The organism is Nitrospira sp. CR1.1 (assembly GCA_014055465.1).
Taxonomy (GTDB): domain Bacteria; phylum Nitrospirota; class Nitrospiria; order Nitrospirales; family Nitrospiraceae; genus Nitrospira_A.
Window position 1 is genome coordinate 57,672 of the sequence record WIAF01000011.1, and the last position, 57,671, is coordinate 115,342.

The 57,671-nt window shown below is 55.1% G+C and carries 57 protein-coding genes, 5 tRNA genes and 1 pseudogene (2 of these 63 cut by a window edge); 14 read left to right on the forward strand and 49 right to left on the reverse strand.

The window, feature by feature from the left end; translation table 11 throughout:
- From secY to GDA65_16975, 41 genes are all read right to left on the reverse strand, one after another.
- Window positions 1–1,109, reverse strand: the 5' portion of a protein-coding gene (secY, locus tag GDA65_16775; GenBank protein ID MBA5864344.1) for a preprotein translocase subunit SecY. 205 nt of this gene lie to the left of the window's left edge; the window shows 1,109 of its 1,314 coding nt (coding positions 1–1,109); its start codon is at window positions 1,107–1,109; the stop codon falls past the left edge of the window.
- Window positions 1,102–1,551, reverse strand: coding sequence for a 50S ribosomal protein L15 (gene rplO, locus GDA65_16780; GenBank protein MBA5864345.1), 450 nt, complete (start codon window positions 1,549–1,551; stop codon window positions 1,102–1,104). The genes secY and rplO overlap by 8 nt, the downstream gene beginning before the upstream one ends.
- A complete protein-coding gene (rpmD, locus tag GDA65_16785) occupies window positions 1,548–1,757 on the reverse strand; it encodes a 50S ribosomal protein L30 (GenBank protein ID MBA5864346.1) in 210 nt (69 codons plus the stop codon). The genes rplO and rpmD overlap by 4 nt, the downstream gene beginning before the upstream one ends.
- Before the next feature lie 7 nt (window positions 1,758–1,764).
- A complete protein-coding gene (gene rpsE, locus GDA65_16790; GenBank protein MBA5864347.1) occupies window positions 1,765–2,256 on the reverse strand; it encodes a 30S ribosomal protein S5 in 492 nt (163 codons plus the stop codon).
- A gap of 67 nt (window positions 2,257–2,323) precedes the next feature.
- Window positions 2,324–2,689: a 50S ribosomal protein L18 gene (locus GDA65_16795; GenBank protein MBA5864348.1), complete on the reverse strand. Its 366-nt coding sequence runs from the start codon at window positions 2,687–2,689 to the stop codon at window positions 2,324–2,326.
- Between the two features lie 9 nt (window positions 2,690–2,698).
- Window positions 2,699–3,235, reverse strand: a complete 537-nt coding sequence (rplF, locus tag GDA65_16800) for a 50S ribosomal protein L6 (GenBank protein MBA5864349.1) — start codon at window positions 3,233–3,235, stop codon at window positions 2,699–2,701.
- Window positions 3,236–3,292: 57 nt separating this feature from the next.
- Window positions 3,293–3,688, reverse strand: a complete 396-nt coding sequence (gene rpsH / locus GDA65_16805) for a 30S ribosomal protein S8 (protein MBA5864350.1) — start codon at window positions 3,686–3,688, stop codon at window positions 3,293–3,295.
- A 45-nt stretch (window positions 3,689–3,733) separates the two neighbouring features.
- Window positions 3,734–3,919 (reverse strand): type Z 30S ribosomal protein S14, encoded by a 186-nt coding sequence (locus GDA65_16810; protein ID MBA5864351.1) that lies wholly within the window; start codon window positions 3,917–3,919, stop codon window positions 3,734–3,736.
- 63 nt (window positions 3,920–3,982) lie between these two features.
- Entirely contained in the window at window positions 3,983–4,555 is a 573-nt protein-coding gene (gene rplE / locus GDA65_16815; GenBank protein ID MBA5864352.1) for a 50S ribosomal protein L5, read from the reverse strand.
- 101 nt (window positions 4,556–4,656) lie between these two features.
- The gene (locus GDA65_16820) at window positions 4,657–4,983 is read right to left on the reverse strand and encodes a 50S ribosomal protein L24 (protein ID MBA5864353.1); all 327 of its coding nucleotides are present in this window, start codon (window positions 4,981–4,983) and stop codon (window positions 4,657–4,659) included.
- Between the two features lie 26 nt (window positions 4,984–5,009).
- Entirely contained in the window at window positions 5,010–5,378 is a 369-nt protein-coding gene (gene rplN / locus GDA65_16825; protein MBA5864354.1) for a 50S ribosomal protein L14, read from the reverse strand.
- A gap of 61 nt (window positions 5,379–5,439) precedes the next feature.
- Entirely contained in the window at window positions 5,440–5,709 is a 270-nt protein-coding gene (rpsQ, locus tag GDA65_16830) for a 30S ribosomal protein S17 (GenBank protein ID MBA5864355.1), read from the reverse strand.
- Window positions 5,710–5,723: 14 nt separating this feature from the next.
- Window positions 5,724–5,945, reverse strand: coding sequence for a 50S ribosomal protein L29 (gene rpmC, locus GDA65_16835; protein ID MBA5864356.1), 222 nt, complete (start codon window positions 5,943–5,945; stop codon window positions 5,724–5,726).
- Window positions 5,946–5,973: 28 nt separating this feature from the next.
- Window positions 5,974–6,390, reverse strand: coding sequence for a 50S ribosomal protein L16 (rplP, locus tag GDA65_16840; GenBank protein ID MBA5864357.1), 417 nt, complete (start codon window positions 6,388–6,390; stop codon window positions 5,974–5,976).
- Between the two features lie 28 nt (window positions 6,391–6,418).
- Window positions 6,419–7,087, reverse strand: a complete 669-nt coding sequence (rpsC, locus tag GDA65_16845) for a 30S ribosomal protein S3 (protein MBA5864358.1) — start codon at window positions 7,085–7,087, stop codon at window positions 6,419–6,421.
- 32 nt (window positions 7,088–7,119) lie between these two features.
- Window positions 7,120–7,473, reverse strand: a complete 354-nt coding sequence (gene rplV, locus GDA65_16850; GenBank protein MBA5864359.1) for a 50S ribosomal protein L22 — start codon at window positions 7,471–7,473, stop codon at window positions 7,120–7,122.
- 44 nt (window positions 7,474–7,517) lie between these two features.
- Window positions 7,518–7,805, reverse strand: a complete 288-nt coding sequence (gene rpsS / locus GDA65_16855; GenBank protein MBA5864360.1) for a 30S ribosomal protein S19 — start codon at window positions 7,803–7,805, stop codon at window positions 7,518–7,520.
- Window positions 7,806–7,814: 9 nt separating this feature from the next.
- A complete protein-coding gene (rplB, locus tag GDA65_16860; GenBank protein MBA5864361.1) occupies window positions 7,815–8,642 on the reverse strand; it encodes a 50S ribosomal protein L2 in 828 nt (275 codons plus the stop codon).
- Window positions 8,643–8,672: 30 nt separating this feature from the next.
- A complete protein-coding gene (locus GDA65_16865) occupies window positions 8,673–8,966 on the reverse strand; it encodes a 50S ribosomal protein L23 (GenBank protein MBA5864362.1) in 294 nt (97 codons plus the stop codon).
- Window positions 8,963–9,586, reverse strand: a complete 624-nt coding sequence (gene rplD / locus GDA65_16870) for a 50S ribosomal protein L4 (GenBank protein ID MBA5864363.1) — start codon at window positions 9,584–9,586, stop codon at window positions 8,963–8,965. Before rplD ends, GDA65_16865 begins: the two co-directional genes overlap by 4 nt.
- A gap of 3 nt (window positions 9,587–9,589) precedes the next feature.
- A complete protein-coding gene (gene rplC, locus GDA65_16875) occupies window positions 9,590–10,210 on the reverse strand; it encodes a 50S ribosomal protein L3 (GenBank protein ID MBA5864364.1) in 621 nt (206 codons plus the stop codon).
- Between the two features lie 42 nt (window positions 10,211–10,252).
- A complete protein-coding gene (rpsJ, locus tag GDA65_16880) occupies window positions 10,253–10,564 on the reverse strand; it encodes a 30S ribosomal protein S10 (protein MBA5864365.1) in 312 nt (103 codons plus the stop codon).
- 40 nt (window positions 10,565–10,604) lie between these two features.
- Window positions 10,605–11,810 carry an elongation factor Tu gene (tuf, locus tag GDA65_16885; protein MBA5864366.1) on the reverse strand — a complete coding sequence of 402 codons (1,206 nt, stop codon included), beginning with the start codon at window positions 11,808–11,810 and terminating at the stop codon, window positions 10,605–10,607.
- A 33-nt stretch (window positions 11,811–11,843) separates the two neighbouring features.
- Window positions 11,844–13,925: an elongation factor G gene (gene fusA / locus GDA65_16890; GenBank protein MBA5864367.1), complete on the reverse strand. Its 2,082-nt coding sequence runs from the start codon at window positions 13,923–13,925 to the stop codon at window positions 11,844–11,846.
- Window positions 13,926–14,038: 113 nt separating this feature from the next.
- Window positions 14,039–14,512 (reverse strand): 30S ribosomal protein S7, encoded by a 474-nt coding sequence (gene rpsG, locus GDA65_16895; GenBank protein ID MBA5864368.1) that lies wholly within the window; start codon window positions 14,510–14,512, stop codon window positions 14,039–14,041.
- Window positions 14,513–14,573: 61 nt separating this feature from the next.
- Entirely contained in the window at window positions 14,574–14,945 is a 372-nt protein-coding gene (locus GDA65_16900) for a 30S ribosomal protein S12 (protein ID MBA5864369.1), read from the reverse strand.
- A gap of 107 nt (window positions 14,946–15,052) precedes the next feature.
- Window positions 15,053–19,240, reverse strand: coding sequence for a DNA-directed RNA polymerase subunit beta' (rpoC, locus tag GDA65_16905; GenBank protein ID MBA5864370.1), 4,188 nt, complete (start codon window positions 19,238–19,240; stop codon window positions 15,053–15,055).
- Between the two features lie 84 nt (window positions 19,241–19,324).
- Window positions 19,325–23,284, reverse strand: coding sequence for a DNA-directed RNA polymerase subunit beta (rpoB, locus tag GDA65_16910; GenBank protein ID MBA5864371.1), 3,960 nt, complete (start codon window positions 23,282–23,284; stop codon window positions 19,325–19,327).
- An 81-nt stretch (window positions 23,285–23,365) separates the two neighbouring features.
- Entirely contained in the window at window positions 23,366–24,301 is a 936-nt protein-coding gene (gene rplL, locus GDA65_16915) for a 50S ribosomal protein L7/L12 (protein MBA5864372.1), read from the reverse strand.
- A 31-nt stretch (window positions 24,302–24,332) separates the two neighbouring features.
- Window positions 24,333–25,025 (reverse strand): 50S ribosomal protein L1, encoded by a 693-nt coding sequence (locus tag GDA65_16920; protein MBA5864373.1) that lies wholly within the window; start codon window positions 25,023–25,025, stop codon window positions 24,333–24,335.
- A 44-nt stretch (window positions 25,026–25,069) separates the two neighbouring features.
- On the reverse strand, window positions 25,070–25,492 hold the full coding sequence (rplK, locus tag GDA65_16925) for a 50S ribosomal protein L11 (GenBank protein MBA5864374.1): 423 nt from the start codon (window positions 25,490–25,492) through the stop codon (window positions 25,070–25,072).
- A gap of 77 nt (window positions 25,493–25,569) precedes the next feature.
- On the reverse strand, window positions 25,570–26,109 hold the full coding sequence (gene nusG / locus GDA65_16930) for a transcription termination/antitermination protein NusG (protein ID MBA5864375.1): 540 nt from the start codon (window positions 26,107–26,109) through the stop codon (window positions 25,570–25,572).
- 71 nt (window positions 26,110–26,180) lie between these two features.
- On the reverse strand, window positions 26,181–26,375 hold the full coding sequence (secE, locus tag GDA65_16935; GenBank protein ID MBA5864376.1) for a preprotein translocase subunit SecE: 195 nt from the start codon (window positions 26,373–26,375) through the stop codon (window positions 26,181–26,183).
- A 92-nt stretch (window positions 26,376–26,467) separates the two neighbouring features.
- Window positions 26,468–26,542, reverse strand: a tRNA-Trp gene (locus GDA65_16940).
- A 59-nt stretch (window positions 26,543–26,601) separates the two neighbouring features.
- Window positions 26,602–26,751: a 50S ribosomal protein L33 gene (rpmG, locus tag GDA65_16945; protein MBA5864377.1), complete on the reverse strand. Its 150-nt coding sequence runs from the start codon at window positions 26,749–26,751 to the stop codon at window positions 26,602–26,604.
- A gap of 87 nt (window positions 26,752–26,838) precedes the next feature.
- The gene (gene tuf / locus GDA65_16950; GenBank protein MBA5864378.1) at window positions 26,839–28,044 is read right to left on the reverse strand and encodes an elongation factor Tu; all 1,206 of its coding nucleotides are present in this window, start codon (window positions 28,042–28,044) and stop codon (window positions 26,839–26,841) included.
- Between the two features lie 101 nt (window positions 28,045–28,145).
- Window positions 28,146–28,221: transfer RNA gene (locus GDA65_16955), tRNA-Thr, on the reverse strand.
- A gap of 67 nt (window positions 28,222–28,288) precedes the next feature.
- A tRNA-Gly gene (locus GDA65_16960) sits at window positions 28,289–28,363 on the reverse strand.
- A gap of 125 nt (window positions 28,364–28,488) precedes the next feature.
- Window positions 28,489–28,574, reverse strand: a tRNA-Tyr gene (locus tag GDA65_16965).
- A 237-nt stretch (window positions 28,575–28,811) separates the two neighbouring features.
- Window positions 28,812–29,699 (reverse strand): hypothetical protein, encoded by an 888-nt coding sequence (locus tag GDA65_16970; GenBank protein MBA5864379.1) that lies wholly within the window; start codon window positions 29,697–29,699, stop codon window positions 28,812–28,814.
- 97 nt (window positions 29,700–29,796) lie between these two features.
- Window positions 29,797–31,818, reverse strand: coding sequence for an AAA family ATPase (locus GDA65_16975; GenBank protein MBA5864380.1), 2,022 nt, complete (start codon window positions 31,816–31,818; stop codon window positions 29,797–29,799).
- 176 nt (window positions 31,819–31,994) lie between these two features.
- On the opposite strand from GDA65_16975, the gene GDA65_16980 reads away from it, so the two are divergent.
- From GDA65_16980 to GDA65_16990, 3 genes are all read left to right on the forward strand, one after another.
- The gene (locus GDA65_16980; protein ID MBA5864381.1) at window positions 31,995–32,831 is read left to right on the forward strand and encodes a hypothetical protein; all 837 of its coding nucleotides are present in this window, start codon (window positions 31,995–31,997) and stop codon (window positions 32,829–32,831) included.
- Window positions 32,832–32,899: 68 nt separating this feature from the next.
- Complete coding sequence (gene glgP, locus GDA65_16985; protein MBA5864382.1) at window positions 32,900–35,059, forward strand: alpha-glucan family phosphorylase; 2,160 nt, start codon at window positions 32,900–32,902, stop codon at window positions 35,057–35,059.
- A complete protein-coding gene (locus tag GDA65_16990; protein MBA5864383.1) occupies window positions 35,022–36,470 on the forward strand; it encodes a hypothetical protein in 1,449 nt (482 codons plus the stop codon). Before glgP ends, GDA65_16990 begins: the two co-directional genes overlap by 38 nt.
- Window positions 36,471–36,912: 442 nt before the next feature.
- On the opposite strand, the gene GDA65_16995 is transcribed toward GDA65_16990, so the two are convergent.
- The 5 genes from GDA65_16995 to GDA65_17015 form a co-directional block, all read right to left on the reverse strand.
- A complete protein-coding gene (locus tag GDA65_16995; GenBank protein ID MBA5864384.1) occupies window positions 36,913–37,746 on the reverse strand; it encodes a hypothetical protein in 834 nt (277 codons plus the stop codon).
- 63 nt (window positions 37,747–37,809) lie between these two features.
- The gene (locus GDA65_17000; protein ID MBA5864385.1) at window positions 37,810–38,010 is read right to left on the reverse strand and encodes a hypothetical protein; all 201 of its coding nucleotides are present in this window, start codon (window positions 38,008–38,010) and stop codon (window positions 37,810–37,812) included.
- Between the two features lie 131 nt (window positions 38,011–38,141).
- Window positions 38,142–38,801, reverse strand: coding sequence for a septal ring lytic transglycosylase RlpA family protein (locus GDA65_17005; protein MBA5864386.1), 660 nt, complete (start codon window positions 38,799–38,801; stop codon window positions 38,142–38,144).
- A 346-nt stretch (window positions 38,802–39,147) separates the two neighbouring features.
- Window positions 39,148–39,807 carry a hypothetical protein gene (locus GDA65_17010; GenBank protein ID MBA5864387.1) on the reverse strand — a complete coding sequence of 220 codons (660 nt, stop codon included), beginning with the start codon at window positions 39,805–39,807 and terminating at the stop codon, window positions 39,148–39,150.
- 78 nt (window positions 39,808–39,885) lie between these two features.
- The gene (locus GDA65_17015; protein ID MBA5864388.1) at window positions 39,886–40,263 is read right to left on the reverse strand and encodes a hypothetical protein; all 378 of its coding nucleotides are present in this window, start codon (window positions 40,261–40,263) and stop codon (window positions 39,886–39,888) included.
- Window positions 40,264–40,507: 244 nt separating this feature from the next.
- On the opposite strand from GDA65_17015, the gene GDA65_17020 reads away from it, so the two are divergent.
- From GDA65_17020 to GDA65_17045, 6 genes are all read left to right on the forward strand, one after another.
- Complete coding sequence (locus GDA65_17020; protein ID MBA5864389.1) at window positions 40,508–41,476, forward strand: ATP-binding cassette domain-containing protein; 969 nt, start codon at window positions 40,508–40,510, stop codon at window positions 41,474–41,476.
- A gap of 3 nt (window positions 41,477–41,479) precedes the next feature.
- Window positions 41,480–42,250 (forward strand): ABC transporter permease subunit, encoded by a 771-nt coding sequence (locus GDA65_17025; protein ID MBA5864390.1) that lies wholly within the window; start codon window positions 41,480–41,482, stop codon window positions 42,248–42,250.
- Window positions 42,241–43,770: a hypothetical protein gene (locus GDA65_17030; GenBank protein ID MBA5864391.1), complete on the forward strand. Its 1,530-nt coding sequence runs from the start codon at window positions 42,241–42,243 to the stop codon at window positions 43,768–43,770. Before GDA65_17025 ends, GDA65_17030 begins: the two co-directional genes overlap by 10 nt.
- A gap of 3 nt (window positions 43,771–43,773) precedes the next feature.
- The gene (locus tag GDA65_17035) at window positions 43,774–45,144 is read left to right on the forward strand and encodes a DUF4340 domain-containing protein (protein ID MBA5864392.1); all 1,371 of its coding nucleotides are present in this window, start codon (window positions 43,774–43,776) and stop codon (window positions 45,142–45,144) included.
- 80 nt (window positions 45,145–45,224) lie between these two features.
- Complete coding sequence (locus GDA65_17040; protein MBA5864393.1) at window positions 45,225–45,641, forward strand: hypothetical protein; 417 nt, start codon at window positions 45,225–45,227, stop codon at window positions 45,639–45,641.
- 106 nt (window positions 45,642–45,747) lie between these two features.
- Window positions 45,748–45,824, forward strand: a tRNA-Arg gene (locus GDA65_17045).
- A 5-nt stretch (window positions 45,825–45,829) separates the two neighbouring features.
- Here GDA65_17045 and GDA65_17050 read toward each other — a convergent pair.
- Window positions 45,830–46,522 (reverse strand): annotated as a pseudogene (locus tag GDA65_17050) (tyrosine-type recombinase/integrase).
- Between the two features lie 450 nt (window positions 46,523–46,972).
- Here GDA65_17050 and GDA65_17055 point away from each other — a divergent pair.
- From GDA65_17055 to GDA65_17075, 5 genes are all read left to right on the forward strand, one after another.
- A complete protein-coding gene (locus GDA65_17055) occupies window positions 46,973–47,422 on the forward strand; it encodes a hypothetical protein (GenBank protein MBA5864394.1) in 450 nt (149 codons plus the stop codon).
- Between the two features lie 3 nt (window positions 47,423–47,425).
- Window positions 47,426–49,777, forward strand: coding sequence for a hypothetical protein (locus GDA65_17060; GenBank protein MBA5864395.1), 2,352 nt, complete (start codon window positions 47,426–47,428; stop codon window positions 49,775–49,777).
- A gap of 417 nt (window positions 49,778–50,194) precedes the next feature.
- Complete coding sequence (locus GDA65_17065; GenBank protein ID MBA5864396.1) at window positions 50,195–52,819, forward strand: hypothetical protein; 2,625 nt, start codon at window positions 50,195–50,197, stop codon at window positions 52,817–52,819.
- A 5-nt stretch (window positions 52,820–52,824) separates the two neighbouring features.
- A complete protein-coding gene (locus tag GDA65_17070; GenBank protein MBA5864397.1) occupies window positions 52,825–53,661 on the forward strand; it encodes a hypothetical protein in 837 nt (278 codons plus the stop codon).
- 93 nt (window positions 53,662–53,754) lie between these two features.
- Window positions 53,755–54,627, forward strand: coding sequence for a hypothetical protein (locus GDA65_17075; GenBank protein ID MBA5864398.1), 873 nt, complete (start codon window positions 53,755–53,757; stop codon window positions 54,625–54,627).
- A 128-nt stretch (window positions 54,628–54,755) separates the two neighbouring features.
- Here the strand turns inward: GDA65_17075 and GDA65_17080 are convergent, their stop codons facing one another.
- Both GDA65_17080 and GDA65_17085 read right to left on the reverse strand, forming a co-directional pair.
- The gene (locus tag GDA65_17080; protein ID MBA5864399.1) at window positions 54,756–56,378 is read right to left on the reverse strand and encodes a hypothetical protein; all 1,623 of its coding nucleotides are present in this window, start codon (window positions 56,376–56,378) and stop codon (window positions 54,756–54,758) included.
- 928 nt (window positions 56,379–57,306) lie between these two features.
- On the reverse strand, window positions 57,307–57,671 hold the 3' portion of the coding sequence (locus tag GDA65_17085; GenBank protein ID MBA5864400.1) for a PIN domain-containing protein. The gene runs 52 nt beyond the window's last position; only the last 365 of its 417 coding nucleotides appear in the window; its start codon lies beyond the right edge, outside the window; it ends in the stop codon at window positions 57,307–57,309.

Genomic DNA, 57,671 nt, shown 5'->3' on the forward strand with positions numbered 1-57,671 from the left:
GCAAACGTGATCTTCGTCAGAACCGAGTAAATATAGTCTGACGTACGTTGCCCCGGTCGGATCCCCGGGACAAACCCGCCATATTTCTTGAGATTATCAGCCATATCGACGGGATTCATTACAACCGCCGTATAGAAGAAACAAAAGAACACGATCAACCCGACATACATCAGCGTATACAGCAGCGATCCTGGAGCGAGCTGCGTCCCGACCGCTTTGATCCATGGAGTCTCAAAAAATCCGGCAATCGTCGCAGGAAAGGCGATAATGGAAGACGCAAAAATCGGGGGAATAACCCCGGCAGTGTTGATCTTCAACGGAATATGGGTGCTTTGGCCGCCATATACCCTTCTGCCAATCACACGCTTCGCGTACTGAACCGGCACCTTTCTGCGCCCGCTCTCAAGAAAGACAATCGCAGCAACAACCCCGAACATGACGACCGTCAAGACAACCAAGAGCGGAAAGCTCAATTGCCCGACCTTGTAGAGATCAAACGTTTGCGCAACGGCTGCAGGGAGCCTGGCAACAATTCCGGCGAAGATAATCAACGAAATGCCATTGCCGATCCCGCGTTCGGTGATCTGTTCACCAAGCCACATGAGGAAACCGGTGCCCGCGCAGAGCGTAATCACCGTCATGAAGCGAAATCCCCAGCCGGGACTCAGGACAAAGGCGCCCTGGTTCATCTGCTCCAGACCGACGGCGATCCCGAAGCCTTGAATAAGCGCAATGACAATGGTTCCGAAACGCGTGTATTGGATGATTTTTTTTCGCCCACGCTCCCCTTCTTTAGCCAGCTTGGAAAGGTGGGGGATGACGACGGTGAGTAGCTGAAGAATAATCGATGCGCTGATGTAGGGCATGATGCCCAGCGCAAAAATCGTCAGGCGCGAAAGAGATCCGCCGGAGAAAATATCCAAGAATCCAAGAAGCGCGCCGCCCTGCTTCTGAAGAAATTCGGATAGGGCCTCCCCGTTAATCCCAGGCGTGGGAATATGAGCGCCGACGCGATAAACAATCAGCATACCCAACGTGAACAACACGCGGGTTCGCAGTTCTGGAATCTTGAAGATGTTTTGGAAACTGGTCAGCAGACGCTCAAACACAGGGAATGACCTCGGCCCTCCCCCCGGCTGCCTGAATCTTTGCCTCGGCTGACTTGCTGAACTTGTGAGCCTGCACCACGAGAGGTTTTGTCAACTCTCCCTGGGCAAGGATCTTAATCAGCTCTCCTTTACGTCGAACAAGGCCTTCATTCACCAAGAGTTGGGGCGTAATGGCTTCAGTCGTTTCCAGACCAGCCAGACTTTTTAAATTAATGATCGTGTACTCGGTCCTGAACTGATTCGTAAATCCATACTTCGGGACTCGGCGAATCAGCGGCATCTGGCCGCCTTCAAAACCTGGGCGTTTCCCGCCGCCAGAACGCGCTTTCAGGCCCTTATGACCTTTAGTCGCAGTCTTGCCATGCCCAGACCCAGGACCACGGCCAATTCGCTTTGGTTTGTGCTTCGCTCCTCGAGAAGGAGCAAGATCATGCAACTTCATTGGGGACTCACTTCCAGTAAATAGCCTACCTTGGCGATCATGCCCTTGACCTGATCGCTGGCAGGACGCAACACAGTGGCATTGAGTTTGCGCAGCCCTAAACCCCTGAGAACAAGGCGGTGCTTATACGGGGTTCCGATCGGACTACGCTTCAGCGTAATTCGAAGGCTCGCTTGAGCAGTCGTTGTCTTCTTTTCGGTAGCCATGTTGTCCCTACGCTTCACTACCAACAGCGCGCCGTAACCGCATAATTTCCTGCGGATCGCACAGCTGCTGAAGTCCATTAAGAGTGGCTCTGACCGCATTAAACGGGTTGCCGCGGCCCAATGTCTTGGCGATAATGTTGTGCGCACCCGCCAATTCAACAACCGCTCGCACGGCGCCGCCGGCGATGATGCCGGTACCATCAGCGGCCGGCTTGAGAAGCACGTGCTCGGCGCCAAAAAGACCATGCACTTCGTGCGGAATGGTCCCCCCTTTGATAGGCACGCGAACCAAATGCTTTTTGGCCTGCTCAACGGCTTTTGAAATCGCGACCGGAACTTCGGCGGCTTTTCCTTTGCCGACACCAACATAGCCCTGTCCATCACCAACAACCACCAAAGCGCAAAAGTTGAATCGCTTGCCACCCTTCACAACTTTGGCCACGCGGTTGATGAAAACCACCTTGTCTTTTAGACTCAATTCTTCGGGATTGACTCGCACAACGTCATTCTCCTTTAGGTCGTGCCATTTCTCTAGTTACAGGTCGGGGCATCCTGCCCGACCCGTTTTAAAACTGTAAGCCACCCTCACGCGATGCGTCGGCCAAGGCCTTCACCCGCCCATGATATTGCCGCCCGCCACGATCAAAAACGACCGTTGAGACTTTAGCCGCCTTCGCTCGTTCGGCAATCAATTTCCCGACGGCTTTCGCGCCTTCAATGCTGCCCGTCGATTTCACGGCCTTCCGCAAGGATTCATCCAAGGTGGATGCCGCCGCCACCGTGTGCCCACGAAGATCGTCGATAATTTGGGCATAGATATGAGATCGACTACGGAAGACGTTCAACCGCGGACGATCACTCGTGCCGATGACAGATTTTCGTACCCGCTGTTTACGTCGCGCTAATTTTCGATTTTTTTCTTGCGTATTCATCAGATGCCTCTACTTGCCGGTTTTGCCCGCCTTCTTCCTTAACACTTCGCCGGCATATCGAATTCCTTTTTGCTTATACACATCGGGGGGCTTAATGGAACGAATGTTAGCCGCCACCTGACCCACCAGTCGTTTATCGATCCCTTTTATCGAAATGAGTGTTTGCTTGTCGACCTTCACATCAATTCCCTGAGGCACCGTATAGGTGACTGGATTGATGTATCCGACATTGAAACTCATCTCACGCCCCTGGAGTTGAGCTTTGTAGCCCACACCCGTGATCTCTAACGATTTCTCATACCCTTTAGTGACGCCTTGAATAATATTGCTCAATTCAGCGCGCACGAGTCCGTGCATGGCGCGCATGTCACGCGCATCACCCGCCCGATTGACAACAAGTTGCCCGTCAGCGACTGCGACGCTCAACCCCTCGGTCAGCTTCCAATCGAGTTTACCCATAGGCCCCTTGACCGATACGAGACGACCAGCGACTTTTACATCAACGCCGCTTGGAACTGAAATTGGTTTCCGCCCAATCCTCGACATACGAACCCCGTTACGTTACAGCGATTCCGGTTATTACTGCGTCTTAGCCAACTCGTCTTACCAGACAGAACAAAGCACTTCACCACCCAATCCAGCCCGCCTGGAATCACTGTCGGTCATAAGACCTTTCGAGGTTGAAATGACAGCCACGCCAATTCCATTTCTTACCTTTGGCACATCATCTCTCCCGACATACACACGCCGACCCGGCTTACTGATTCGACGCATACCGGTGATCATCGGACGCGCTTCGTCGACATAGCGAAGCTGGACGGAGAAGATAGGGTGCCCATCTTCCTGCGTTTCCCCGTAGCCGAGGATGAATCCTTCTTTGCCGAGGATATTCAGAATCTGCCGTTTCACCTTTGACACTGGAACTTTGACGACATCCTGGCGGCGGCGAGCAGCGTTCCCCAGTCGAACCAATAAATCAGCAATAGGATCAGTAATCATGCATTCCTCTTTTATGCCTACAGATGCAAGCTTCCTGCTGGTCGGCTACCAGCTTGACTTACGCACTCCGGGAATTTCTCCCTTGAGGCTCAAAAATCTAAAACAGATACGGCACATGCGAAACCGACGCAAGAATCCCCGCACGCGACCGCATAGCCCGCAGCGGTGATAGTCACGACAGGCAAACTTCGATTTCACTGCGGCCTTATTCTTGAGCGCTAATCTTGACACAATATCCCCCTTTATCCCTGCGTGACCCGCCACGGCCATGCCAACCTATTTGCATCGAACTACTTAGGCTCGGAACGGCATGCCGAGATGCTTGAGCAGGGCCTTGCCTTCATCATTCGTACGCGCAGTGGTGACGATGGTGATATCCATTCCATGAATGGATGCAACGCTATCGTACTCAATCTCTGGAAAAATCAATTGTTCCTTCAGTCCAAGCGTATAATTGCCACGTCCATCAAACGCTTTGGGAGAGATCCCCCGAAAATCTCGAATACGAGGCAGAGCCAGGGATATCAAGCGATCCAAAAATTCCCACATTCGTCGACTGCGTAAGGTCACCTTGGCGCCGATGGGCATACCCTGCCGCAACTTGAAGCCGGCGATGGCTTTTTTGGCCCTGGTCGTGACCGGCTTCTGTCCGGTGATAATGCCCAGTTCATTCGCGGCGCTCTCTAGCAACTTCACGTTTTGAATTGCCTCTCCCATGCCGACGTTCAGGACAATTCTTTCGAGACGCGGCACCTGCATCAAATTGCCGTAGCCGAATTCCTTCATCAGAGCGGGCACTACCTGATCCCGATAAGTCTCCCTGAGTCGCGGCGCAAATTGATGTTCACTACCAGCCTCCTGCGAAATTTCAGGGGCTGCGACTTCCTTCTTAGCTGACGACCGCGGAGTTGCCGCCTTGCCGCCCTTACCCTTCTCTACTTTTGCCATGAACGTCTTTCCTGTTCCGACTATTCAACAGTTTCTTTTGATTTCTTGCTTAATCTGGCCCGTCGGCCATCTTCCTGGCGCTTGACCCCCAACCGGGTGGGTTTCTTCGTCACTGGGCACAAAAACATTACATTGGAAATGGCAAGAGGAGCCTCACGCTCAAGAATGCCACCCTGCCGGAGCTTTTGATTGGGCTTGGTGTGGCGCTTAATCATATTGAGCTTTTCGACCAAGACTTTGCCCGTTACGGTATCAACAGACAACACCTTGCCCGACTTACCACGCTCGCGCCCAGTCATCACCACAACAGTGTCGCCCTTCCGAATTTTCGTTTTGATTCGTGACATCCCTACCAGAACCTTTCTTCCTTCGACTACAAGACTTCCGGCGCAAGCGAAATAATTTTCATAAACTTCTTCCAACGAAGTTCACGCGCGACTGGGCCGAAAATGCGAGTCCCAACTGGCTCGCCCTGAGCATTGATCAGGACGCAGGCGTTACGGTCAAACTTGATATAGGAACCGTCATCACGCCGCACTTCCTTGGTTGTACGCACAATGACCGCCCGACTCACGTCGCCCTTTTTTACGCCGGCCTGAGGAATTGCCTCCTTAACAGCGACCACGACAATGTCCCCAAGTGAGCCGTACCGACGCCTGGTTCCACCGAGAACGTGAAAACACATGACCTGCTTCGCGCCGGAATTATCGGCCACATCCATGTATGTGTAATTCTGAATCATACCCCGCCCTACTCACCGCCAAAAGGATCTGGTCCTTCAGCTCTTCAGGTGTGTTCCGTAGTTACTTTTCAGGTTGCCCTTTGACCATGACGCGTACCACGCGCCAATGCTTATCCTTGCTGATTGGGCGGGTTTCGCTCAACTGAACTCGGTCCCCGACCTTACATACATTGCCCTCGTCGTGCGCCTTGAGCTTGGTGACCCGCCGAAGGACCTTTTTGTAAATAGGGTGAATAACCGATCGTTCAACGGCAACGACTACCGTTTTATTCATTTTGTTGCTGACGACGTTGCCATACCACTCGCGTCGATGTTGTTGGCCTTCCTTCATACGCCCCTTCTCTCTTACTTTCCGACCGACGGGTCGGCCTGTGTCTGCAGCAATTCCAATTGACGCCGTACTGTTTTCAGGCGGGCAATATCGCGCTTTGTACTTCTAACCTGCATTGGGTTTTCCAGGCGACCAATGCCGAGCTGGAATCGGAAATTAAACAGTTCCTGCCGCAACTGTTTTTCTTTTTCGGCCAACTCCTCCAGCGAGAGCCCGCTTAGATCCTTCACATCCATCACATCACCACTTAACACGCGCTACAGGTTACTGAAACTCGCCGCGGACCACGAACTTCGTGGCAATGGGCAACTTATAGGAAGCAAGCTTCAACGCCTGCTTGGCAATATCAGGAGCCACACCACCCATTTCATACATGATGCGTCCAGGCTTCACCACGGCCACCCAATACTCTGGATTGCCCTTACCTTTACCCATGCGGGTTTCGGCCGGTTTCTTGGTAATTGGTTTATCCGGGAAAATTCTCGTCCAAACCTGACCGCCACGTTTCACGAAACGGGTAATGGCAATTCGAGCAGCCTCGATTTGCCGGCTGGTGATCCATCCTGGCTCAAGGGCTTTCAAACCGAACTCCCCGAGAGTAATGGCTCCGCCCCGATAGGCCTTCCCCCGCATCCGGCCCTTCTGCATTTTTCTGAACTTAACTTTCTTTGGCGCTAACACAGACCCACCTTTTCCTTATCGAAGTTCTTTACCCAAGTCGTCCGAGCGTAGAATCAGGCTTTAACTGAAGCGCTGGCAACAACTCACCCTTATAGATCCAGGTTTTCACCCCGATCTGTCCCATGGTCGTGTGGGCCTCTGCAAAACCATAATCCACTTCGGCCCGCAGAGTATGCAGAGGCACCCGCCCTTCGCGATACCATTCCGTTCGGGCAATTTCAGCGCCACCCAAGCGTCCTGCCACCATAATTTTGATCCCCTGGGCGCCCAGACGAAGCGCGGACTGCACGCTACGTTTCATCGCGCGCCTGAAGGCAACACGCTTTTCCAACTGGGTAGCGACATTTTCACTCACCAATTGGGCGTCCAGCTCAGGCTTCTTAATCTCTTTGACGGTAATGTACGCTTGACCCGAATATTCTTTCTCGAGAGCCGCTTTCAACTTATCGACTTCAGCTCCCTTTCGGCCAATGATAATTCCGGGGCGAGCGGTGTGAATGATCACACGGGTTTGATCTCCGGATCGCTCTATTTCCACCTTGGCAACACCGGCGTGGTACAGCTTGGCTTTCACCATCTTCCGAATCTTGATGTCTTGATGAAGCAGTCGCGCATAGTCCTTGTCTGCGTACCAGCGCGAGCTCCAGGTGTAGTTGTAGCCGATGCGATAGCCAATTGGATGTGTCTTCTGACCCATGAAGAATAACCCTCAGTCTAAATGTAAAAGCGTTAGCTGCTGTGAGTGGCGTTGGGAGCAGCAACCGCGATCGTGATATGGCTAGTCCGCTTCTGAATGGAGTTGGCTCGCCCCATCGATCGTGCCCTAAAACGCTTGTAAATAGGGCCGCAGTTCACTACGGCCTGCGACACCCACATCTCATCACTGTCGCCTAACTCTTTCTGCTCGGCATTGGCCACCGCAGATCGAAGGAGTTTCTCAATGACTCGCGCCGCGTGCTTTGGGGTATGCCGGAGCATAGCCAATGCCATGGGCACTTGCTGGCCGCGAATCATATCGATCACCACTCGCGCCTTCCTTGGCGTGACTCTCACGAAACGTAGATTTGCTTTTGCCTCTGCCATAGCTGATCCCACCCCACGATGCCGGCCAGTTATTAAACCAGCACTTACTTAAGCGCCACTGCCTTTTCGGTTTTTGCTTGCCCGTGCCCTTTGAAAAAGCGCGTTGGAGCAAATTCTCCCAGCTTATGGCCAACCATATTTTCCGTCACAAAAACAGGAATGAACTTTTTGCCGTTATGAACCGCAAACGTGTGCCCGATCATGTCAGGAATGACCGTTGATCGGCGAGACCAGGTCTTAATTAACTTTCGGTCTTTCGTCTGATTCATCTGCTCGACTTTCTTGACCAGATGGTCATCGACGAAGGGGCCCTTGGTAATTGAACGAGGCATTATCCTCTCCTACTTTTTCCTGCGCGCGATGATGAATTTATCCGTTGCCTTATTCTTTCGCGTCTTGTAGCCCTTGGCCGGAGTACCCCAGGGAGAGACGGGATGAGGATTACCCTGTCCTGATTTTCCCTCGCCGCCGCCATGCGGGTGATCGACAGGATTCATCACCACACCGCGTACGTGAGGACGCTTTCCCTTCCAGCGCGTACGCCCAGCCTTACCCACAACAACATTCTCATGATCGACGTTTCCCACTTGACCGACCGTTGCCATACACGTGGATAACACTTTTCGCATTTCACCGGACTTGAGACGAACCTGAACATACGCCCCATCGCGGCCCATCACTTGAGCAGACCCACCGGCACTGCGGATTAATTGCGCACCCTTACCAGGCTTTAGCTCAATGTTGTGAATCGTGGTACCCAGAGGCATATTGACGAGCGGGAGAGCATTTCCAGGCCGCACCTCCGCACCCTCCCCGGACTGCACCGTATCGCCCATGGCGAGACCGACCGGCGCCAAGATATAGCGCTTCTCACCATCGCGGTAATGCAAAAGAGCAATTCTTGATGAGCGATTCGGATCGTATTCAATGGCCGCAACCTTTGCCGGAATACCGGCTTTGTCACGTCGGAAATCAATTTGGCGATAGAGGCGCTTGTGCCCACCCCCACGGAATCGGATAGTCAGACGCCCGTCATTATTCCGCCCACCCGTGCGGAGATGAAACCCCGTCAAAGACTTCTCAGGCTTCTTCTTGGTGAGTTTCTCCCCCTGGATTGCAGTCATACCGCGACGGCCCGGGGATGTCGGCTTATAAATTTTTAATGCCATGCTGGGTCTCACTCTATCGAGAACTCGCCCCTACACCGTTTCGTACAGCTCGAGCTTCTCGCCTTCCTTCAACGTGACAAATGCCTTTTTCCAATCGGATCGCTTTCCAACAAAACGCCCCAGTCGCTTAATCTTGCCGCGAATATTGACCACATTGACCCGCGACACCTTGACCTTTAAGAGGCTCTCGACGGCTTGTTTGATCTGAATTTTATTGGCATCCGGGTGAACCAGAAACCCCACAGTGTTACTCTGCTCACGCAAAGCCGTAATCTTTTCCGTCAACAATGGCTGGATCAAGACTTGATGAAGATCGCCTTTCATGACCACACCTCTTTGACTCGCCCCAGCTCCTCCTGCGGAATGACGAGGGAATGGCAACGAAGCACGTCATAGACGTTCAATTCTTCTGGTCGTAACACGGTAACGCTTGAAAGATTTTTTCCCGCTTGAACCACATGAGAGTTGGGATCGGCAACTATAAGCAAGGCCGTTCCTGAAATTCCAAGCTGACCCAATAGATTTGCCAACAATTTTGTTTTGGCCTCAGCAATAGACAACTCAGATACCACAAGCACATTGCCCTCAGACACCTTGGCCGAAAGTACACTCTGAAGAGCCGCGCGATACTTCTTCCTTGGCATCCCGAACGCGTAGCTTCTAGGCTTAGGGCCAAACACTGTGCCGCCGTGACGCCAAACAGGAGATCGCAAAGATCCGGCGCGAGCACGGCCCGTGTGCTTTTGCTTCCACGGCTTCTTCCCAGATCCGCTCACCTCACCGCGACGCAAGGTTGATGCGGTGCCTTGACGGTCACACGCCCGCTGCATCACGACGGCCTCATGAACAAGTGACGCATGCGGTTTGCAGCCGAACACTTCGTCAGGCAAATCGACGCTACCGACTTTTTTCTTTCTTGAATCGACGACATCAACGATCGGCATAGCTCAACTCTTTTTCGACTTCCGCACAACCAGCAACCCATTCGCACCACCGGGCACTGCTCCGCGGACAAACAACAGGTTTTCATCTGGACGGGCGTCGATCACCTTCAAGCGTTGAACCGTGACACGCTCATCCCCCATATGACCAGGTAAGGCCTTATTTTTCCAAACACGTGACGGATACGAGCTCGCACCGATCGAACCCGGAGCACGATGGAACATAGAACCATGCGTCTCAGGGCCGCCAGCATAATTGTGGCGCCTCACGACACCCTGAAAACCCTTACCCTTTGAAACACCAACCACATCAACCCAATCACCCTTCTTGAAGATATCGACCTTCACAGTCGCGCCAACCGCAACATCCCCCGTTTTCGGGAATTCACGTAACCAACGGCTGGCAGGCGCCTGATGCTTCTTCAAATGTCCAAGTTCGCCGCTCGAGAGGGCTCGCTCCTTCACCTCACCGAAAGACAGCTGAACGGCCTCATAGCCATCACGCTCTTTGGTCTTGATCGCAACCACGCGACAAGGACCTGCCTCGATGACCGTTACCGGTTCGAGAATACTTTCATCATAAATTTGGGTCATCCCCAATTTTTTACCTAACAATCCGTTTGTCATGGCCTTCCTGTCAGCTCAAATATGGTCGTGCAACTCCAACCCTCAGAGCTTAATCTCCACGTCTACACCAGCCGCCAAATTGAGCTTCATCAGTGAGTCCATAGTCTCTGGCGTAGGCTCCATGATATCCAGCAGACGCTTGTGCGTACGAATCTCAAATTGCTCGCGTGATTTTTTATCCACGTGAGTCGAACGCTGCACTGTAAATTTTTCAATTCGAGTCGGCAATGGGATAGGCCCGACAACCCGCGCGCCACTACGCCTGACCGTTTCAACAATCTCCACCACGGACTGATCAAGCACGCGATAATCAAAACCACGCAGCCTGATGCGAATTCTTTGATCGACTTTCACGCTCAACTCCTCACATGCCGGCCAGCAGACCAGGACATCCCTAAGCTAGAATTTCCGTAACGACGCCCGAGCCGACAGTCTTGCCGCCTTCGCGGACGGCGAACCGCAACCCCTGATCCATCGCAATCGGGCTGATCAATTCGCCCGTCACCGTGACGTTATCGCCCGGCATCACCATCTCCACTCCCGCCGCCAACGTCACGATCCCCGTCACGTCGGTCGTCCGGAAGTAAAACTGCGGCCGGTAGCCGTTGAAGAACGGCGTATGGCGCCCGCCCTCTTCCTTCGTCAAGACATAGATCTCGGCCTTGAACTTCGTGTGCGGCGTAATGCTCTTCGGCTTGGCCAGCACCATGCCCCGCTCCACGTCTTCCTTCTTCGTGCCGCGCAGCAAGACTCCGATGTTGTCGCCCGCCTGCCCCTCGTCCAGCACCTTGCGGAACATTTCGACACCCGTCACGATCGTCGTCTGCGTCGGCCGCAACCCGACGATTTCGATTTCGTCGCCGACCTTCACAATGCCCTTTTCGCACCGACCTGTGACGACCGTGCCGCGCCCACTGATCGTGAACACGTCTTCAATCGGCATCAAGAACGGCTTATCAATGGCGCGCGTCGGGGTCGGAATGTAGGTATCAACCGCGTCCAACAACTTCAAGATGGACGGCACCCCCAATGGTCCCTGATCGCCTTCGACCGCTTTCAAGGCCGACCCTTGCACGATCGGAATCTTGTCGCCCGGGAAGTCGTACTTGGTCAGCAACTCCCGCACTTCGAGCTCGACCAACTCGAGCAATTCCTTGTCATCGACCTTGTCCGCCTTGTTCAGGAACACCACGATGTAGGGGACGCCGACTTGGCGCGCCAACAAAATGTGCTCCCGGGTCTGCGGCATCGGGCCGTCGGCGGCACTGACCACCAGGATCGCCCCATCCATCTGCGCGGCGCCGGTGATCATGTTCTTCACATAGTCGGCGTGGCCCGGGCAGTCTACGTGCGCATAGTGCCGGTTGTCCGTCTCATACTCGACGTGGCTGATCGCGATCGTCATGATCTTGCTGGCATCGCGGCGCCCCTGGCTCTCGCTCGCCTTGGCCACTTCGTCGTAACTGACAAATTTCGCCATCCCGCGATCCGAACAGATCTTGGTCAACGCACTCGTCAGCGTCGTCTTGCCATGGTCCACGTGCCCGATCGTCCCGATGTTCACGTGCGGCTTTCGTCGCTCAAATTTCGCCTTCGCCATCCCCGATCCTCCCTAGTTCACAGAACCCAGACCCTATTCACCACGGTGCTTAGCAGTAATCGCTTCAGCGATCTGCCGGGGAACCTGGTCGTACCGGTCAAATTCCATACTATAAGTTGCACGACCCTGCGTACGGGAACGCAAATCGGTCGCATACCCAAACATTTCCATCAGCGGAACGGTGGCTTCAATTGCCTGAGCGCCGGCACGAACCTTCATGCCCTGAACTTTTCCGCGTCGACCATTCAAGTTCCCAATGACGTCTCCCATAAAGTCCTGCGGAACCAGCACTTCCACCTTCATGATCGGCTCTAGCAGGACGGGATCTGCCTTCTTGCAGGCGTCAGCAAATCCCATGGAGGCGGCAATCTTGAATGCCATTTCATTGGAGTCCACGTCGTGGTACGACCCATCGATCACGGTAACCTTCACATCTCGCAATGGGAATCCTGCAACAACACCCGTCTCCATCCGCTCTTTCACGCCCTTTTCGATAGCAGGAATATATTCTTTCGGGATAGAGCCGCCGACTGTCTTATTGATAAACTCCAGCCCCTTACCAGACTCAGATGGCTCAACGGTCAAAACCACATGGCCATATTGACCTCGACCACCGGTCTGCTTGATATACTTCGATTCAGCTTCGGCCTTGCGGCGAATAGTTTCACGAAAAGCGACTTCAGGCTTCCCAACGTTCGCCTCAACCTTGAATTCACGCATCAAACGGTCAACAATAATTTCGAGATGCAACTCCCCCATCCCAGCGATAATCGTCTGAGCCGTCTCTTCATCAGTTCGAACACGAAATGACGGATCTTCTTGCGCTAATTTCTGCAATGCAAAACCCATCTTTTCCTGATCAGGCTTCGTCTTAGGCTCAATAGCCATAGCAATGACCGGCTCAGGAAACTTCATGATCTCCAGCAAAACCGGCTGCTTTTCATCAGCCAATGTATCACCGGTCGTGGCGCTCTTGAGACCGACGGCGGCAGCGATATCACCGGCGTACACAATCTCGATTTCTTCACGCTTATTCGCATGCATCTTCAAGAGACGACCCACTCGATCCTTCGTCCCTTTAGTAACGTTAAGAACAGGAGTTCCCGTCTTCAACGTACCCGAATACACTCGAAAGAATGTCAGCTGCCCGGCAAAAGGGTCCGTCATAATCTTGAAGGCCAGCGCAGAAAAAGGCTCAGAGTCTGACGGGCCACGCTCCACATCTTTTCCAGTGGCCGGATCCACACCAATAACTGGAGGAATATCGACTGGCGATGGGAGGAAATCCACCACGGCATCCAACAGTTGCTGCACACCCTTGTTCTTGAAGGCCGACCCACAGAGAACAGGAACAACCTTCATCGCAATAGTTCCCGCACGAACTACCCGGCGAACCTCCTCCTCAGTCAGCGATTGACCGTTGAGGTACTTCTCCATGACCTGGTCATCGAATTCAGCGACTGCATCGAGCATTTTTTGCCGATAGTCATTGGCCTGATCGACCATATCAGCCGGGATTTCGCCGATCTTGTACTTGGCTCCGAGCGTCTCGTCGTCGTAAAAATAGCCCTTCATCGAAATCAGATCTACGGAACCACGAAACTCGGACTCTCGGCCAATTGGAATCTGAACAGGAACAGGATTAGCGCCAAGCCTGTCGATTATCGATTGGACACTCGCATAAAAATCCGCGCCAATCCGATCCATTTTATTCATGAAAGCGATGCGGGGGACCTCGTACTTATCCGCCTGACGCCAGACAGTCTCAGACTGCGGCTCGACACCCTGAACAGAATCGAATGCCGCGACCGCGCCATCCAACACACGAAGGGACCGCTCCACCTCAATCGTAAAATCCACATGCCCAGGCGTATCAATAATATTGATACGGTGGTCACGCCAAAAACAGGTCGTAGCAGCCGCGGTGATCGTAATACCACGCTCGCGCTCCTGCTCCATCCAGTCCATGGTGGCAGCACCCTCGTGCACTTCCCCCATTTTATGGGTCATGCCCGTATAGAAGAGAATGCGCTCAGTGGTTGTCGTCTTTCCGGCATCGATGTGGGCCATGATGCCGATATTTCTTGTACGCTCTAACGGTGTCTGCCTAGCCACAACTCCCCCAGAAAAAACGAACGTGCCGCCGTCAGAGCCGAAGACCATTCACTGCGACGCCCACCTCCAGCCACAAGCATCGCAGCCCGGCTCAACAGCAGCACAACTCAACACTACCAGCGATAATGAGCAAAAGCCTTATTGGCCTCCGCCATACGATGGACATCCTCGCGCTTCTTCACTGACGCACCCGTATTATTGGACGCGTCGAGCAGTTCAGCCGCCAGCCTGTCCTGCATACTCTTTCCACCGCGCGACCGCGAATACTCCGTGATCCACCGCAAAGCCAATGAGACTCGACGAGAAGGCCTGATCTCAACAGGAACCTGATAAGAAGCACCACCAACCCGACGAGACTTAACCTCGACAACCGGCTTCACATTATCGATCGCCGACTTAAAGATCTTCATCGGATCTCCGCCGTTCGTCTTCTCCTGAATCAGATCGAAAGCCCCGTAACAGATCCGCTCAGCCGTACTTTTCTTTCCACCACCCATCAAAACATTCAGGAATTTCCCGACAAGCTTGTCGCGATACTTCGAATCAGGCTGCGCCTCTCGATGACCGAAAAATTGTCCGCGTGGCATCGTTGTCCTATAAAATAAAGTCGGTTTTCACTACGCATCCGCGCAATGACAGGATGAACTACTACTTGGGCCGCTTCGCCCCGTATTTGGATCGGGCCTGCTTTCGATCGGCAACTCCTACCGCATCCAAAGAACCACGCACTATGTGATAACGAACGCCCGGCAAGTCCTTAACACGGCCACCACGAACCAAAACGATCGAGTGCTCCTGGAGATTGTGCCCCACACCAGGGATATAAGTGGTCACCTCCATCCCATTGGTCAAACGCACACGCGCGACCTTACGAAGCGCAGAGTTAGGCTTCTTCGGAGTCGTGGTATAGACACGGAGGCAGACGCCACGCTTCTGCGGGCAACGTTTCAAGGCGGGACTTTTCGTCTTCGACTTAACGAGGGTCCGTCCCTTTCGCACTAACTGATTAATCGTTGGCATGCACTATACTCTTTCTTGAAAATCAGACAGTTGCTTCAAAATGCTCCTGAGCGAAGCCGTCGGATTATAGAGATGTGTACTACTTATGTCAAGAACCTTCTTTTTCTTCACGCATTATTTTCTGATTCACTGCCTGTCGCACCGACTGGAGCCTGCCCGACCGCAACCGGTTGAGGCTGGTCACCTGCCAACTCTCCAGGCGCCTTGGCGCTGGCAACAAAGGTTTCTCTATACTCCTCGAAACCGCTGCCGGCGGGAATTAATCGCCCAACAATCACGTTTTCCTTCAATCCAAGGAGGTTGTCTTCCCTGCCGTTGATGGCCGCCTCGGTCAACACCCGAGTCGTCTCCTGGAAGGACGCCGCAGAGATGAAACTGTCGGTAGTCAACGCTGCCTTCGTAATGCCCAGCAAGACCGGCTTTCCAAGAGCCGGCTTTCCATCCTTTTCGAGGACCCGCTGATTTTCCACATCGAACATCCCCTTACTCACCTGACTACCCGGCAAGAAGGACGTGTCTCCGGGATCCTCAATCCGTACCTTCCGCAACATTTGGCGCACAATGATTTCGATGTGCTTGTCGTTGATAGACACTCCCTGCAGCCGATACACATCCTGCACCTCATCAACGAGATATTTTTGGAGCTCCTTCGGCCCCAACACATCCAAAATATCGTGCGGATTCGCGGACCCGTCCATGAGGGGCTCTCCGGCGCGAACCCAATCTCCTTCATGCACATTGACGTGTTTGCCCTTGGGAATGAAGTATTCCTTCACATCGCCCATTTTGTTGTCCACCAATACCTTCCGCATGCCCTTCACAAACCCGCCGTAAGACACTTCGCCGTCGATTTCGCTAATGACGGCCTGCTCTTTTGGCTTGCGAGCCTCGAACAGTTCGGCCACTCGCGGAAGACCTCCGGTGATGTCCTTGGTTTTCGTGGTTTCACGCGGAATCTTGGCCAACACGTCACCGGGATGCACCGTTGCTCCCTTTTCGACGAAAATGTGCGCGCCGACCGGCAATAGATACCGGGCCACCGGTGCTCCAGAGCCTGACACTTTGGCCGTCTTCCCGCTGTCATCCTTGATTGAAACGCGCGGCCGAAGCGTGGCCCCGCTTTGCTCAATGATGACCTTGCGAGACAAACCAGTGACCTCGTCAAACTCTTCCTTCATCGTGACGCCTTCAAGAATGTCGCCATAGGCGACCTTTCCGCCGGTTTCCGTGAGGATGGTCAAGGAGTACGGATCCCATTCGACCAGTTTCTGACCGACTTCAATCCGATCACCATCCTTCAACTTGATCTTGGCGCCATACACGACCGGATACTTTTCGCGCTCACGACCGCTGTCGTCGACAATCGCGATTTTCGCGTTGCGATTCATGACGACCCACTCGCCTTCTTTATTCCGGACGGCAATGCCGGCATTGTGCACATCGGCATTCTTCTTCGCATCCAGGCTCATATACTTCAAGTGACCGGCGTGCTTGGCCTCCAAGACCGTCTGCTCGACGACCTTACTGGCCGTACCACCGATGTGAAATGTACGCATCGTCAACTGAGTCCCAGGCTCACCGATGGATTGCGCCGCAATGACTCCGACCGGCTCGCCCTTTTCGACAAGCCGTCCTCGCGACAAGTCACGGCCGTAACAGAGACGACACACTCCGCGTGCCGACTGGCAAGTTAGCACCGAGCGGATCTTCACGCGATCCACGCCGGCTTCAACCACCGCCTTGGCCTGTTCTTCGTCGATTTCCTCATTGAACGATACGATGATCTCGCCCGTCACCGGATCGCGAATATCTTCCCCGGCAAGACGACCCAAAAGGCGCTCTTCTAACGGCTGAATAATTTCGCCGCCTTCAAGCAAGGCACTCACCAGAATTCCATCGGTTGTCCCGCAATCCTCCTCGGTCACGATGACGTCTTGCGCGATATCAACCAATCGACGCGTCAGGTAACCGGAGTTTGCTGTCTTCAACGCCGTGTCCGCCAAACCTTTTCGCGCACCGTGCGTCGAAATGAAGTACTGCAAGACCGTCAGCCCCTCACGGAAGTTGGCCGTGATCGGAGTTTCGATGATTTCACCGGATGGTTTCGCCATCAGTCCGCGCATACCGCCAAGCTGACGAATTTGCTGCGAACTTCCTCGAGCACCGGAATCCGCCATCATGAAGATCGGATTAAACGATTCAGCCTTGGCTGGATCACCGCCGGCGCCCAACTCCTTCATCATCTCATTGGCCACCTGCTCGGTCACATGCGCCCAAATGTCGATGACTTTGTTGTAACGTTCGCCGTTGGTAATCAACCCTTCCGAGTACTGCTTCTCGATTTCATTGACCTCATGCTGAGCCTTCCCGATAAGGTCTTCCTTGCGAGAAGGAATATGCATGTTGTCGATACAGATCGACATGCCCGCCCTGGTCGCATAATGGAAACCCAGGTCCTTGATTTTGTCTAAAAACGTGACTGTTTCACGATGGCCAGCCTGCCGATAGACCGCATCGATGAGCTTGGACATTTCCTTCTTCGTCATCAACTTATTGGCATCGGCGAACGGCATCATCGGAGGAAGAATCTCCGACAGAATGACACGCCCAGCCGTCGTCTGCACTAGTGCGCCATTACACCGGACCTTGATCCTGGCATGCTCATCCAGCGCACCGGCATCATACGCGATCCGCGCCTCCTCCCGAGACCCGAACAGCTTCCCTTCGCCTTTCGCGCCGACTCGCTCCTTGGTCAACCAGTAGCAGCCAAGAACCATGTCTTGTGACGGAACGGCGATTGGTTTGCCGTTAGCTGGAGAGAGAATGTTATTGATCGACATCATCAGCACGCGGGCTTCAACCTGCGCTTCCACCGATAACGGAACGTGGACCGCCATTTGGTCTCCGTCAAAGTCGGCGTTAAACGCCGCGCAGACGAGCGGGTGGAGACGGATTGCTTTTCCCTCAACCAGGACCGGGTCAAAGGCCTGAATACCGAGCCTGTGCAACGTCGGGGCGCGGTTGAGCAACACCGGATGCTCACGAATGACTTCATCCAGCACATCCCACACTTCGGGACGCTCTTTCTCCACCAGACGCTTTGCACTCTTGATGGTCGTAGCTGCGCCACGCTCTTCCAGCTTATGGAAGATAAACGGCTTGAAGAGCTCCAAGGCCATCTTTTTGGGCAGACCGCATTGATGCAACCGCAACTCCGGACCGACGACAATAACCGTCCGGCCGGAATAGTCGACGCGCTTTCCAAGCAAATTCTGCCGGAAACGTCCCTGCTTGCCCTTTAGCATGTCACTCAAGGACTTCAATGGGCGCTTATTTGGCCCACGGATGGCTCGGCCGCGACGACCGTTATCGAACAGCGCGTCCACCGCCTCCTGCAACATGCGCATTTCATTGCGAATGATCACGCCGGGAGCCTTGAGCTCAATCAAGCGCTTCAAACGATTGTTCCGGTTGATGACGCGTCGATACAGGTCGTTGAGGTCCGATGTCGCAAACCGGCCGCCATCCAATGGAACCAGCGGGCGTAATTCCGGCGGCAATACCGGGATGACATCCATGATCATCCATTCAGGCTTGTTGCCGGAACGGCGAAATGCCTCCAACACTTTCAGACGCTTGGCATACTTCTTCTTAAGCGCGGCGGATGCGGAGGCCTTCGCCTTCACATGCAATTCGTCCCACTGGGTATTGATGTCCACCTTGCGAAGCAACTCCCGAATGGCTTCGGCGCCAATCCCAACCTTGAACGCACCGCTGCCATATTCGGACTGCAATGAACGCAACTGCTCTTCTGAGACCAGCTCTTGCTCACTCATGCTTGTCGATCCAGGATCGACCATCACGTAGCTCTCGAAGTAGAGGATCTTTTCGAGCTGCTTGAGGCTCATATCAAGGAGCGTCCCGATGCGGCTCGGCACACCTTTCAAGAACCAGATATGTGCGACCGGCGCAGCCAACTCAATGTGGCCCATCCTTTCGCGGCGCACTTTTGATTGAATGACTTCGACTCCGCATTTATCGCAGACGATGCCGCGATGCTTCATGCGTTTGTATTTACCGCAGTTGCACTCCCAATCCTTAATCGGGCCGAAAATCTTAGCGCAGAACAAGCCGTCCTTTTCAGGCTTGAACGACCGATAGTTGATCGTTTCCGGCTTCTTGACTTCGCCATATGACCACGAGCGGATTTTTTCGGGCGACGCAATGCGAATGCGCATCGAGTCGAACGACACCGAATCCCGCGGCTTCTCGAATAATGTGTATACACCTTCCAAGGTTGATCCCTCCTTAACGGTCGCCTGAGCGCAGTTCTGAGTGGTGAGCTATCCGATCGTTGCTCTCAAGACTCAGCACTAGAATCAGTCCTTTGATTTAACCAGCTCGACGTCGAGCCCAAGACTTTGCAGCTCTTTGACCAGCACGTTGAACGACTCCGGCAATCCAGGTTCCAGGAACGGCTCTCCCTTCACAATCGCTTCGTACATACGCGACCGGCCGGGGACATCATCTGATTTGACCGTCAGGAATTCCTGCAAAATGGAGGCGGCTCCATACGCCTGCAATGCCCACACTTCCATTTCTCCCAAACGTTGTCCGCCGAATTGGGCCTTACCCCCCAACGGCTGTTGAGTCACCAACGAATAGGGCCCAATGGAACGTGCATGGATCTTGTCATCCACCAAGTGGTGGAGCTTCAACACATACATATATCCGACCGTGACGGGACTGCTGAACGATTCACCAGTTCGGCCGTCCATCAACACGGTTTGACCGCTGGGCGACAGCTTCGCTTTCTTGAGAAGCTCCTTAATTTCCTTCTCCGACGCGCCGTCGAACACCGGGCTGGCTACCTTAATTCCCAGCGCTCGAGCCGCCCAACCAAGATGGGTCTCCAGGATTTGCCCCACGTTCATACGAGAAGGCACGCCCAGCGGATTCAACACGATTTCCACCGGCGTCCCGTCCGGCAGGTAGGGCATATCCTCTTCCGGCAACACACGCGATACAACGCCCTTATTGCCGTGGCGACCCGCCATCTTGTCGCCGACCTGGATCTTCCGCTTCATCGCGATGTAGACCTTCACCAGCTTAATCACACCAGGCGGAAGCTCATCCCCTCGTCTCAGCCGACCGACTTTTTCATCGTACAAGGTTTGCAAAATCTCGATCTGTTCCTTGGCACGTCGCTCGACATCTTCCAATTCCTTCTGCTCATCCGGATCGCTGAGGATGATGTGGCGCACCATATCATCCGGCAAGCGCTTCAAGATTTCCGCCGTGAGCTTCCCCTTCTTCTTCAGAATGACATCGCCCGTCTCCGGATCCATCAGATCGCGACCGACGACTTTTCCAAGCAAGAGCTTGCGAACCTTCTTCGTTTTTTCGTCCTCAATGATGCGCAGCTCTTCCTGATGGTCCCGCTGCAGCTTCATGTGGTCTTCGCTCTCGATGCTCTTCGAGCGTTCATCCTTATCCAAACCTTTGCGGGAGAAAATCTTCACATCAACGACGATCCCTTCCACGCCGGGAGGAACCGTGAGGGATGTATCCTTGACGTCGCCGGCCTTTTCGCCAAAGATTGCTCGAAGCAACTTCTCTTCTGGCGTCAACTGGGTTTCACCCTTCGGCGTCACTTTTCCGACAAGAATGTCACCCGGCTTCACTTCCGCGCCGATGCGAATGATGCCGCTCTCATCCAAATCGCGAAGCGCCTCTTCTCCGACGTTTGGAATGTCCCGCGTAATATCTTCCTTACCCAACTTAGTGTCGCGAGCCTCCACTTCGAATTCTTCGATGTGGATAGAGGTGAACGCATCTTCCCGCACGAGTTTTTCGCTGAGCAGAATCGCGTCTTCGAAGTTATAACCACCCCAAGGCATGAAGGCGACGAGGACGTTTTTGCCGAGCGCCAGCTCGCCGTGGTCAATCGCAGGACCATCCGCCAGTACCTGCCCCCGCTTGACCGGCTCACCGATCCGAACCACCGGAGTCTGGGTGATGCAGGTATTTTGGTTCGACCGCTGAAACTTTATCATTTCGTACACATCAAGCCCTGAATCGTTCCGCTTGCGGCCCTCCTTCGCATCGGCACGCACCACGATACGTGTGGCATCGACACTCTCTACCACACCTTCGCGCTTCGCTTGGACGACATAACCGGAATCGCGGGCCACCACAGCCTCCATCCCGGTTCCGACGAGCGGGGATTCAGCCTTGAGCAACGGCACCGCCTGGCGCTGCATGTTCGATCCCATCAACGCACGGTTCGCGTCGTCGTGCTCAAGGAACGGCACCAGCGCTGTCGCCACGCTGACGACCTGCTTCGGGGACACGTCCATGTATTCAATTTTGTCGGGAGTCGCGGTAATAAAATCTCCGGCAGAACGTGCGGATACGGTTTCAGACACGAGTTTATTGGAGCCATCCACTTTCGAGTTGGCCTGGGCGATGATGTACTTATCGCCCTCAATGGCAGAGAGATATTCCAGCTCGTCGCTGACGCGTCCCTTCACGACTTTCCTGTATGGCGCTTCGATAAAGCCGAATTCATTGATGCGCGCATAGGTGGCCAGCGATGTAATCAATCCGATGTTCGGGCCTTCCGGCGTTTCAATTGGACAGATACGGCTGTAGTGCGACGGATGGACGTCACGCACCTCGAAACCGGCACGTTCGCGCGTCAATCCGCCAGGACCCAGGGCCGACAACCGGCGCTTATGCGTAATCTCCGCCAGGGGATTGGTCTGATCCATGAACTGGGAGAGCTGACTGCTGCTGAAGAACTCTTTCACCGCCGCCACGACAGGCTTCGCGTTGATGAGGTCATGAGGCAACACCGTCTCCATGTCCAGGAGGTTCATGCGCTCTTTAATACTGCGCTCCATACGCACAAGGCCGAGACGGAATTGATTTTCCAATAGCTCGCCGACGGACCGCACCCGGCGATTACCCAAGTGGTCAATGTCGTCGATTTCACCACGACCGATTTTGAGATTCACCAGGTATCGAACCACTTCCACGATATCTTGCGCGGTCAAAGTCCGCTGTTCGAGCGCGAAATCGAGCCCCAGCTTTTTGTTCAGCTTGAGACGTCCCACCGGAGACAGATCGTACCGCTTCGCACTTAAAAACAAATTGTCGAACAATGCTCGAGCAGTCTCGACAGACGGAGTCTCTCCCGGCCTGAGGCGGCGATAGATCTCGACCATCGCCTCTTCCTTCGACCCAGTACGCTCCATATCAAGCGTGTCCAGGATGACCAGCGTGGCATTGGTCGTATCCAGATAAATGACTTTGAATTCCTCGATATCGCTCTCGAGGATCTTTTCGAGGATCTCCTCGGTCAAACGCTGATTTTTTTCGGCCAACGACTGTTTCTTGCCGCTATCGACCAATTCTGTCAGCACCGCACGTCCTACCAGTTCGGCAGGCGTCACAGGAATTTCCTTGATTCCCGCAGCTTTCAACTCGGCAATCTTTGCCTTGGTGAGCTTGGCCCCTTCGCGCACAAGAGGGTTCTTGCCCCCCTTTTCCATCACTTCCGTCGAACACTTCAGGCCGTGATGGATTTCAGGATCGAGCTTTCGATAGAGCTTACCTTTGGAAACACGGATCTCTTCCACCGGATAATACATCCGCAGCAAGTCGTCGGTGCTGTAGCCAAAGGCCTTCAGCAGGATAGTCGCCGGCATCTTCCGACGCCGATCGATGCGCACGTACAAAATATCGCGCGCGTCGAATTCAAAATCCAACCACGATCCGCGATACGGAATAATTCTGGCAGAGTAGAGGACTTTCCCGCTGGCGTGCGTCCGCCCCTTGTCATGCGTGAAGGACGCGCCCGGCGAGCGGTGCAACTGACTGACCACCACTCGCTCGGTCCCGTTAATCAAAAACGTTCCGCGTTCAGTCATCAGCGGCAGCTCGCCGACATAGACCTCCTGCTCCCGAACGTCCAGCACCTTTTTCTTGGGGCCCTTGTCCTCTTTATCGAAAACAATCAGCCGCACGCGCAGCTTCAAGGGAACAGCAAACGTCATTCCCTGCTCAAGACATTCCCGCTCGTCGTACTTCGGAGTTCCCAACGAATAGTTGGAAAATTCCAAGGCGGCAGTGTTGTTATAGTCAGTGATGGGAAAGACGCTGGCTAACGCCGCCTGCAACCCCTGATCCTTGCGACGGTCGGGCTCGACTTCCATCTGGAGAAACTCTTCGTAGGATCGTTTCTGGATTTCGATGAGATCGGGAATATCGATACTCGTGCGAATCCGAGAAAAATCCTTACGTTCGACAAACTCCGAAAGAGTCGATTCCGACATTCGTTAGCCCTCCAAGCTCATAAACAGATGAACGCCTCGCGCCATCTCAACGGACAACTCACACTGCACCGCTCGAAACAGTTACTTGATCTCGACTTTGGCTCCGCTCTCTTCGAGCTTCTTTTTCATCGTGTCGGCTTCTTCCTTCGTCGCGCCGGACTTGATGGGCTTCGGAGCGCCCTCGACCAAGTCTTTGGCTTCCTTGAGTCCGAGGCTGGTGAGCTCGCGCACGACCTTGATGACTTGGATCTTCTTGTCGGCCGGAGCGCTGGCCAAGATCACGTCGAATGAGGTCTTTTCTTCGGCAGGAGCCGCTGCCGCGCCGCCGCCACCTGCTGCCGCCACGGCCACGGGCGCCGCCGCTGTGACGCCGAAACGTGTTTCGAGGCCCTTTACCAGGTCGGCCAATTCCAACACGCTCATGCTCTCGATTGCCTTGATCAATTCATCTTGTGAGAACTTGGTTCCTGCTGCTGCTGACATGTCGCCCTCCCCTTTCTTTTTATCCTGAATGGCTGCAATGACTCGCACAAACTTGCTCAAGACTCCGCTCAACGCATAGACCACACCGCGTATCGGGCCCTGCATGGCCGATAGCAGCATCGCAATCAACACTTCCTTCTTCGGCAATTGCGCGATAGCTGCTAGATCCGCAGCCTGCACCAGCTTGCCTTCCAACACGCCGACGGTCACCTTGATCTTTTCAGATCGCTTTTCGGCCTGTATGAAATCCCGCAAGATTTTCGCCGGCAAAACGGGGTCGTCATATCCGATGACCAGACCGGTCGGGCCCTTGAAATGGTCTTTTGCATCGGCGAGGATCGTACCGGTCGAGGCGCGGACGGCCAGGGTGTTCTTGATGACACAGTACTCGGCTTTGGCCCCGCGCAACTGCCTTCGCAGCTCGGTCATTTGATTGACGGGCATCCCGGCGCATTCCGTCAAAATGGCCAAGCGGGCGCGGCCGAATTTTTCCGTCAACTCCGCGATCGCTGTTGCCTTTTCTTCTTTCTTCATGCCTCTCCCCTTACTGAGAACCTGTCCGTTCTCAACTCCACAACTTCGACAACGCCACAGGATCCAGCTTCACACCAGGTCCCATCGTGCTCGACATCGTCACACTTTTGAGATACCGGCCCTTGCAGGATGACGGCTTGGCCTTGACCACCGACTCCAGCACCGCCTGCGCGTTATCGTATAGCTTCTGAACATCGAACGACACCTTGCCGACGGGCACTTGCACGATGCCGGCCTTTTCCACCTTAAACTCGACACGGCCCTTGCGAATCTCACTCACAGCCTTGCCCACCTCAAACGTCACGGTACCGGTCTTCGGATTGGGCATGAGCCCGCGGGGACCGAGCACCTTTCCAAGCTTACCGACAGAGGCCATCAGATCAGGCGTGGAGATCGCACAATCGAAATCCATCCATCCACCCTTGATTTTTTCCATCAAGTCATCAGACCCCACATAATCAGCCCCGGCCTGCCGCGCTTCCTGCTCCTTCTCACCCTTGGCGAAGACGAGCACGCGGAGCTTCTTACCGGTGCCGTGCGGGAGGGCCGTGGTTCCACGCACCATTTGATCCGACCGCTTTGGATCCACTCCGAGGCGAATCGCCAGGTCGACGGATTCATCATACTTGGCAAACGCTGCCTGCTTGACGGCCTCGACCGCCTCCTTCAACTCATAAAACCTGGGCTCGATCTTCTCCTGAGCCGCGGTCATCTTCTTTCCCATACTGCTGCTCCTTCACTTCCGCCGGAGGTTCACTCTGCACACATTTACTGGACGGTGATGCCCATGCTGCGCGCTGTGCCCTGGATAATCTTGATGGCGCCCTCTAGATCAGCCGCATTCAAGTCCGACAATTTCTTTTGCGCGATTTCTCGAACCTGAGCCTGACTGACCTTGCCCACCTTATCCTTATGCGGGACGCCTGATCCCTTGATGATTCCCGCGGCCTTCTTGAGCAAATCCGACGCCGGCGGCGTCTTCATGATGAAGGTAAAGCTCCGGTCCTTGTAGACCGTGATGATCACCGGGATGATGCTGTCCCCATCCTTCTGGGTCTTCGCATTGAATTGCTTGCAGAACTCCATGATGTTCACACCATGCTGGCCCAGCGAAGGACCCACCGGCGGAGCAGGATTGGCCTTACCGGCCGGAATCTGCAATTTAATTTGAGCTGATACTTCCTTGGCCATGAGTTACTCCCTGAGAACTGCGGACTGCGCGTGATGACCGAGAACAGCTCTCAGCTCACGACCACCAATCCAGTGACTCAAATACGTTCGACCTGCAAAAATCCAAGCTCGACCGGAGTAGACCGGCCAAAAATACTCACAAACACCTTTACGCGACTGTGGTCGGCATCCACATCATCGACGGCGCCGTTGAAGCCCAGGAACGGACCATCCACAATGCGAACATTATCTCCCTTAATGAACCGGACTTGCTCGCGGGGCCCAGCAGCCCCAGCATCGACCTGCTTCAGTAACGCATCGACCTCTTCCGAGGAAAGCGGCGTCGGCTGAGCCCCTCCACCAACAAACCCGGTCACCTTCGGAGTCTCTTTGATCATCTGCAACGTTTCGTCGGCCAACGGCGCTTCCAGCTCGACCAGGACATAACCCGGGAAAAACTTCCGCCGGGAGGTCCGCCGCTTTCCGTCCTTGATTTCGATGACATCTTCCGTGGGAACCAAGACCTGCCCAAGTCGCTCGGTGAGCCCCATTTGATTTGCGCGCTCAAGGAGACTGGTCTTCACGCGACCCTCAAACCCCGCATAGGTATGGATGACGTACCAGTTCTTATTGCTCATCATCTCCTCTCAGCTGAACATCAGCATCGTATTGTCCGGCAATGCCGGACCTGTCCAGCCGCACCACGCAACTAAATAACCTTGCGCATCAGCCAGCCCAACACGGAATCCATCATCGACAGATACAGGGACATGAGAATGCAGAATACAATTACGACCGTGGTGGCGCCGATCGTTTCCGTTCTTGTCGGAAAAGACACCTTCCGCAACTCGCCGCGCACACCATCGATAAATTCCCGAATAGAGGCGATCAATCGCTGAAACACGGTTACAATCCTCTCGTAGAACTTCCCGGCTGCCTGATTGGTGCAAACCGGCCAATCACATCACGCACCTACCCACACAGAAGCGCTCGGCTTGGCAGGGGCACTAGGATTTGAACCTAGACTCTCGGTTTTGGAGACCGATGTGCTGCCGTTGACACCATGCCCCTCCGTTCGGAACATGAGCGCTGCCGAGCCAGGGACAGTGCCCCGGCCGACAGAAAAAGCCTTACTTCACTTCCTTATGAGCAATGTGCTTGCGGCAAAACTTGCAGAACTTGTTTCGCTCCAACCGGTCCGGATCGTTCTTCTTGTTCTTGCGGGTCGTATAATTGCGCTGCTTACAGACCGTACAGGCCAAGTCAATAATTTCTCGCATGTCGTATCCTCGTGAAGCGTGTAACGTGAAGCCGGAGAGCGGGACCGCCTCCGCGCTCGAACCGCCTGACGCTTCCGCCTCCCTCTACTAAGCTAGAATTTCCGTAACGACGCCCGAGCCGACAGTCTTGCCGCCTTCGCGCACGGCAAACCGCAACCCCTGATCCATCGCAATCGGGCTGATCAACTCGCCCGTCACCGTGACGTTATCCCCCGGCATCACCATCTCCACCCCCGCCGCCAACGTCACGATCCCCGTCACGTCGGTCGTCCGGAAGTAAAACTGCGGCCGGTAGCCGTTGAAGAACGGCGTATGGCGCCCGCCCTCTTCCTTCGTCAAGACATAGATCTCGGCCTTGAACTTCGTGTGCGGCGTAATGCTCTTCGGCTTGGCCAGCACCATGCCCCGCTCCACGTCTTCCTTCTTCGTGCCGCGCAGCAAGACTCCGATGTTGTCGCCCGCCTGCCCCTCGTCCAGCACCTTGCGGAACATTTCGACACCCGTCACGATCGTCGTCTGCGTCGGCCGCAACCCGACGATTTCGATTTCGTCGCCGACCTTCACAATGCCCTTTTCGCACCGACCTGTGACGACCGTGCCGCGCCCACTGATCGTGAACACGTCTTCAATCGGCATCAAGAACGGCTTATCAATGGCGCGCGTCGGGGTCGGAATGTAGGTATCAACCGCGTCCAACAACTTCAAGATGGACGGCACCCCCAATGGTCCCTGATCGCCTTCGACCGCTTTCAAGGCCGACCCTTGCACGATCGGAATCTTGTCGCCCGGGAAGTCGTACTTGGTCAGCAACTCCCGCACTTCGAGCTCGACCAACTCGAGCAATTCCTTGTCATCGACCTTGTCCGCCTTGTTCAGGAACACCACGATGTAGGGGACGCCGACTTGGCGCGCCAACAAAATGTGCTCCCGGGTCTGCGGCATCGGGCCGTCGGCGGCACTGACCACCAGGATCGCCCCATCCATCTGCGCGGCGCCGGTGATCATGTTCTTCACATAGTCGGCGTGGCCCGGGCAGTCTACGTGCGCATAGTGCCGGTTGTCCGTCTCATACTCGACGTGGCTGATCGCGATCGTCATGATCTTGCTGGCATCGCGGCGCCCCTGGCTCTCGCTCGCCTTGGCCACTTCGTCGTAACTGACAAATTTCGCCATCCCGCGATCCGAACAGATCTTGGTCAACGCACTCGTCAGCGTCGTCTTGCCATGGTCCACGTGCCCGATCGTCCCGATGTTCACGTGCGGCTTTCGTCGCTCAAATTTCGCCTTCGCCATGATTCACTCCTTTTCTCAGAACTCTGTTTTCCCAGAACCCTCACCGTACATCCAGGTCACCCGCAGGAACAGACAGGCATCCTGCCCGGACAAGCTCGCTATGGAGCCCACGACGCGAATCGAACGCGTGACCTCGTCCTTACCAAGGACGTGCTCTGCCAACTGAGCTACGTGGGCACTTCATGCACAGCCTGTATCCGCTCGCGCACCCTCTGTCCGCACCCGTGGTCGAGTACGCTGAATTTGGAGCGGGCGATGGGATTTGAACCCACGACAGCCAGCTTGGAAGGCTGGAACTCTACCACTGAGCTACGCCCGCCCACGGCGAACCTACCTATATATCAACACTTTTTCAGCAACGACCGTTCCGGCCCTGAGTCACGCTCTATGCAGCCATTCTCTTGCCAACCCGCGGGGCACCCCACGGATTGAACCGGCTCAGTTTGGTGGGCAGGCAAGGGTTCGAACCTTGGAAGCCATAAGGCAGCAGATTTACAGTCTGCCCCCTTTGTCCACTTGGGTACCTGCCCGCGAGATACCGATTTCCAAACATAAGCACGAGACAAATCGATTCAAATAACAACAAACACCAGAGCGTTTCATTTCCTGGATCAGAGAATGAAGTAAGCCCCACCACGCACAGTTCTCCAGCCAAATGACAGGGCTGGAGCGCTGATAAAATGAGGATCGATCTGGCTTCGAAAGCAGCCGATTTTATTTGCGACGCGTTCTATTGTCAAGGGGGTATGTTCTATGCAGGAACAAATCTACGGCTCGACGGATGCCTCGCATGCCCCACGCGAGGTCGGAATGGGCCGTGAACGTTGAAACACCTGGGTGGCCTGACGAATCACGTCCGGTTGACTCCCCAGCACATCTTTCATCAGCCGCACGAGTTCTTGGCGCGACAGGCGAAACTCAGGGGCTAGAAATCGCTTGCGAGCCATGCGTTTCTCGCTCGGATCCTCAGGCTCATAGTACCCGCTCAACGCCGCGTCCTGCTCTGCCTGATCGAGCCGCGCCATCCAACCAGACGTAGCGCCAGAGGCCCGGGAATCGCGCCGCGGCTTTTTCTCGACTTCCAGCTGAGTCCATACAGCCCACCCGATAAACACCGCCCAGGTTTCATTGAGAGCCTCCCACGACTCCGTCTCACTGAGAAATCGCTCCTCCTTGAGCCCCCTCTTCTGCAGCACCGGCGTGATGAGGACCTGCTGATACCGGCAGCGCTGCTGCTCACGGGCAAACGCCATCAACGAGGCCTGTTCCGCCGAGGGTGCAGACTCCTGCTCGAGAAAGTCCATATACACATGGAACAGTTCATGGTACAGGGTTTCCAGATCCTTGTGGGTTAATTGTCCCAGCGGGCGCAATGTGCGGCCTGCCGCATTCAGCGACAGCGATCGATCCAGCACCATGCGGTGCTCCGCCGGGTGATACTCCGCTGCAAAAGCGCGCAGGTCCTCAAATTCGAATGTCACAAACTGCGCTGGCACCTCTTCAAGAAATTGAGTGGGCAGCGTGAGGGTCTTCGCTTCTGCCACCAAGGCATGCCATAGGCGTGACGAGTCCTGCATGTTAACCGAGACTTCAGCTTGGGTCGGCGCGGAACACAGCAGTCCCAGCAGAACCCCTCCTGTCAAGGCTGTAGCCATGCCTCGTAGACGACCGAGAGATGAACGCACACACCGCATGATTGCCTCGAACGGGAATGGACAGGCGGAAAGCTCTGAGAGTCAGGGAGCAAGGGGCCTAAACGTACCGATCACGGTCCCACTCATGCCCAGGACCTTCCTCGACCAACGCCAGCGATTCGAACAAGCGAGAGGACACATGATCAAGAAACCGAGAAGGTTTTGACAACAACATGCCCGAACTCCTGTCGTAGACATTGATCGGATAGGTCAAGAAGAGATAGCGCTTCGCCCTCGTCACGGCGACGTACAGCAATCGCCGTTCCTCTTCCAGCTCCTCGTCTGTGTTGAACGAAAACACCGAGGGAAACTTCCCGTCCACCACCCACAACAGGAACACGCATTGCCACTCCAGCCCTTTGGCGGAATGAATCGTGGATAGCACCACTTGCTCGTCGTCCGCCCCCGTCGCTTCCACGCCCACCGCACTGCCATCCGGCGGAGCCAGGGCCAAGTCAGCCAGGAATTCGGTTAAGCCCGGGTAACTTTCGGCGATCGTATGCAAATGATCGAGATCTCGAATCCGCTTGGGATAGTCGTCATGGTGGTCTTTGAGAATCGGCACGTAATACTCGTACACGCGGTTCACCTGTTCGGTTGGGCTCAAATCGTCGCTCTTCGAGAGATTCTCCAGCACCACCGCCAGCTCTTTCAGCCCTTTTCCCGACCGTCCGCCACTGTCTCGCAAGACCTGATACGGATCGTTCATCCGCACCATAGCAGCCACGAGGTCCTGTGCTTTTTTGGGCCCAACCCCTTCGACCAGCATAAGCACGCGGTGCCAGCTCACCGCATCGTGCGGATTGACCACCACCCGTAAATGAGCCAACAAATCCTTCACATGCGCCGCCTCGATGAATTTGATGCCGCCACGCTTCACAAACGGCAATCCGCAGCGCGACAACTCGATTTCCAAATCGAAGGAGTGAAAGCTAGAGCGAAACAGCACCGCGATCTCATTCAGCGGGACGCCTTCCTCCCGCAACTCCAGAATTTTTTGCGCCACGAATCGCGATTGCGCGTTCTCCCCGGCCGCCTCCACCAGCGCCGGTAGCGGCCCGTCCAGCTTGCGCGTGAACAGATGTTTCGTATATTTCTCGGGCGCTTCCTGAATGATCTCGTTGGCCAGGCTGAGGATCGGCTGTGTGCTGCGGTAATTTTCTTCCAGCTTATAGATGGTCGCGCCGGGAAACCAAGAAGGGAACTCCATGATGTTGCGGAAGGTCGCGCCGCGAAAGGCATAGATCGATTGCGAATCGTCCCCTACGACCATGACATTGTCGTGAGTCGCAGCCAGTTTCCGGATGAGTTCCGCCTGCAGCCGGTTCGTATCCTGATACTCATCCACCAGGATGTAGCGGAATTGCCGTGAAATCGCCTGCCGTGTCGGCTCATCCTTCGTCAACAGGTCTCGCAACAAGACGAGCAAGTCATCGTAGTCGAGCAGTTGGCGCTGCCGTTTTGCCAGCTGATAGGCGCGTTGGAGTTTACCCAGCGCGTCGAGATGATCGGCAAAGTGCGAAAATTCATCGAGCACAACTTCGTCGAGCCCTCGCAAGGTGTTCTCACACTTGCTGTAAATCTCCGCAATCGTGCCTTTGCGAGGGAATCGCTTATCTTTCTCATTCAGTCCCAGCTGAGCGCGCAAGAGGGCAATGAGATCCTCGGCGTCCCCACGATCCATAATGGTGAAACTCGGCTCGATTCCGAGCACGCGGCCGTGGCGCCGCAAGAGCATGTTCGCCACCGAATGAAACGTGCCACCGCATACCCGCTGGCTGCGAGAGCCGATCAACGCTCCCACCCGCTCAAGCATTTCTTCCGCAGACTTGCGGGTGAAGGTCAGCAGCAGAATGTGCGAGGGATCGATACCGGAATCAATCAGATACGCGACCCGATGCACGAGGGTCCGCGTCTTGCCGCTGCCCGCACCGGCAATCACAAGCGCGGGGCCATCCGCTGCCGTGACCGCCGCGTACTGCTGCGGATTGAGCTCCTTGGCATAATCCAACGAAAACTTCCGGACCATGTCCTGATCCGGAGTCCGTTTAAGTATGTAGGGCTTGGTGTCTCGATCCATGTTGGCATCCGGTTGGGCGTGAGGCTCATGACGGGAGCGGTCGCGCTGTATAACATACCACCCGGTGCCTTGCAACGACAGCGCGGCTGCCCACCTGCCATGATCGAGCCGAACGAGATCAACACTTGGAGCTTCAAAGGGAGTTGTATATAATGCCGGATCAGCAGGGGACCTCTATGACGACCAAATCACATTCGTTCACTCAACAGATGCGCACCGTGGCGGAACTCATGCTCGCCGTGTCAGGAGAATCCGTTTCAGTCATCAAACGGGCAGCGCCGGAACAGGCCCTCAAACTCAAGCGCCAGGACGAATGGGGAATTTATCTGGAATTTTTACGGGCGATATTCAATCTGACCGATCGGGTGTCGGCACTCCACATCCCGCTCAAGGAACAGCCGCAATTCATGGACGAACTGACCGATACGGTCATCGACCAGCTCAAGAAAGCCCTGGAGCCGGCCTTCGGAACCGGTGACGACCAGACGGAAGTCGTCATGACCATCGGAACCGCGGTGGCCGAAAGCCGTCAAACATACGAACGCTACCGGTTCCTGGTTACCGAAGACAGTGCCGCGAAGAACGATTTATACCGGGATTTCAGCGACCGGGTGGCCCGGGCGGTAAGCGCACCGGGAAACCCGAAGGTAACCGCAGCGGCCACCCTTTGTATCGCCGCCGTAATTCCTGCGCTCATTGGAATCTTCGAAGGACAGACCCCGCCAGTCCCTGCTGACGCAACCGCCAATTCAAACCCAGGCGCCGCAAGCAGCGCCCCGCGGGGTGCCACCGGAGCCGATATTAAGCTCGTGAGCGTGATGTCCAGTATCAAGGGCGAAGAGGTTGAGACCCGATGGGGACTCCATCCGCGTTTTCGTCAAGACTTGACACAAGAGGAGGCGAAACAACTGACGGCCACTATGAATCGCGTCGCCAAAATTCTCGGAGAGCGCTACGCCACCGTCGCTTTTTCTGACCAGTGGGCATCCTGGCATAAGGCCGGACACGCCTAACGCACATTCCGGAAGCGGGACCATACCTTCCCCTTCCTCACCCATCGATCACATTCCACGGAGGCGTCGTGCAAGCACCCGACCACATACAGCCCCCTCAGGACATGGTTCCGCAAAGCCTGCATCGACTTGGCGAGTTAGCCCGCAACTTATGGTGGAGCTGGAACCAACCGGCACGGCAACTCTTCGAGTCCATCGATCCGACACTGTGGTTCCTTACTCACCACAATCCCGTCCAACTGCTCGCCGGAGTGAAACCGGAACGATTCGCGACACTGGCCGGTGATCCGACGTTCGTGCGGCAATACTCCGCTGTTCTGCACAGCTTTGATGAATATATGAGCAGCAAGAACACGTGGGCAGCCACGGAATTCCCGGCGCTCCAGAATTCCCCGATTGCCTACTTTTCTGCGGAGTTCGGACTCCACATTTCGATTCCGATTTATAGCGGAGGCCTCGGCATCCTGGCCGGAGATCATTGCAAGGAGGCCAGCGACTTAGGCATTCCTCTCGTAGGTCTCGGCTTCATGTATCCGCAAGGCTACTTCAAACAGCGGATCAACCCCGAGGGATGGCAGGAAGCGACCTATGTGCCGTTCAATCGGTACGATTCGCCGATTCACCAGGCGCTGACTCCGGCCGGCGCTCCCTGCACCATCAAAGTAGAAATCGGCCATCGTCAGGTCACGGTGCTGGTGTGGCAGGTCCGTAACGGACGGATGTCGCTCTACCTGATCGATACGGATGTACCCGAAAACACCCCCGAAGATCGGGCCCTTTCGGCGAGGCTCTACGGTGGTGATCAGGAAACCAGACTCTGCCAGGAGTTTCTTCTTGGCATCGGCGGCGTACGAATCCTGCGCGCCCTGGGCATCACTCCCGCCGTCTGGCACTGCAATGAAGGCCACTCTGCCTTCCTGACGGTGGAACGGATCCGGGAGTTCGTTACCAAAGGACACAGCCATGCGGAAGCGAGCGACCTGGTCCGACAAAGCACCGTGTTCACCACGCATACGCCGGTCCCCGCCGGACACGATATCTTTCCTTTTCACCTGATGGACCGCTATTTCCATAATTATTGGGGCCAGCTCGGACTATCCCGGGAGGAATTTTTGCGGCTTGGCGAAACGCCGGAAAGCGCAGGCCACGGCTTTAACATGACCGCTCTTGCCATGCGGCTCGCGGCTCACGTGAACGGCGTGAGCCGCGAGCACGGGCGCGTCTCCCGCCAAATGTGGCAACACTTGTGGCCAGGTCTGGCGCAAGACCTTGTTCCCATCCGGAGCCTCACCAACGGCATTCACGCGCCGACATGGATCTCTCCGGAGTCGAATTCGCTCTATGCCAAATACCTCAGCCCCGACTGGGCGGAGCGAATCGACGACCCCACCATCTGGCAACGGGTCGCAGATTTGCCCGATGACGCGCTATGGGCCGTCCGGCAAACCACCAGACGCAAGCTCATGCGATTCATTCGCGAGCGCGCGCGGGATGGGTGGATTCGCGGACATCTTCAACCCATGCAAGCCATCGCGAGGGGCACACTCCTGGACCCGGAGGCTCTCACCATTGGTTTTGCCCGGCGGTTTGCCACGTATAAGCGGGCGACCCTCTTGTTCCGCGATCTCGAACGCCTCAAACAATTGCTCCATAACCGGTGGCGGCCCGTCCAAATCGTCTTTGCGGGCAAAGCCCATCCAGCCGACGAACCAGGCCGGTACTTTATCCACGAAGTCCTGAACTTCTGTAACGATCACAAACTCGGCGGGCATATTGCCTTCCTCGAAGACTATGACATGCACATGGCCAAGTATTTGGTCCAAGGCGTCGATGTCTGGCTCAACACGCCTCGCGCACCGCTTGAAGCGAGCGGCACCAGCGGTCAAAAAGCTGCCTTGAATGGTGTGATTAACCTCAGCGTTTTGGACGGGTGGTGGCAAGAAGGCTATAACGGCGCCAATGGATGGGGCATTCAACCTCTCCCAGAGGGGTCCGACACTCAGGCACAAGACGCGCATGATGCCGAACAACTCTTCCGCCTCTTAGAGCAGGAAGTAGTGCCATTGTTCTATCAACGCGATCTCGACGGCATTCCGCGCGGATGGCTTCATATTGTCAAAGAGAGCATTAAAACGGTTGCCCCCCGTTTCTGCACCAAACGGATGGTCAAAGAATACATGAGACAGTTGTATGCACCGGCCACCGCGCACGCACCAAACAAATGGTAGCATGATCGGAAAGAGGTCTACTGTTTCGCAAAGCCGCCACTTCTCCTCCTGGGCACTCCCCGCGGGGGTCCTGTTGTTCGTTTCGATATATCCGATGCAGGGGTCGGCAGCCTCGCCCACGTCAAAAACCTCTCCGACGCCGTTTGAGCGAGAAGCCATGGCGCTATATCGGGCGGCGGAGTACAACCGTGTCATAGAGCTGATTCAACACCCTCCCACAGGCCATGAGCCTAGTCTGGAGGCCATTCGCTACGCCATCCTGAGTTACGTAAAGCTGGGAAAACCTGAAGAGGCATGGAAACTCTATCCTAAACTCACGGCGGGAGATCGCCCTGATGACCCAGCATTGTTACGGGAAGTCGCCCGCGGGTTTATCGTTTCCCGGGTCCGTGACCCACAAGAACATATCCGGATCGCGGCCTATACCGCGCTGGCAGAGATGGGTAAAAGCGATACGTTGCCGCTTCTCGAAGACGGGCTATTGGATTCGTCGGCGCTTGTTCGCGCCAGGGCTGCCGAAGCTATTGGGCGAAGTGGACTGGCTGGCCGTTCGGCCGCTCTCAAACGCGCGCTTCGAGATGAAGCCCCCGGTGTGCGTATCGCGGCCATCAATGCTCTCAGCGATGCCAAGGTCCCAGGCATCGCCGATCAACTCACCGAAATTGCACGGATCGATGAGGGCCCGGAATCGATTTTTGCTTTTGCAGGTCTTTATAAACTGGGCCGGACAGATGTACTGACAGATATTTCCAGTGCGGTGACCCTGCCGGATCCCGAAGTACGCATGGCGGCATTGGGCGTGCTGGGACGCCTGCGGCGCCCGGCAAGTCTGTCGATTCTCAGCCAAGCCGTGTACGATCCTCATCCTGCTGTGCGCGCCTTTGCCGCAGGCGCCTTGGGGGAGTTCGGTAGCGTCGAAGGAATCGCCCCCCTGACCCACGCACTGGGAGATGAAAATCCGCGGGTCCGCAGCGTTGCCGCCTCGAGCCTCGGGCGCCTGGGCGTCGCGGAATCTCGAAGCGTCGTTCAGCCACTGTTGCGAGACTCAGACGAACATGTGCGCCTCAGCGCAGTCGAATCACTACTCCGCTTAGGCGATGCCGGCGCCATTTTGAACGCCGCAGCGCTCGCGCGGCATCCCGACCCCTCCATACGTGGCGATACCGCACACGCGCTTGCGTTCGCGACCACCTCCAATGCCATCCCCATCCTCGAGAACCTGCTCCGAGATCAGCAACCGCTTCCTCGACTCATGGCTGCCCGCGCACTAGGAAAATCTTCGCTAACGTCTCTCATCCCCGTAGCCAAAATCGGCCTGCAGGACTCCGATCCCGCCGTGCGTATTACTTCGGCGGGTAGTCTCATCAGCATACTATCTCGCCAGGACAAGGGGAGCGCCCGTAGGAGGTAAGCCAGCGTCCTCAGACTCATCGGCTGGTGATCCTCCTAGCCCTCTCATTTGGCCTTTGATATCTGCGTGAACACAACCAACCAAGCCTCTTGTGCGAACGGCACGAGACTGCTCAGACATGTAGCAGGCAACTCGTTGGAATATGAGTGGGATTGACAGCGGCGCCATAACCTGGGCAGGCCCAAGTCGAGAATGGAAGAGGCGGGGGCTGAAACTTACAACCATCATTCGGCGGACGCCGCGAAAGAATTGGCAGCAGCTATCACTTCACGTGATACTGTGACGCGTGGAGCAAATCAGAGAGATCCTCAACACGCAATCAAGGGGCTGGCAGGAAAAATCAGGGAGCTACGTTCTGAGGTCTCGCTCACAGAAAAGTGTCGCGAGTCAAATGGCCGACATTCCGGAAGACCTGGATCTCCGCCCTCGCAAATAATGACGTTTATGAAACAGTAGCCGGCTGCTTTTTCCATTTGGCAAGAATGCGTTCTACCCGCATCTTGACCACCATATCCGTATCTTTCAGCAATGGCTTGATCGCTTCACGACCACGCTCATCACCAATCGCTTCGAGCGCCGCTGCCGCCGTTAACCGTGTGAACCAATCTTTATTCTGCAACATCTCGATCAACGGACCAATCGCTTCGGGCGACTTAATACGGCCCAACGCAATCACCGCTTGCTTACGTACTAATTCCTCTTTGTCCTTTAACGCCTTGATCAAACCGGGCAAAGCGGGCTCGCCAAGATTCACCAAGGCATCGGTGGCATCTTCCATGAATTCATCGTTTCGAAGCTGCTGCATCAGGGGATCCAACACGCGTTCATCACGAATCTTTCCCAATGCCATGATCGCAGACTTCCGTACATCCCAGTCCCGCAGAAGCTTGAGAAGCACGTCGACGGCCGGAGATCCGATTTGCCCGATTCCCTCAATGGCAACCTCTCGCACCTGCCAGTCACCGTCACGAAGCGCTGCGGCGAGTGGTTCAACGCAGCGCTCATCTCCCATCTCTCCTAGTGTAATTGCGGCTTCCCGCCTCACCACCCAATCAGGATCTTTGAGGAGATCGATCTGGATATCAATTTCATCCTTGACCTTCTCCTCTTCCAGCACCACTTCCTGCATAGGCTCGGAGAGTTCTTGCCCCTCTGCCGAGGAATCCAAAGACGGTGCAAGTTGGTCCGAGACTTGATCTGTCAAAGCCTCATCTGCGACTTGGCCGACAGGGGAAACAGCCTGTGCCTGTTCTTCTTTTTCGCCAGCATGTTCCATATCAAGAATCCTTATTCCACAGGAGGGTTGGGTTAGAGACAGATGCTTCGATGCCGCACCTCGTTAGGATTTAGCTTCAGTCTGCTTGCCCGCTGCATGCTTCTTCCTTAGTGCAAGCGCCCGTCGCTTACGCTGGGTTCGCTTGAGCCGTTTACGTAAGGAACGCAGTGCGGGATCGTCCGACTTGCTCTCATCTTTCGTGCTCGCAACAATTTTCTTCTTCAGTCGGATTTCGTCTGATTCACCAGTCGGTTTCTTTGCCATTCAGCTTCACCCTCCAAACGATTAAGACCAACATGAACAAAAGTATCGGCGCGCTCAGCGGCCAATCCAGAACGGGCAGTCTAATCAAGTGCGGGAGGAGGTGTCAACTGACGGAATGTCGTTCGCTGGACTTAGGAGACGATGAGCACGGGGACGGTATTATGAGCCGAATGATCAGCGGCTAACATACTGCCAATCCGCCGTTCACGGCGGACATACAAGGCTTCTTGGGGCATCATTCGAAGAGGCACGGCAGGGATTGCTACGCCTTCTTCCTGCGGCCTATGCCGCGTCACGAGTCTGGTGTCCGTATTCAACAGCATACCTGCTACAGATGGGACCATTGAGGAGGGCATCGGTGTCACTGGACGATGATTGCCAATGACCTCTATCTGCACAGCGCTGGTACCAGCTTCAAGCATGCCCAGTTCTCGGGCCGCAGCCTGCGAAAGATCCAACATTCGGCCTGTGACATAGGGGCCGCGATCATTAATCCGGACCTGGACGGATTTTCCATTGGTCAGGTTGACCACCCTCACGAGACTGCCAAGCGGCAATTTGCGATGAGCAGCAGTATAGGCGGTCATGTCGAAGACTTCCCCATTCGCTGCGAGTTTCCCATGAAACTCCTTTCCGTACCACGAAGCGACGCCTCGATCCTTGATACCGAGATCCAGGGAGAGTTCACCTTTCGGAAGGGCGGAACAGGCACTGAGGAGGAGGCAGGACACCAAGGGAACAACAGCATATCCCGTCTTGCAACGAGAACGGTTCCAGGAATTCCTAACCATAGAAGTACCTCACATGAAAGCCTGAAATCACTGACTGATTGAACACGGTCCCCAAACGTGATTGCAGGTTACGGGAGATTTCCTTTGGCGACAATACCGTCTGGGTAGCACCGCGCCCCCTACAAACGGACAAAGAATCCACCATCCCCGGATAGACCTCGCACCTTTCCCGCCGGAAAATACGATAAAACAACAGAAATGCCTTCAGACTGACCAGCACGGCACAACACCAGCCCCTCGCTGATTAGACAGTTCATAAATGAACACCCCCTCATGAACCGCGGTGGCGTAAAGCTGGCCAACACAATGGCTCCAACCGCGAGATGACCTGGTTGCGGATGGCTTGCTACCGAAACCGGAGGGACCGATCCTCCAACTTCGTGTTCACAACAAACCGTTCAAAATTCTTTTCCAGCACCTCGGCGAGAAGGTCTTCTCCGTCCTGGGGTTCGAACCAGAACACATTGTCGTGACTGCCGGAGTGCGCATCGGTTCGAACAATCGAGCTGCCATCTTCGCGATTGTTTGCCTGAATAACCAACTTGCTGCGGGCCTCAATATCGGTCAAGACAACCCCCCGCTTCGCATCAACGGCCAAGTCGAGAATTTTTCCAGACAGTAAGATATTGGGACCATTTTCCGATTCCGGCGGGGCAACTTTCTGATACTCCACCAGCCAACCCTTGCGTTTAAGATAGTCGGCAAACGCTTGCCCGGCTTCCTCGCCCGCACTACCGTTCGAGACGCGAAAGTCTGTTTCGCCGCCCCACATCGAGCTTCTGCTTCCAATCTTGGCGTGATCGGTTCGCGCATCTTCAAATGGAATCACTACAACCCGGGGCCCTGCCATTGGCTTAACCGCTGAAGAGACGCTGCTCACTTCTTTAGGGACCCTGGGGGTCAAATTCATCGGAATAACGTCGCCTTTTCCGGAGCAGCCCAATAGGAGCAGCAACCCGACGGCTACCGGCGCAGATATTGCCCGCACCACATGCTGTCGAATCATAGAATCTCTCTACCTCCTTGTGAGTAACACATCCTCAAGAAAACGAATGGTCCAGATAAAATGAAGTAGCGAACCGGATCAATTGCGATGGAGGACTATCGATCGAACCGTCAAACCGTCGCGAGTCTTCACATATTTCAACGTCACCGTATCTCCGGCATGAATTTGATCGAGTCTAATCTTTTTCTTTCCACGCAGAATAGCGGCGCCTTGCTTAATCACCGCTCCGACCACAATCGCTTCATTCAATCCGTGCTGCCCTTTGACCACGATGACAGGCGGATCCTCACCAGCATTGACGTTTTCAACCGTTCCCTTGATTTCATGAACAGTATGACTGGCTGCATAGACTGACGTCAGGAAGCTTCCAAGTCCGGCGAGGGTCACACACAGCGCGGCGCCAATCACGAGTACACCGAGCAAACTCGGCCTCGGTTGGGTCAGGTCATTCCTCATTCCGGAGAAACCTCTTCATCAGGCCATGAGACATGGCTGCCTGGTTGCTAAAGTCGCGGAACTGTAGCAGTTACGAATCACGCTGTAAAGACGGGCGCGCAGTTTTTCACTCCTCTCACCAAGCACATATCCTTCTCTTGACTGCATCACAGACGGTCGGTAATATCAAAAGCCATTTGCCACACCACGTGCCGTATCAACGAACAGCAGGAATCACACCCAGCCAGCCGTCAATCCCGACTGCATGATCGAAGTTTGCAACATCACCAAACGCTACGGCCACCTCACCGCGATTGATCGCGTCACCTTTCGTGTCGAGAAAGGAGAGGTCCTTGCATTCCTCGGCCCCAATGGCGCCGGGAAAACCACGACCATGCGCATCCTCACCTCCTTTATTCCCGCGACGGAAGGGACAGCGCACGTGGCCGGGTTCAATTGCGCGGAACAACCTGAAGAGGTGAAGAAGCGAATCGGATATTTGCCGGAAACCCCGCCGGTCTATCAAGAACTCACGGTGGCCGAGTATTTGGCTTTTGTCGGACGACTTCGCGGGTTGAGTGGAACAAGTCTGACCCAGGCGTTGGATCGGGTCATGGAACGCCTTTCTTTGGGGACTGTCCGGAAGCGACTTATTGCCAACCTGTCACGCGGCTATCGACAACGGGTGGGCCTGGCTCAAGCGCTGATTCATGATCCACCCGTCCTCATCCTCGACGAACCCACGGTGGGTCTTGATCCCAAGCAAATAATCGAGATCCGGGAATTAATTAAGAGCCTGGCCGGGTCGCATTCTGTCATTCTCAGCACACATATTCTTCCGGAAGCCACTGCAGTCTGTCAGCGCGTCGTGATCATCAACGGGGGGCGGATCGTCGCCGAAGATACCCCGGACCAACTAGCGGCCCGCCTCCGGAAATCGGAAAAGATCAGCGTCACCCTGAAAGCTCCGCCGGCCAATGTTTTGGAACGGCTTCGCGAGGTCTCTGGGGTAGAACACGTCCTGACGACTTCCGACCCACATACAGTGCTGATCGAATGCGCGCTGGGGAAAGACATCCGGGAGGACCTGGCGCGTTTCGCAGTTGGACAACACTGGGGACTGCTGGAAATGAAACCCGTCTCCCTGACGCTTGAAGATGTCTTCCTGCGACTCACTCAGCAGGAAGACGAATTGCCGAAGCCGAACGAAACCCCCGTGAGCGAGCGACACTAGCCAATGCCACCCGTCCAAGCGATTATCGCAAAAGAGTTGCGGTCCTATTTCGTCTCGCCAATTGTGTATGTCGTGGGCGGGGTCTTTCTCCTGACCTTCGGGTTTCTCGCTTATCTGTATATTGTGTTTACCGGAGCTCAAGCCATCCAGCTGATGCAAATGCAAGGCGGCACCGCGCAGATCAACTTGAACGATCTGGTATTCCGCAACCTCTTCGCCAGCATGCGGTTCGTGCTGCTGTTGATCCTTCCCATCCTCACGATGCGGCTGCTAGCCGAAGAGCGCAAGCTTCGGACCTTTGAGTTTCTGATGACCGCCCCGATACGGGTCAGCGAAATTATTGTCGGAAAATTCATCAGCGTCTACCTTGTGTTTATAGGAATGCTGCTGTTGACGACGTTGGTTCCACTTACGCTGGCCCTCTTCAGCGATTTCGACTGGTACCCCGTGCTCACCGGGTACCTGGGATTGACCCTCCTTGGCGGGTTTTTTCTGGCCGTCGGCCTTTTTGCCTCCGCGATCACCGAAAATCAAATCGTGGCCGCATTCACCAGCTTCGGCCTGCTCCTGATGTGCTGGCTGCTCGCCGGGCTCGGCTCGCTTCTGGGTGACACACCGGCGGGACAAGTGGTCTCCTACCTCTCGTTCATGGAACACTACGATCACCTGGTGCGAGGCCTGGTCGATACGAAAGACCTGACCTATTATGTCAGCGGAACCGTACTGATGTTGTTCCTCGCCCACCGCATTGTGGATGCCTCACGATGGAAATGACGCGCACCCCTCTCCCCATCGGCGCCATTGGCACCGGTCTGGCCATTGCGGGAATCATTGCCTACTCCCTGGTTCCGGATAAGCTGTGGCTCGTCACCCTTCTGGAAGGACTGGCCCTGGCCTGCTTTATCTGGGCCCTTGCCACCCATTTTGATCAGGTCAAACGTTTCTCGTCCCAGCGATCCACGCGAATGGGCGCCAACAGCGCGTTGATGGTCGCATTGTTTCTGGCCATCCTGGCCATCGTGAACTTTTTGGCCGCCCGACATTCAATCCGCTGGGATTTTTCAGAAAATCAGAATTATACGCTTGCACCGGAGACCTACCGCGTTCTTCGTAATCTCACTCGAGACGTGAATGTGACGGTGTTTACGCGAGAAAAGGACCCAGGTTACCAGGGGTATAAGGAACGCTTCGACAGCTATCGGCAAGCCAGCCCTAAGCTGACGGTTCAATTTATCGATCCGGAACGCCAGCCAAAAGTTGCCCAAAATTACGGCGTCACCCGCACCGATGTGGCGATCTTCGAAAGTGGTCCGCAATCGGTGCGCATTACGTCGCCGGCAGAAGTGGAGATCACGGGGGCTCTCGTGCGAGTGTCGAAGGACACCAAAAAGCGGATCGTGTTTTTGGAAGGCCACGGCGAACGCAGCTTGGAAGACAAAGACCGTGGCGGGATGGCGCTCACCAAGGAAGTGCTGGAAAAGCAGGGCTACGACATCGGTACGGTCACCTTACTGCAAGAACCCGCTGTGCCGAGCAACACGGATGTGCTCATCATCGCAGGCCCCCGACGCGCCATTACCAAGGAAGAGAAGGAACGCATTCAGGCCTACGTCGCTACGGGCGGCCACCTCCTCGTCTTGCTCGATCCGGACACACAATCGAGCATGGACGACCTCTTGAAGGTCTGGGGCCTCGAACTAGGGCCTGGCGTCCTTGTCGATTTGCAAGACCGGCTTGCGCAGGGCGACCTCACAGCGCTGCTGGTCCGCACGTTTACGGATCACGAGATTACCCACGAACTCACGGCTGCCGTCTTGTTTCCGTTGGCCCGCCATCTGATCTTTCACGAAGAACAGGGAAAAGATTGGGATTACGTTCCACTGGCGCGCACCTCGCCACGTAGCTGGGCCGAAATGGATATGAAGGGTCGGGTTGTCAGCTACAACGAAAAAGAGGATGTGCAAGGGCCATTGGCGCTAGCCGCCGCCTTGACGCCCAAACACCCGCCGGAGGAAGGCAAGCCGCGTCCTGCCGTCGTCGTCGTCGGCAATTCCGCGTTTGCCAGCAACGGGTTCATTAACTTCGTGGGGAATAGCGATTTCTTCCAGCGCACAGTGGGATGGCTCTCCGAAGAACGGGACCTGATTTCGCTCACCCCGAAGGATCCGGCACTTCGACCGTTTACGCCCAACCCGCTCCAGGAGCGAATCCTGCTCTACGTTCAGGTCATTTTCCTCCCGGCCATGACCGTGCTCTGCGGTCTTCTGGTCTGGCGAAAACGGCGTCGTTTGTAAGCCATGGCGCGCTATTGGCCGACAGTGCTCCTGGCAGGCGTCTTTGCAGGGCTTGGCCTGTATCTCTACTTCGTCGAACTCCCTGAGCAACGGACTGAACTCGTCACTGCGACCCAGGCCAAGCAAATCCTGCCGTTTGAACAAGCTCAGATCACCGCCTTACGGGTCCGTAGCCATTCCGGGGAAGTGGTCCTTAATCAGTCACCCGGACGGCCCTGGAATATTACCGCGCCGATTGAAACAGACGCCGATCAACGTCAGGTCCAGGCCCTTCTCCGAGCACTCATCACAGGGAAAGTCTCACGCCTGGTTGAAACTCATCCGGCGTCACTGACGCCCTTCGGTCTGGATCACCCCTCCACGGTCGTCACTGTGAGCGCCGGCGATCGCGACGAAACCCTTTCGATCGGGGACGCCGGCCCCCTGTCCTCAACCCTCTATGTGCTCAGAGCATCGGATGAGGCGGTGCTCCTGACCGACCTGGCGCCGAAAGACTTTCTGAATCGAACGCTCCTCTCCTTCCGGCGTAAAGAACTATTGCAATTCAACCAACAGGACACGGAGCAACTTCGCCTCACCTATCCCTCCACCGAAATCGTACTGTACGGGATTGAGGAGAAGCCGAAGAAAAAATGGAGAATCCGCTACCCCATCGACGCCGAAGCGGATCGCACAGAAGTCCAAGCCCTCCTCTTTCGTTTGGAAGATCTCAAAGCCCTGGCCATCGTCGATCCCGGACCTGAACGGGAGAAACTCGCGCCGTCACTGACCAAGCCCAAGGTGAAAGTTACCGTACATGCGGCCGGGACCGACCAGGTCGTTCGCCTCTTTCAGCCAGATCCCGCCAGCGGCGAAGCCTACGCGCAAACCGCTCCGGACGGCCCCATCTATAAAATCAATCCCTCCGTCATTAAAGAACTGACGAAAGATCTGTTCGCCTTGCAGGACAAGCGGCTCCTTGGAGTCGATACGGGCGACATTGCCCTGCTCGCCGTTAAGACACGAGAAGAACAGTACACCCTGGTTCACGACCGCGATGGATGGACGCTTGAGGATCAACCGACGGAGAAATTACGGCAGGACGTTGCCGATCTGCTGGTCAGCCGGATCGTGAATCTGCCCGCGGAAGAACGTGTCCTCAAGCAAGCCGGCCCACTGGCTCCCTACGGACTCGTCGCCCCCGTTGCCGAATTTGTCGCCACCGGAAAAGACGGTCGTGTGGCTGGACGCCTGGCCCTCGGCAATCAATCAGGAGGACTACTGTATGCCATTGGCCACCGGATACCAGGCGTATTCCAGGTCCGCCCTGACCTATTGACCCAGATCCCCTCCCGGCTCGCCCTGCTCGCCAGGGGCCCGGAAACACCGCCCTAAACCGCCAGCAGAGGTGTTTCCAGGAAGAGGAGGAGTATGCTACTGTGCGCCCATCGCTCTTGATTAAGGAGGATCCTTCAATGATGTACTCGCGATTCCACGGTGCCGCTGTTCTGTCCTTATCTTTGTTCTTGCTCAGTGCCTGCGCGACGGAAGAAACCATGACCAGCAGCGGATCGACGCAAGCTGCATCGGCGAGTGGGGCGATGAAAGCCGCTCCCCAGGCCTACGACTCGCTTCAGTCCTGCCTGGACCGGATCCCATCCGCGGGCACGGCCGGCAATCGCATGATCGCTGAAGAAAGCTGTCGACGGGATGAGTCGGTTCGCCAATCCATCGCAGGCAACGCAACCACCAAGAGCGCGAATCGCGCCGCAGCCGGCGCCGCCGGTGATAGTTTGGAAGCCTGCATGGCTCGCATCCCGAAAGACGGCTCAGTGGGTCAACGAATGCTGGCCGAAGAGAGCTGTCAGCGCGACCAGGCCAATCGACGGTAATCCGACATTCCGGTATGATCTATGCCGCGCCTCCGAAGGTGACCACGCCTTCGGAGGCAGGCCTCGTTGTAGACAATCTCTCTGGCTTTCAGTATCGTACGACGACGCCCCCGTAGCTCAGTTGGATAGAGCAGCGGTTTCCTAAACCGCGGGTCGCACGTTCAATTCGTGTCGGGGGCACCAATTTTTCAACAAGTTAGCGAAACCTGCTCTAGCCGAATCGCCGCTTGTGCTAAATTTGTGCTAAACGTCCTTCCCGCATCGAAAATCGCCACCCCATCCCGCAAACTTTCCGGGTAATGATGCGCATACCGCTGCGTCATCATCGGCGATTTGTGCCCGAGAATCCGCTGGACCTTGTACAAGTCCACACCCGTCTGCACCATGCGTGTCGCACAGGTATGGCGCAGATCGTGGAACCGGAAATCTGACACCTGTGCGTGCTTGAGCGCCAATCGGAAGCTGCGTCGTAGGTTGGGAGCGTCCAAGGGTGTGCCTGCCGCGCTCGTAAACACTAACTCCGAATCAATACGCCGGCCACGAGCTTGAAGGGCCTGCACGAGCGTGTGAGTGAGCGGAATTGTCCGCCGCTCCCCGTTCTTTGATTTAAACACCGTGGCTGTCCGTCGAATGAGGTCCACGCCTGCCCAGGTGAGATTGAGAATTTCTCCACATCGCATCCCCGTATGAATCGCGAAGACTATCACGTCCTGTAACCACGGTGCTGCAGCCGCAAGGAGTCGTCGCTCTTCCTCACACGTCAGCCATCGGTCACGCGTATTGTTTTCTCGCTCCATCGACACCCGGCACACCGGATTGTCCTTGGTCCATTCCCATTCGCGGCACGCCAGATTGAACGCCTTTTTCATGAGCGCCAATTTGACCTGCCCGCCATGTACCGGGCTCAACTTGAAGTCGCAGCTTTGCCCCTGATCGTGTCTCGTTGACAGGGAGCTTACAGGATCACCTGCAAAGCAAACAAGCGAGGGAAATGGTGCTATTTCCTGGGCTACTGCGTAGCCAGAAATGTTGCTTCTCTTTTGGGGATAGAGTAATCTCGTGCCCGTTTCCTGGCAGACGTAAATGATAGCTTGCACATCCGGAAGGAGCAAGTAGATGCCATTCGGAGTCCAGCTTCGATCCTCAGCGACTCCTTCCTTGGCAGTGCGGCACCTCTCTCCTCCGTTCCAGAGCCGAACCGTCTCAACTACGACTTGCTTTCTGAGTCGAACCGAATTCTGGAAGTTCCGTTCTCCACTTCTCATCCTAATCGCAAGTCTCTCCTTTACTCTCATGCTGAATCCTAAGCGGTCGTCGCAAGGAGGATGCTCATGAAGACTATACCGGTGCGCTTGTTGGCAGCATGCGTCGGCTGGCAAATGCTGTACGTATCCGGCTGGGCTTCACCTGCGTATCCTGAGCCGTCCGAACAGGAGATGCGATGGGCGATCGAACAAGCGATGGTTCAACGAGGCGGCAGCCAAACCCGTCCCGGTGAAATCAGCGTCGATAACCCCATTAATGGTATGACGATGACCCTCAAGGCGTTTACGAAATTAGGCTGTGAGCCGGCGAATCGAGGACCAGGGTATGTCTGCTCGTATCATGTCAAGACGAAGATGAGCGCTCATTCGAACGAAGGTTCTCGACAGGGAGATAATCATGCTGCGGCGGTCAACCAACTTCTGGAGGCCATGATGGGGGGACAAGAGGAAGTGGCTGATACCGCTACGCGACGATTCCTACGAATGGGCGATGAATGGGTCATGTCGAGGGAGTAACGAATGACCGTCATCGACAGAGGTAATGAGGCAGGCGCGAGGTCGGTACCTGATGTGTTGATTGGTCTTTTGAGTTCAGTGGCAAAAGGAAACACCGCTGTATTTGCAAAAGATGTTTCTGAGCGAGTTATCAAGGCAGAGTGGATTAAGTGTCTCGCGTTAGGATTGCCTTGGCCCGTTGAGGTCCATGAGCGTTGGAAGGAAATAGATCCCGCCCACATGATTCCCGAAGGGGGCGGCTCCGTGCCAATCGGTTATTCCGGGTTGCGCATTCGTGGCGCAGAAATTGTTGGCTCTCTCGATCTTTCGGGGTGCGGTTCGACGCAGTCACCGCTGCCCGCCCTGTCCCTTGAGGAGTGTATCTTCCAAGGCGAGGGACACGAAAAACCCAGTATTGATTTGTCCGAGGCTTCGCTCTGTGGTCTGAGTCTCAAAAATTCTCGATTTCGGCATTTGCGCGGCGTCGGCATGGCGGTAGCAGGTTCCGTAAAGCTGTCCGGTATTCGCCCTTCCGATGAGAGTGACCACGCGCGCTGTTGGTGCAAGCTGTCGCTCTGTACGATAGACGGTGACTTGGTCGCGGACAACACGACGATGCGTGCGCCTGACATTGGGCAAAGCGGCGAACCTGCATTTCATGACTTCTCCGAATTGAATTGGGCAGTAAATACCTACGGCAGCCGAATCACAGGATCAATCTTGCTTCGTAAGAGCCCAGTCTTAGAGGGCGGCCTTCTAATGGATCGGGCTCATATCGGCGGAGATGTCTACATTGAAGGCGCCCAGGTAACGGCTATTAGCGGCCGACGAGCCGTTGCAATGGAGCGTGCTCGTATAGATGGTAGCTTGACGCTAGTTGGCGCCCACAACTCTGATAAGAAAATGCAATGTGCTGGCTCGATATACTTAATGCTCTGCGAGGTTGGAGGCTCAGTCGATATCGGAAGGGTAAAGTTCCTCGTCCACACAGGGCACCGTGAAGCGCTGTATGCAATAGGCTTATCCGTGCGCGGCTGGATTACCCTAGACACGGTCGCTTCGGAAAGACCTATCACACTGAAGGATGCTCAGATAGGCGGAAATTTGCGCGTAGAGGAGGTGCGTATCCAAACGCTCACGTCTTTGAAGAAAGGGTCATCGAGGGAAATTGAGAGTGGACTGGTTCTTAGCGGCGTGCGGGTGGCCGGGACCCTTGTGCTCAAAGAAAATGGTGTTGCCGATGGTATCGATATGACCGATGTGCGCTGCGCGACACTCCACGATAAAAAGTCTGGTTACGGCGATGCTACCAGTATCCTGATTGACGGATTCCGTTGTGAACGTATCGATGGGATAAATGATTCTTTCGACGTTGAGGAACGGCTCAAGTGGTGGCTGCCGAAGGGCGAGCACTATCGCCCTCAACCGTATGTGCAACTTGCTCAGGTGCTCGCCAATCACGGGGAGGATGCGCTCGTCAGAAAGGTGTTATTTCACAAAGCTAAAGAAGACGCCGCTCATACCTGGAACGATAAGATAGAGGGGAAAAAAGGACCACTGCTTAAGCGACTGGTTGAGATAACAAAACGGTCTGGCCGCCGCATTTTCTATTGGTTGGTCGTTTGGCCGTTTGGATTCTTTTTCGAGTTCGGCCTCTCACCAACTAAGGCTGTGTCCACCGTGATCGCGTTCATTGTGTTCGGATGTGCAATGTTTGGGTATGTAGATTCAAAGAAAGCCCTAGTGGTTGCGCAGACCCCGGTTACGACCCTGGTACGTGAGGACGATGCGGATCCTCATAAATACAAGTTTGCATCTGCCTTTGTGAGTAAAGAAGTGCCCAAGAGCGAGTCGGAATCAGTGAATGGCCCCGCGTCGGTACAAAGCTCTGTATCTAGGGACTTGACGACGCCTGTGAAGGACTCCGTACCCACGAATAAGTCGACTCCAGTGGAAGGGCGTGTGTCAACGCAAAAGCCGGTAATCGTGAAAGGGGCCCAGCCAGTGATAAAACCGGCACCAGCGAAAGAAGTGGCGTCTATAGCAGCACTAGAACCAATTCAAAAGCCAGTACCTGCGAACGCGTCGGCAGGAAAGAAGGAACAGCAACACAGTGACTACTCCGATTCCGATGTTCCCTGCAGAGACAGCATCCGTTTGCTCGTCTATGCAGCTGATGTGTTTATCCCACTGGTTGACCTTCGAGAAGAAGGAAAGTGTGAGATCGATAAGGCTAAGGGATCGGAAGTGTCTGACGGGCTGATCACGACCTTTCGTCTCATGAAGGCGCTTTATGCCATCATAGGATGGCTGGTGACCGGCGCGGCGGTAGTAACTATCTCCGGCGTCATGCGCCACCGTCTGTTGCGTGACTAAAAGTCATCGAAGAAGAAGGCGAGCCGAGAGGGTGTGGAGACAACAGGGTCATGCCGTTGCTGATTGATTCAAGGTTAGTCTGATATGAGTGCTGCCGCTGGGGGGATTCCTAAACCTTATAATTCGAGAGGGAGGGAGCTTATGAATCTATCAAGTGCCGATCTTGTCAGGGCCAAGATTGATGCATTACGGAACACAGCAAAAACCGGAGAGCACCTTCACGAGGAGATGAAAGTGAATCTGACCGGATTTCTTGTACGATATGGCCTTATAGACAACGACCAAAGCATTGTTCGATCGCGGCCTGAAGCTGACCACAATTCCGGCTCTATCCACCTGTGTCCCTGGCACACCTGCGCTGCAACTCGGCACGGTATGCCTCAGTCATAAGAATTGACTTCCTCTCGGCGGCAACGCGTGGCGGAAATCTTTTCCGCCACGCTCGAGAAATTTTCAGCCAACCTTCCCCCTCACTGGCTCACGTACGATTGGGTTCAAGGGTCTCTTTCCTGGCGCTCATTCTCACTTCCGGGCAGGTCGTTCGCCGCGCAAGGTTGGAAATTGCACGTATCGGCAGGGGCAGTCGAGGTTGCTGATATGTACTCGTTGGTCATCCCCCTTCTCCTACAATTCGAAGCCACCTTTAAGGTGGCCCGTAGTCTTAACGATGTTGTCTTCATTAATTCAGGGGATGGGGGCGCGCCCCAACTTGGAAAGGTGATGACCATCTATCCAGAAAGTGATGACCATGCGAGAGACATTGTGCTGCAGATCGATCGCGTTTGGCCTCGAAGTCGCGGACCCGAAGTGCAAACCGATTTGCACATCCGCCCGGGATCGGCGGTCTCCTTGCGGTACGGAACGTTTGGTTCTCAGCCGATCATGGTCAACGAATCCGGGATATACGAATATGCGCTCTGTGGGTCAAATGGTACGTTGGTTGCGGACATGCGGCAGCTGAATGGGGAGCAATCCAGACTTGCGCCGGTTCCGCCAGTTGATTGTTGTCGGCCTCGTCAGCCCCCGATAGAGCTTAATGTCCCCTTTGTCGTAAACGGGAAGGAGTTTGTTGCCCTAACGTCATTGAGCGTACGTCCTGGAAAGCAGATCTTTTTAGGTCTCGCAATCGACACGCTTCGAAGTGTGATCATAAAGATCGGCATTCCTGGCGTTGCCGGTGATCACAGAGGTCTGGATGTCAGGGACAACTTGAAAAAAGAGTTTTTCGTTCTTTCCGCACTTTCAGACAAGGAAGGGCTCGCGCCGAAACCGCTTGAGTGGTTCGAACATGAATGGCCGGTAGGGATTACAGAAGATTTTAGAGGGAGCACCATTGCAGAGCTAGGCCGCGAGCAGCAGATATCTTGCTTAGTTCTTCTGGCAAATGCCGTGGTTAGGTTGCATGGAGCCGGATTTGTTCACGGCGACATCAAACTTGAGAATGCAATTCTGCGAGATCGCCGTGTAGGGCTGATCGACTTTGAGTTGTCGGAGCGAGAAGGAGACATCGCTGGTGTAGGGGGGACCAGGGGATATCTGGCACCAGAGGTTACGGCCGATGCTATAGCAACTTTTCCCCGTGACATTTATGCCCTAGGGATGTGTGTGGCGCATGCATGCCTCGGAATTCCGCCTGGATTATTGCCGGCCGGTATTGGGCGGGTTCAGGGCTTCCTAGAGATTGAAGGCTTATACCCGGCCCGCCAACTGATCCATGATTTCTGCCACACCGATCCTGCAGCTCGTCCGAATGCAACGGAGGCGGAAGCCGCAATCTCCGCTGGAATCAAGCTACGCTCATGGGAGCCGGTAGCCGATGGTCGGCCGAGTACGGTGGAGGATCTCAACTGGTGTCGACGAGCAAGTATTGGAGCTGCGTCTTTTGTTGAGCGGTATTGGTGTGCCGAACAGCGAGGCGGCGGTTGGCGTAACGAGCATTTTATGAGCTCTTTCACTTGTGAGGGAATTAACATTGGCGCGGCAGGAATTGTCATCGGCTTGGCCACAATTGATGCGGCTCTTAATCGGTCGGATTTCAGCGGACACATGGACCAAGGCGCCAGGTGGTTGAGTAACCGGCCACCATTGAAAAAAGCTGTTGGAGTCTTCACTGGAAACGCTGGAGTCGCAATTGCTCTGGCTCTTACCGGACGAAGACTTAATTCACAGGCATACCTTGTTGCAGCACAGGAACGGTTCGCATCAGCATGCACGAGCCCTCGCGAGACCGACTTGTTTTCAGGGAGTGCAGGGGTGCTTTGGGCAGGCTGTATCTTGAACGAAATCTTAAAGGAAACATGGCCTTTGGAATTGGCACATCGTGCCGTATGTCATATTAACGCATCGTCGAGTGATGTAGCAGGAATTCCAGTTTGGACGCTAGAGCCTGGGACGGACACCCCGTATCTTGGTTGCGCGCACGGCTCAGCGGGTGTTGCAATGGCGCTTGGCTGCTGGGGACGACGAGTCGGAGACCAAGACTGTGTCGAGACAGCAGTGGGGACATTCCAACAGATCGCCAAGCGTGGACGGACCGACAATGGACTGGCTTTGAAAATGGCCGTGAACTCCAATCGACATCATGCCGTGGGGAATTGGTGCCATGGGGTTGCCGGATATCTTTGGGCTATTCTGCAAGGTCTTGGAGATACACCTTCTCTTCGAGCGGAGATCGACTGGGCAGTCGATATTCTCCAAGATGAGCGGTCAGTGGGCACTCCAACTTACTGCCACGGTCTTTCGGGACAGCTTGAGCTCTGGCGCATGCTCAGGGGAATACCTCGCTTTCAGAGACTTGCCGAAGCCCGTGCCGGGAAGGTGGCTCATGCCCTCCGCTGTGCCCATAGTAAACGAGGTGGAAACTGTCTATGGGTTTCTGACGATCCTGATGTGATCACTCCCGATCTCTGGGTTGGTTTTCTCGGACCTGCGACAGCGTTGGCGCTGCATGCTTCAGGGAGTCCTTGGCCTTTGCTATCAGCAGAATGGCTAACGACCTGTTCTAATCCAGACTCTGGTGCTGACGTGCCAGTGAGAGGGTAGCAACAATGGCGTTAATGGAGGAGCACCAGAACAAGTTTGTTGTTGATGGAGTGGTCTATGTCAATCATGCGCTCGATCAGCGAGGGATTGAGGCTGCTGAAAGTGCGTTTCGATGGACATTGGACCATCCGGGACCGGGAGCGCGACGCGTGTTGGCAGGCCGACCAGGTGCCTTCTTTCAGGATCATGCCAACCCGAATGCCTTTCCTGCTTATAGATCCCTTTTGATTGAAACATCTCTCTCTAAGCTGGTGGCGGATGTGCTTGGAACTCACAATCTTTGGTTGCTCTATGAACAGATCTGGCTCAAGGAAGGTGGTGAAACACTCGCCACACCCTGGCACCAAGATCTTCCATATGTTCCTATGAGCGGAGAGCATCTGGCTACGGTCTGGCTCACCCTGGATTCTGTCCGTAAAGAAGAGTCTCTTGAATTTGTGTGTGGATCCAATCGGGGACCTCTATTTAACCCCACAGCCTTTGATCCTAATGACTCGACCGCTGCGATGTTTGAAGATGGAGTGTGGATGCCTTTGCCTGACATTGAGTCAGAGCGTGCGAAATACGATATTGTTTCCTGGGCTATTGAGCCTGGCGATGTGATCATCTTCCACCCTGCCATACTTCATGGTGGTGCGCCTACTCGTGCAGGAGAGAAACGGCGCACAATTTCGCTCCGGTTTTTTGGCGATCACGCCTACTGCGCTGCACGACCAGAAAAGGGGGTGGCGGAGGTGGACCGGCTGCTGATAGAGCAAGATACTGCCGATCCAATGAGGCAGATGGCCAAGCTTCAACCTGGCACGCTGTTCCGTCACCCTGAATTTCACAAAGTGGTGTAATTTCGTAATTCGAATGGCTGATGACGACGTGCCAGGTTTAGCGCGGCCTCTCTCCGTGTTGTCTGAGTATGCGCATGAAAACTTAGCAGATGAATGAGGGCAGTGATGCGATTCTGCAAACTTGGCGAAACCCTTGGCGCCGAAGTAACGGGGCTTAACCTTCAGGCGCCTCATGGTCGACGAGAGATCGACCAATTGATGAAGAAGTGGTCTCGGCACGGTGTGCTGGTATTTCGTGGACAAAGGATCACCGATGAAGAGCAGGTGCGTTTCGCTCGTCGTTTGGGCCGTCTTGAAACGTTCACCCCGAGGAAGGAAAATGTTCCTTTTATCCCCGAGATCTTTCGTTCATCCAACACGGATGAGTTAGGGCAGTTACTGCCGTCCCACGACGAACGAATCAAAATGCTGCGGTTGAATTGGCTATGGCACATTGATAGCTCTTATCGCGAATTGCCTATTAAGGGCGTAGTTCTGCGGGCTCTGCATGTAGCCGAGGAAGGCGGCGATACGATCTTTGCTGACAATGTCACTGCGTTTGAGAAACTACCTAGTGTCATGAAGAGACGTATCGAAAGTCTCAGGGCGATCCATAACTTTGCATATCTGGTCCGTCAGCAAGGAGATGATTTGCGCCCGGAGGAGGCGGTGAGTTTGCCGCGTACTGAGCATCCCCTAGTTCGTCGGCATGCAGATGGACGCCGATCGCTGTACCTGAGTCCGCCCTACATGGAAAAGATCGTGGGCTGGAGCGATGCCGACAGTCACACCTTGATTCACGAGCTTATGGCCTGGGCCACGCAGGAAAATTTCCTTTTCCGCCACCGCTGGCTGCCGCATGATGTCATCATGTGGGATAACGCATGGACCATGCATCGCGTCACCCCGTACGATGTCACGCGCCACATACGTGCCGTACACGGGGTAACGATTCTCGGAGAGAAGCCCGTCCTTCCTCAAAAATGAGCCTATTTCACGACTGTAGTATTCCTGCACGAATAACGACTAATACTTGTTGGGAAGCCTGGGATAATCCGTAATCGGTTTCCGATGCTCAACAGCCTCAAGGATGATCGTCCGTGAATCGTTGTGGGTTAGATTGCGTCATCTACCAACTGGGAAGTGAGCAACGCCAGTACCCCCAACACGAATTTATCATGGATGTCCTGCCGATAGTACGATCCGAGCGCGTTGAAATAGGACGAGACTTGCGAAGCTGGGTCTTGCGTGTCTATGAGGAATTTGGATATCCGGCTTAGTTGTCTGAAATAGTCTCTTGGATTGGCAGTATGGTCGCGCTGAAGGTAATGGAGGCATCGCTGGCTTCGTAATTGAAGTGCGGTCTCCCGACAGGCGGACGCCACCTCGCCGTAATTAAAGAGACCGACAGTGGCTGGGTAGTTATCAGTGATTTCGCTGTCTTCACGGTGGACTTGCAAGAACGCTTTCCCTGAGCTGATCATCAGACTCGAGGTGGCTTGACCTTCAAATACCCCCGGAAGCGCACTTCGCGCAAAAAAGGCATTATAAACATCCCCCGGCACCGGACCAAGTAACGCCACAATTACATCATATTGAGCCGCGCGATTCATCGTTGCTTCCAGGGATGATGCGATATCCATATAAGTTCCTTGAACGAAGTCGTAAGTTGACAAACAGACAAGTCTGGCCCCCTGTTCAATCCATGGCCCTACATGCCTTGCCGTTTCGCACACGAACCGGTCCAACATCTCTTGCGACAGCTCTCCCCTACCCATCACACGAGCGTATTCTCGACCAAGAGCATTCTTGAACGCAGTGAGTTCAAAGTCCCGACTCACGAGATCGTCGGCAAAAGGAGACAACAGGGCTTCAAAGTGAGGGATGGCCGTCGGCTTATTGAAACAGCAGGCCATGATGGGCCGTCCAAGGACTTGTTGCGCGCCGAAAGCTGTGAATATTATGTTCAACGCGATTTCGGAAATCTGATCACGAAACTGGTGGAGTCCGTAGAGGGGCCAGAGGCCAAGGCGAGTGTGCTCTTGCGACATTTGATAAACAGCGCGTGCATTCTTCGTGTTAATTCGAAGGTCTTGATCAAAGTTTTGGGTGGTGGCATACCAATTCCAGATCTCCTCTGACACGTCGGCACATAAGGAAGGTGGAAACGTAAACGGAAGGCTCCGAAAAGATGAATGGGCATCCACCATATAAAACGACTGCCCCTGGGGTGTTTCAATCCTGGAGCTTGCGTAATAAGGATCAGCTTTCTTAGATGCGTGATCGTCCCAGAGATATGGCTGGAGCCGAAGAAAATAGATGACTTTGAGCTCTCTAGCCAAGTTGATTGACATCTCATCCGCTCCACCGGTAAACCCCAGGGTCACTTCGTCCCTGAGTCGGTGACGATCGTTATAGGGAAGAAAGGAGATATGACGACATGGGCCGTAGGTGATCACTGATGCGGCTATTTTTCGCGGATCAACCCCCGGCAAGAGAACGGCTAGTTTGTGGGCCGTACTGTTCGGCGGCAGACTAGGGTTCTCGGCGAAGATAATGCAGAGTCGTCCCGCATAACCTGTTCGATCGATCAGTCGTCTCATGAGGTTTATTGAGGCCGCCTGATGACCAAAATGATGTGCCCCATCTACGAAAAAGCGGATTTCTTTTTGATCTTTGATGAGCGCGAACACGTCTTGCAGCACCCGCGTCGTCTCAGGATCGTCCGCCGTTTCCATTAGTAGGAAATTCTCAACAATGTGCCTAAAGTGTTCCATGTGGGATGCACCAACTTCTCATTTGTGAGCAAAGGTGAGATTCGAGGCCCAACTGGTTATCATAGCGAGGGCGAATGAACAAGAGTGTGGTCGAATGACTGCTTCTCTTTTTGATCCGAGCCTTATCGGTCGGGTTCTACTCTGATACCACGAAAACCTGAGTCAAGAGTTTGGACCTCTCGTGCTGAAACGCCGCTCTCCCCGCTGCCGGGAATTGTGCCAGCGTTGAGTGTAATCAAGGATATCTTGGTCAACCTGGATATCTGTACCAAGTCTAAGGAGAGTTACCAGCGGTGATGGTGGGGGCGAGGAGCGGACTCTTTGCAGCCCGCTTGGAAAACTTCTCTGGTTTCCGATGCTGGAGCGCCCGATGACGGCTACGCTCGTGGTAGTCTCGCCGGCGCGCCGCGATGCGCGGTGAGGACACGAATCCGCTACCCGGAGCGCGGTGCGCGTGTTCCGATGACTCTGATAGCGACGTGTGGGATATCGCCGTTTCCACCAAGAGAACGTCTGTTCGGCAATCCCGAGGTGGCAGATCACATCGGCGATCGGGGCACCCAGCTACACCTGCTTCAGCACCGCCACGATTTGTTCCATGCTGAAGCGTTTCCGTTTCACGGCGTTCTCCTTTCCCCTACAGGGCGAGTGTGAGTGACGGTGCTGGCGCAACTGCCGTCTACACCTATGAGGCTGTGGACAACCTGCTCTCGGTCGACCGCCTCACACCCCCTGGCAGCGGCATCGGGATCTATCTCGTTAATCCAGTCGCTGGGCCGGTCATGCAATTTTGCCGAATACAAGGATATGGAAAGGATATGGATTTGATCCGGTCGCCTCCAACAATGTCGTGAAGTTTAATGGGGTGACCGCCACGGTGTCGCTGGAGTTACGCTGACCGTTTCCAGCTTTCGACGATGAGGCCAGGAATGCGCTGGAAGTGCGCGAGGTTGTTCGTAATCAACGGACGCTGCGCGTCCAAGGCGGTAGCGGCAATGAGCAGGTCTGCATCGGGCAGCAAAGCCCCCTGTCGATGGAGATCGCCGTATAACGTCGCCGCGCGCTCTACGACTTGGTCGGTGATCGGCAGAATGAGACTGGCCTGGCAGAGCAACGTGAAGGCCGCCTCTTGAGTCCGTGCCTGTTTCGCCTTCAGTCCCCGCAGGAGTTCATAGCGAGTGATAATCGAGAAGGCCAGCCGCTGGTGCTCCGCCAGATAGTTCCGCACCCGCTGCACGACGAGGGGATGTTGCT

What these genes read in the sequence shown, in the direction of transcription:
- rplO (MBA5864345.1), bottom strand. Translation starts at nt 1,551, where the DNA reads ATGAAGTTGCATGATCTTGCTCCTTCTCGAGGAGCGAAGCACAAACCA.
- rpmD (MBA5864346.1), bottom strand. Translation starts at nt 1,757, where the DNA reads ATGGCTACCGAAAAGAAGACAACGACTGCTCAAGCGAGCCTTCGAATT.
- GDA65_16795 (MBA5864348.1), bottom strand. Translation starts at nt 2,689, where the DNA reads ATGAATACGCAAGAAAAAAATCGAAAATTAGCGCGACGTAAACAGCGG.
- rplF (MBA5864349.1), bottom strand. Translation starts at nt 3,235, where the DNA reads ATGTCGAGGATTGGGCGGAAACCAATTTCAGTTCCAAGCGGCGTTGAT.
- rpsH (MBA5864350.1), bottom strand. Translation starts at nt 3,688, where the DNA reads ATGATTACTGATCCTATTGCTGATTTATTGGTTCGACTGGGGAACGCT.
- GDA65_16820 (MBA5864353.1), bottom strand. Translation starts at nt 4,983, where the DNA reads ATGTCACGAATCAAAACGAAAATTCGGAAGGGCGACACTGTTGTGGTG.
- rplN (MBA5864354.1), bottom strand. Translation starts at nt 5,378, where the DNA reads ATGATTCAGAATTACACATACATGGATGTGGCCGATAATTCCGGCGCG.
- rpsQ (MBA5864355.1), bottom strand. Translation starts at nt 5,709, where the DNA reads ATGAAGGAAGGCCAACAACATCGACGCGAGTGGTATGGCAACGTCGTC.
- rpmC (MBA5864356.1), bottom strand. Translation starts at nt 5,945, where the DNA reads ATGGATGTGAAGGATCTAAGCGGGCTCTCGCTGGAGGAGTTGGCCGAA.
- rpsC (MBA5864358.1), bottom strand. Translation starts at nt 7,087, where the DNA reads ATGGGTCAGAAGACACATCCAATTGGCTATCGCATCGGCTACAACTAC.
- rplV (MBA5864359.1), bottom strand. Translation starts at nt 7,473, where the DNA reads ATGGCAGAGGCAAAAGCAAATCTACGTTTCGTGAGAGTCACGCCAAGG.
- rpsS (MBA5864360.1), bottom strand. Translation starts at nt 7,805, where the DNA reads ATGCCTCGTTCAATTACCAAGGGCCCCTTCGTCGATGACCATCTGGTC.
- rplB (MBA5864361.1), bottom strand. Translation starts at nt 8,642, where the DNA reads ATGGCATTAAAAATTTATAAGCCGACATCCCCGGGCCGTCGCGGTATG.
- GDA65_16865 (MBA5864362.1), bottom strand. Translation starts at nt 8,966, where the DNA reads ATGAAAGGCGATCTTCATCAAGTCTTGATCCAGCCATTGTTGACGGAA.
- rplD (MBA5864363.1), bottom strand. Translation starts at nt 9,586, where the DNA reads ATGCCGATCGTTGATGTCGTCGATTCAAGAAAGAAAAAAGTCGGTAGC.
- rplC (MBA5864364.1), bottom strand. Translation starts at nt 10,210, where the DNA reads ATGACAAACGGATTGTTAGGTAAAAAATTGGGGATGACCCAAATTTAT.
- tuf (MBA5864366.1), bottom strand. Translation starts at nt 11,810, where the DNA reads ATGGCGAAGGCGAAATTTGAGCGACGAAAGCCGCACGTGAACATCGGG.
- rpsG (MBA5864368.1), bottom strand. Translation starts at nt 14,512, where the DNA reads ATGCCACGCGGACAATTTTTCGGTCATCGAGAGGCGCAGCCTGATTCG.
- GDA65_16900 (MBA5864369.1), bottom strand. Translation starts at nt 14,945, where the DNA reads ATGCCAACGATTAATCAGTTAGTGCGAAAGGGACGGACCCTCGTTAAG.
- rpoB (MBA5864371.1), bottom strand. Translation starts at nt 23,284, where the DNA reads ATGTCGGAATCGACTCTTTCGGAGTTTGTCGAACGTAAGGATTTTTCT.
- rplL (MBA5864372.1), bottom strand. Translation starts at nt 24,301, where the DNA reads ATGAAGAAAGAAGAAAAGGCAACAGCGATCGCGGAGTTGACGGAAAAA.
- GDA65_16920 (MBA5864373.1), bottom strand. Translation starts at nt 25,025, where the DNA reads ATGGGAAAGAAGATGACCGCGGCTCAGGAGAAGATCGAGCCCAGGTTT.
- rplK (MBA5864374.1), bottom strand. Translation starts at nt 25,492, where the DNA reads ATGGCCAAGGAAGTATCAGCTCAAATTAAATTGCAGATTCCGGCCGGT.
- nusG (MBA5864375.1), bottom strand. Translation starts at nt 26,109, where the DNA reads ATGAGCAATAAGAACTGGTACGTCATCCATACCTATGCGGGGTTTGAG.
- rpmG (MBA5864377.1), bottom strand. Translation starts at nt 26,751, where the DNA reads ATGCGAGAAATTATTGACTTGGCCTGTACGGTCTGTAAGCAGCGCAAT.
- tuf (MBA5864378.1), bottom strand. Translation starts at nt 28,044, where the DNA reads ATGGCGAAGGCGAAATTTGAGCGACGAAAGCCGCACGTGAACATCGGG.
- GDA65_16970 (MBA5864379.1), bottom strand. Translation starts at nt 29,699, where the DNA reads ATGGCTACAGCCTTGACAGGAGGGGTTCTGCTGGGACTGCTGTGTTCC.
- GDA65_16975 (MBA5864380.1), bottom strand. Translation starts at nt 31,818, where the DNA reads ATGGATCGAGACACCAAGCCCTACATACTTAAACGGACTCCGGATCAG.
- GDA65_16980 (MBA5864381.1), top strand. Translation starts at nt 31,995, where the DNA reads ATGACGACCAAATCACATTCGTTCACTCAACAGATGCGCACCGTGGCG.
- GDA65_16990 (MBA5864383.1), top strand. Translation starts at nt 35,022, where the DNA reads ATGCACCGGCCACCGCGCACGCACCAAACAAATGGTAGCATGATCGGA.
- GDA65_16995 (MBA5864384.1), bottom strand. Translation starts at nt 37,746, where the DNA reads ATGGAACATGCTGGCGAAAAAGAAGAACAGGCACAGGCTGTTTCCCCT.
- GDA65_17000 (MBA5864385.1), bottom strand. Translation starts at nt 38,010, where the DNA reads ATGGCAAAGAAACCGACTGGTGAATCAGACGAAATCCGACTGAAGAAG.
- GDA65_17005 (MBA5864386.1), bottom strand. Translation starts at nt 38,801, where the DNA reads ATGGTTAGGAATTCCTGGAACCGTTCTCGTTGCAAGACGGGATATGCT.
- GDA65_17010 (MBA5864387.1), bottom strand. Translation starts at nt 39,807, where the DNA reads ATGATTCGACAGCATGTGGTGCGGGCAATATCTGCGCCGGTAGCCGTC.
- GDA65_17015 (MBA5864388.1), bottom strand. Translation starts at nt 40,263, where the DNA reads ATGAGGAATGACCTGACCCAACCGAGGCCGAGTTTGCTCGGTGTACTC.
- GDA65_17020 (MBA5864389.1), top strand. Translation starts at nt 40,508, where the DNA reads ATGATCGAAGTTTGCAACATCACCAAACGCTACGGCCACCTCACCGCG.
- GDA65_17025 (MBA5864390.1), top strand. Translation starts at nt 41,480, where the DNA reads ATGCCACCCGTCCAAGCGATTATCGCAAAAGAGTTGCGGTCCTATTTC.
- GDA65_17030 (MBA5864391.1), top strand. Translation starts at nt 42,241, where the DNA reads ATGGAAATGACGCGCACCCCTCTCCCCATCGGCGCCATTGGCACCGGT.
- GDA65_17035 (MBA5864392.1), top strand. Translation starts at nt 43,774, where the DNA reads ATGGCGCGCTATTGGCCGACAGTGCTCCTGGCAGGCGTCTTTGCAGGG.
- GDA65_17040 (MBA5864393.1), top strand. Translation starts at nt 45,225, where the DNA reads ATGATGTACTCGCGATTCCACGGTGCCGCTGTTCTGTCCTTATCTTTG.
- GDA65_17055 (MBA5864394.1), top strand. Translation starts at nt 46,973, where the DNA reads ATGAAGACTATACCGGTGCGCTTGTTGGCAGCATGCGTCGGCTGGCAA.
- GDA65_17060 (MBA5864395.1), top strand. Translation starts at nt 47,426, where the DNA reads ATGACCGTCATCGACAGAGGTAATGAGGCAGGCGCGAGGTCGGTACCT.
- GDA65_17070 (MBA5864397.1), top strand. Translation starts at nt 52,825, where the DNA reads ATGGCGTTAATGGAGGAGCACCAGAACAAGTTTGTTGTTGATGGAGTG.
- GDA65_17075 (MBA5864398.1), top strand. Translation starts at nt 53,755, where the DNA reads ATGAGGGCAGTGATGCGATTCTGCAAACTTGGCGAAACCCTTGGCGCC.
- GDA65_17080 (MBA5864399.1), bottom strand. Translation starts at nt 56,378, where the DNA reads ATGGAAACGGCGGACGATCCTGAGACGACGCGGGTGCTGCAAGACGTG.